Below are 57,671 nucleotides of genomic sequence, written 5' to 3' on the forward strand. Positions count from 1 at the left end.
CCAACATCGGTATGTTGCGTGAGCGTTTTGCTTATTACTGTGAGCATATCGTTAAGGCGTTCTATAAAGAGCATTTTCTGCGTTTTGATCGGCAAATTGTGCTGGTGGATTGCTTGCAACCACTGAATAGTGGCCCGCAAGCGTTCAATGATATGCAGCTGGCATTGACACAACTTATGCAGAGTTTTCATTATGGTAAACGAACCCTGTTTCGTCGTTTATTCTCGCCTTACATCGATAAACTGCTGTTTGCTGCCAGTAAAGCGGATCATATTACGCCAGATCAACATGCCAATCTCGTTTCACTTTTACAGCATTTGGTACAGGAAGCGTGGCAAAATGCGGCATTTGAAGGGATCAGCATGGATTGTGTGGGACTTGCATCTGTTCAGGCAACGCAGAGCGGCATTGTCATGCATAAAGATGAAAAAATCCCTGCCATCAAAGGCAATCGCTTGTCAGATGATAAATTATTGACATTTTTTCCGGGCGAAGTGCCACAGCGCTTGCCGAATAGTGAATTCTGGCAGAAACAGGGGTTTAATTTCGAATCATTTCGGCCAAAACAAGCCAATGTCAACACACCGTTACCCCATATTCGCCTGGATAGCGTGATGGAATTTTTATTGGGAGATAAATTAACATGATCGAACCGTTGAAACCGCGCATGGATTTTGACGATCTTGTACAAACAGCGTCCGAACCACCCCTAAAAGCAAAAAGAGAATTCACTGGGCAGGAAAAAGCATTTTATCCGGTTATGTCAGAGCGGGAAGCGGAGGAGCAGGAAAGTGAATTTGAAGGTGCAGTGAATGCTGCGCTGAAACCGCAACGCAGTTTTTGGCGAAAAGTTTTTATCAGTGCTGTCCTGTTATTGGGGGCTAGTGTTGTTGCCCAATGTGTTCAGTGGATATACCAGGCATGGCGGCAACATGACTGGATTGCGCTGGGGATCGCTGCGGCAGGTAGCATGATGGTATTCGCGGGAATAGGCAGCGTGATAAAAGAATGGCGGCGCCTTTACCTTTTGCGGCAGCGTACAGAAGAGCGAGATACTGCGAAAGTGCTATTGCAAAGTCACGGCATTGGCAAGGGAAGGCAATTTTGTGAAAAATTAGCAGAACAAGCGGGTATTGAGCGACAACATCCGGCATTACAGCGTTGGCAGGCTACCGTGCATGAAACCCAAAATGATCGTGAAATTGTCATGCTGTACAGTCAATTAGTTCAGCCTGTCCTGGATACACAAGCCCGGCAAGAGATCAGCCGTTCAGCTGCGGAATCGGCTTTGATGATCGCGGTCAGTCCATTGGCTATTGTGGATATGGCTTTTATTGCGTGGAGAAACATTCGTCTCATTAATCGTATTGCAGCGCTTTATGGCATTGAATTAGGTTATTTCAGCCGCATTCGCTTATTTCGGTTAGTATTGCTGAATATTGCTTTTGCAGGCGCATCAGAATTAGTCAGAGAAGTGGGTATGGACTGGTTGTCACAGGACATTGCCGCTCGTCTTTCTGTACGCGCAGCACAAGGGATTGGCGCAGGGTTACTGACAGCGCGTTTGGGCATCAAGGCCATGGAATTGTGTCGGCCTTTGCCGTGGATTGATGGCGATAAACCGAAGTTAAAGGATTTTCGTCATCAGTTGCTTACTCAGCTTAAAAGTACGTTACCAATGAAAAACAAAAGCACAGCCAAAGATGCAACAAAAAAGTAACCAATTAATAATAACTGTCATACCAGATTGACATTTTATTTTCTTGTAAACTTTTGCTGACAAGGGCTTCATCTATTGGGGAGTAACGGGTAACATTCAGGCAGTTAAGAACATCGTGTAAATAAGGTCAGAAAAATGCGATTGGAAGTGACTTGTCAGGATCGAATCGGGTTAACCCGCGAATTACTTGATTTACTGGTTTTACGAAATATTGACCTGAAAGGAATTGAAATTTCTCCTGCGAGTCGTATTTACCTTAATTTTACTCAAATTGATTTCAATATTTTCCGTGAGTTGATGGCAGAAATTCGCCGTATCAATGGCGTCATTGATGTCAGGACAGTTGCCTTTATGCCATCAGAGAAAGAGCATAGGGCGATGTGGACACTACTGGAATCGGTTCCTGAACCCATCTTTTCTATTGACATGAAAGGCAATGTTGAACTGGTTAACTCTGCGGCTTTGGCCTTGTTTGGTGTCAGTAAAGAAAAAATCAGCCAAAAAAACATAGGCCATCTGATTAGCAATTACAATTTCCTGCGCTGGCTTGAAAGTGAGCATCATCAACCCCACTCAGTACAACTCTCCATCAAAGGGCAAGATTATGGGATGGATATTATTTCTATGCAATTAACAGATGAAAATCAGTCTGTTAAGTGTGTAGGGGCGGTCATTATGTTGCGTTCTGATGAACACCAGCCAACGGTGCATATTGAGTCGTCACGCAAAAAATTAACTGTAAATGGTGATAACGCTTTTGAACAGATTATTGCTGTTAGCCCTAAAATGGTTCATATCGTTGAGCAGGCCCGTAAAATGGCCATGCTCGACGTTCCTTTATTGCTTGTTGGTGAGACAGGAACGGGAAAAGATGAATTTGCTAAAGCCTGTCATTTGCGCAGTGCAAGGGGAAAACAGCCTTTTCTTGGGCTGAATTGTGCTTCGATGCCGGATGATGTTGTAGAAAATGAGTTGTTTGGTTATGCAGCGGGAGCCTATCCCAATGCATTGGAAGGCAAAAAAGGATTCTTTGAACAGGCTAATGGCGGTACGGTTTTGTTAGATGAAATCGGTGAAATGTCGCCACAAATGCAGACTAAATTACTTCGTTTCTTGAATGATGGAACATTTCGTCGTGTCGGTGAAGAGAATGAAGTTAAGGTGAATGTCAGAATCATTTGTGCCACTCAGAAAAACTTAATTGAGCTGGTACAAAAAGGCGAGTTTCGGGAAGATCTTTATTATCGGCTGAATGTCCTAACCATTACATTACCGCCTTTGCGGGAACGTCAGGCGGATATTATGCCATTGACGGACTCTTTTGTAACACGTTTTGCGCAAGAACAGGGCTTACAAAAACCTAAGTTCTCTGCTGATTTAGAGCAGTTTTTGTGTGGTTATCATTGGCCCGGTAATGTCAGACAGCTTCGCAATGCGATATATCAGGCATTGACTCAACTTGAGAGCAACAAACTCAGCCCGCAGGATATCCGGTTACCTGAACCAGAAGCAGAGGTAACATTTAATGAAGATATTCTGGTGGGTTCTTTGGATGAAATCAGCAAGCGTTTTGAACGCTCTGTACTGACACGTCTTTATCGTCATTATCCCAGTACGCGTAAGCTGGCAAAACGGCTTGGCGTTTCTCACACGGCAATAGCCAATAAATTACGCGAATATGGACTGAGTGGTAAGAAACATTCAGTTGATCATGAAGACGATGAGTAATAACTGAAATATGACTGCTTTTAACAATATCTTATATACCAATCCAACTTCAAGATGCGTGTTATATTTCCCCGCGCAGCGGGAAAATATAAGGCGTCGCGTCGTCTTGCGGATTGCAACTTGAAGTTTATCGAGTATAGATAAAATAAGCTGGCGACAATAAAATAATTAATTGTGATTTTATCGTCGCCGGGAAATAAGTCTTTAAAGACTATGTTTTAAAAAATGCGTTGCTGTGTGAAAAAACAAAAGCAATAATAAAACAATTATTTCAATGCGGCTAATGCGCTGTCATAATCAGGTTCATTGGTGATTTCATCGACCAATTGGCTATAAATAACGTGGTTATTTTCATCCAAAATAACAACAGCGCGTGCAGTCAGTCCACCTAATGGACCTTCGCTTATTGCAACGCCGTAATCTTCCTGAAATTTTCCGCCACGCAGTGTGGAAAGAGTGACAACATTAGACAGACCTTCAGAGCCACAGAAACGAGACTGAGCAAAAGGCAAATCTGCGGAAATGCACAGTACGACAGTATTGTCCAATTCGCTGGCAAGTTGGTTGAATTTACGGACAGATGTGGCACAAACACCGGTATCAATGCTTGGGAAGATATTAAGCACTTTACGTTTACCTGCGTAATGGCTCAATGTGACATCAGCGAGATCTTTAGCGACTAACGTGAATTCTTTTGCTGCCTGACCTGCTTGTGGAAAATCTCCGTTAACGGTGATATCACCACCTTGAAACTTGACTGTTTGTGTCATGGTTTAATCCCTCTATAAAGTAAACTACGCCGTCAGTGTAAAGGAATAGTGGGATCTTGCCCACAAAAAATAGATGCAATATTCATGAAATACTCTTCCTTTCTTTAATTAACAATGTCTTATAATTTATTTTTAAGGTGATTATTAGGCGCACCTGATAAAAAAACGCACAATATGTGCACGGAGCAAATATCAATATACTAATGGTCGATTGATCAAACTGTGGTTAAAAGAATATCCGATCACCAATCCCGAAGATGTCGCCTATAGTCATACCATGTATATCATCAAAAAACACAATTGAGCATGAAGAGTAAGTGCGAAATTTAAGTACAAACAAGGAGCAGATGTGGAAGCGATCTATGGCTCGGTATTTAAAGGTTCAAATGCAATTTATGCCTGTCAATTAAATGGCAAGGGAGGCATTACGGCATTCGGGGAAGATTCACTCGTAACCGCAGAGCAGCCAGTTTGGCAACATCTTGATTATAAAAACCTGGATAGTTATCAATGGATTATGAATACAATCTTACTGCCGCCGCCAGTGAAAGAGGGGCTGGTGAGTGATAATATTCGTCCAAAAGTACTGCGCACCGGTGAAGGAACTTTGATTACCTTAAGATCGGTGAACCGTAATGATAATGCGCGTCCCGATCATCTGGTTTCGTTTCGCATCTATATTAATGACCAAATTATTATCTCCAGCCGACATCGAAAAATTCATTCTATCGATCAAATTCTGGATGATTTGCGCAATGGTGTTGGTGCGAAAAGTACAGGGAATTGGCTGGTAGAAATAGCGGGTGCCATTACTGATGAGGCCAATGATTTTATTGAAGAGCTGCATGACAACCTGATTGAGTTTGAAGATGATATTTTGGAGCAGAAGGTTCCTGGTCGCGGAGAGTTAGTATTGCTGCGTAAACAGTTAATCGTTCTGCGCCGATATATGGCACCACAGCGGGATATTTTTATCCGTCTGGCCAGTGAGAAATTGCCCTGGATGAACAATGAAGAACGCCGTTTAATGCAGGAAATTGCAGACCGGTTGAGCAGGGGAATTGATGATCTTGATGGTTGTATTGCCCGAACCGCAGTTCTTGCCGATGAAATTACTTCCATGATGGCGGATGCCATGAACCGCCGTACTTACATGATGTCTCTATTGGCGATGGTATTCTTGCCGACCACCTTTTTGACGGGATTGTTCGGTGTCAATCTGGGGGGAATACCAGGCAATGAGTCTCGGTTTGGATTCGGTTTGTTCACTCTTTTGTTGTCATTATTAATGGTGGCTTTTGCGTGGTGGTTAAGGCGAAGCAAATGGCTATAGGTTTGAGATAAATCAATAATTGATCGCCATAATTAAGGCACTATAGCTCCCGCAGGTGAATACAACGTTGAACAATGAACGTTGTACTCCACAATTGTAGTTTTTCTCATATTGAGTTTCACACAGAACCATTGCTCATTAATTATGCCGATACTTGTTTTAGTATCGGCTGTTTTTTTGACAGAGTTTAAACAGCCGGTACAAAAACGGCTTATTTTTAAATGTTTGTCACATCAATAAACATTGATTCATCAATATTCGTTGACGATACCACGGCTTCGTTAAAAGCATACTCTTCTCTTTCCCCCTCACGATGCAAGGGCAAGTTGACAAAGTCGAAAATCGTTTTGTCTGCCAATTGGCTTGGGCTAATACTTTGAATAGACTTGAAAATATTTTCCACTCTGCCCGGTGTTTTCTTATCCCAATCTACCAGCATGGCTTTGATTGCCTGCCGCTGTAGGTTTTCCTGCGAACCACATAAATTACAAGGAATGATTGGGAATTTTTTGTTTTCCGCATACTGAATAAGGTCTGTCTCCCGGCAATATGCCAGAGGTCTTATAACGACATTACGGCCATCGTCAGAGCGTAATTTGGGTGGCATCGCTTTCATACGTGCGCCATGGAACATATTCAGGAACAGCGTTTCAACGATGTCATCAAGATGATGTCCAAGTGCAATTTTGGTCGCCCCGATTTTTTCTGCAAAAGAATAGAGAGTGCCGCGACGTAATCTTGAACACAACCCGCAGGTAGTTTTGCTTTCGGGAATTTTCTCTTTGACAACAGAATAGGTATCTTTATCAACAATGTAGTATGGAATATCCAGGCTTTCAAAATATTGGGGTAAAATGTGTTCAGGGAAGCCAGGCTGTTTCTGATCAAGGTTCACTGCAACGACTTTGAATGTTATTGGTGCCGCTTTTTGCAGATTCAACAGAATATCTAACATCGCGAATGAATCTTTGCCACCACTGATACATGCCATTACAACATCATTATCTTCAATCATATTGTAATCAATGATGGCATTACCAACGTTTCTCCGCAGGCGTTTCTGGAGTTTGTTGAATTCAAGTATCTCTTTTCTCGTCTCTTTTTGATTCATTGCGACTTCTCACATTGCCGATTATATCGACTGTAGATTTTCTATACGGATCCTTTGCAGGAGGGGGATTATACGGATTTTTCTTTTTGTTTGAAACATGTCTGTGTCTAACAAGTTTCGGCACTATACCGAGCGTTGTTGTAAAAGAACACGATGACCGCAGTCATTGGCGATAAGGAAGTGACTAATAGCAACCGAAAAATATACACTGTCTGTTTTATACCAATCCAACTTCAGGATGCGTGTTATATTTCCCCGCGCAGCGGGGAAATATAAGATCTCGCGTCGTCTTGCGGATTGCAACTTGAAGTTTATCGAGTATATACCCTAATCAGAGAGTTAAAATCAGAGAGTTAAACTGGAGAAAATATGCTGTTAAAGCGGGAAGTTATCCTTGCCAAGTTGTTGCTGGTAGGCGTTATATTAGCGGGTTGCAGCGGGCAGCAAGCAGATATTTCATCAAGCCGATACAAACATTATCAATATTCTGATCTGGGTATTTATCTGAGTAAAGATGCCAGTGAAAGTTGTTCTGATGCTGGGGGAATTCCGGCATTAACCAAGCAATTGAGTGGACATCAGGTTCCTGTTTGCCAATTGGCGAATGGTCGTCGTTGTAATGAACAGGCTTTGTTGGATGGTGGGTGTACATCCTTTTAACTTAGGGAAAACCAGATATCACTCTGGTTTTCCCCGGCAGTATTATTACGGCCTATTCCAATAAACGTTTAGTCTTCTTTGGCGGAATAAGGACGAACATATTTCATAATGCACTCCAGTTTTTCACAGGTTTCCTGCCATTCTCTTTCTGGCCTTGAATTTCTGACCAAACCAGCCCCAGCCTGAAGCCAGCAGCGTTCTTTATGCTGATAGAGAGAACGTAATACCAGTGCAGCATCCAGTTTACCTGTGCTGTCTAAGAGCATGACACAACCACTATAAAGCCGACGTGGTTCACCTTCATAACGAGAAATGGTGTGTAAAGCCGGTTTTTTCGGTATCCCTGACGCAGTGACTGCCGGGAATAAGGCAATAAATGCATCCCAGCGGTTTTTGTCTGTGTGTAGCAACCCTTTTACTCGTGATGCCAAATGTTGTACCGAACCACGTTCACGAATAGCCATAAATTCTGATACACAAAGCGTTTCTGGCTGACAAATCGGTGCTAATTCTTCTAATGCAAGTTTAACCGAAACCGCGTGTTCGGAAATTTCTTTCGGATCAGAAAGTAAATCGGCCCGCAGTTGCTGATCTTGCTCCTTGTCATGTGTCAATGCTCGGGTGCCTGCCAACGGTTGGGTATTAATCCAGCCCGAACCCTCTGCCTCAACGACGGTTTCCGGACTGAAACCATAAGCAGAGAAATCGCCATCACGTAAGAAGAAAGAGCGGGCAGGTGTGTTAGCCTGACGCCCCAGCCAGTAACTGTGTGTAATATCAATATTTGAACCCAGCTCAACCCGGCGTGACAGGATCACTTTTTGGTAGTGACCTGAGGCAATATCCTTAACCGCATTGGCAACGTTGTCTTGATAATGTTTTGCCGTGTCTGCTGTGTTGCTAACTTCCACCTCTTTTGTCTGTGGAAAAGCCGGTGTACCTAATTGATCTGCCCGCTTGACTTTCTCGTTCAATATGGAGATTTGTGCTTCTTCAAGAGTTCGTATCAGAACCTGTCCTTGAGTTATGCGTAATTCATGTTGTGGAATAGTGATTTTTATTAGTGCTTCATTTTGTTGTACTAATGATGGTTCTAATGGTAACCCATACGTCATATGGGAAAACTCAAATAATGTTCTGCCATAAGCACGCCAGTCTTTAATCGGAACAGCGTTGAGCGTTTGCTCAAGTTTCTGGCTTAATGTGCTGATATCGTATGGATGACGATGACCCTGTGAATCAATCAATTGTCCCGATGCATCGGCACTGATGGTTGCGGCGCAACCTATTCCCAATGACCATTCACCTTTCATCTCATAGAGCGTACAAGGTGGGGCATCATTATCGGCAAGCAAGTGGGTAACCAGATCTAACGGCGTGCTGGTAATAGCAATAGTGTGTTCATGATACTGCTTCATCAGGCTGTTATTTTCTGCTGTTTCTGTATTTTCTGCTTGCGCCATTTGTACTAACTGGCGTTTGTTGATTTTTCCTACTGCGGTTAATGGCCAGTACGCCACAAATAACCATTGGTCAGGGATTTTATGACGCTGAACGCCTTTCTGATGCAAGAATGCTTGCATTTGTGCAGGATCGGGTTGATTGATGCTCTTTGGCAGGCAAGCACAAATGCGTTCACCCAGTAGTTCGTCCGGGACAGCGATCACAACGGCGTCATCAATATCTGGATGTTGCAGTAATAATGTTTCAACTTCTAGCGTTGAAATTTTTTCACCGCTGCGGTTAATCTGCTCTTTAATCCGTCCTGCAACGAGCAGGTTGCCATCAGGTCTGATGCGAACCAAATCGCCTGTACGGTAGAATCCATCCGTGGTGAAAGCGACGGTATTGTGCTGTTCAGCACGGTAATATTCTGTAATGGTGTAGGGACCGCGTGTAATCAACTCACCGACTTCACCAGGTGCAACAGGTTGCAGATTGGTATCAGCAAGGTTGATCTCATCTTCTTCTGACAATGGGCGTCCTTGGGTATTAATGATAACCTCATAAGGGTCGTCCAGTCGGGTATAGCAGAGTAATCCTTCCGCTGTACCAAATACCTGTTGCAAAGGACCAAGGCGTGCCATGACCTGTTCGGCCAGTTCCGGTGTGAGCCTGCCACCTCCGACTTGTAAGCAGCGCAGGGATGAAAGGTCGCTTTGTTCCCAGTCACGCGCTTGTTCCCAGAGCCGTGCAAGAGCCGGGACTAATGCTAAATGTGTTACCTTATGCTCTTCGATCAATGGCATGGCTTCATCACAACTCGCCGTATCACTGAGGAGTACACATCCTCCCTGAGAAAGCGTGCCCAGGATCCCGGGGCTGCCTAAAATGAAGTTATGTGCAACAGGTAATACCGCTAAATAAACACTTTCAGTATTTACTGCGCACAGACGGGCGGAAAGCACAAAATTATAGGTATAAGCATCGTGAGTACGCGGGATTAATTTGGGTGTCCCTGTCGTTCCGCCGGAAAGCAGAAGTACGGCAATATCGCCATAACCTGGGCCAATAATATTGAGGGGTTCATCCTCAATGGAAGCGAAGGGGATAAATTCTTCTGCTTCTCCATCAACGATAATGTGTTTCAGTTCGGGGCAAGATGCTGCAACTTCCCGTGCCATTTCCCGATAATCAAAGCCGTGGATACAATCAGGAATAATATAAGCCACCGGACGTGCAATCTGGCAAAGCGCATGGACATCATGTGCCCGTTGGGTAGGCATTAATAATATTGGATGAGCGCCCAGCCTAAACAAAGCAAAACAGGTGACAACAAAGGAGATACGGTTAGGTAGTTGTACCATAACGTGATCACCACGGCGTATTCCACGATGATACAAGCCGCTTGCCAGCCTTTCCGCCGATTGATGGAGTTCATGGTAAGTGAGCCGCTGCTCGTGATAGATCAGTGCTGTTTTATTCCCCCAGATACTGGACCATCCGGCAAGCTGCTGATTCAGCGTTTTGCCATTCCAAAAATAGTTTGGCGTCATCGTCAGTGTGTTCTCTGGGATAGAAAAAGGTGCCATTATGCGAACTCCTTTGAATAAACATATTGCATAAATTGGGTAACGGGAAGAATAAAATTCTGTGGTTTTTGCGTAATGTAAAAATGATCGCCGGCAATCTCCTGGCAGCAATCTGCAAGATTTTGTTTGTCACTGGCAAGCCAATGGTGCCACTGCTGAACTTCCAGAGCGGAGGCCTCTTTGTCTTCATCGCCATAAAGCAACAATGTGGGGGTTTGTAGCTTTACTGAATCAGGCTGAATAGCGTGGTAATAGTGCTCTGTAGCAAAAAAATCAGCCCGTAACATGGGTAAGAACAGGGCAAGTAATTCAGGATCTTCCCGTAAAATCGGGCTGCAACCGCCAATATCAATCAGTTGTTCAATGAATTCATGATCCGGTAATCCACTCAGTTGGCGGCGGGATTGAAGATGAGGAGCATGACATCCCGAAAGTACCAATGCCTTAGGAGCACAGTGATGTTGTTCAAGGCGTCGGCAGGTTTCAAAAGCGACTTGCGCTCCCATGCTGTGGCCGGCCAGTATCAGGTTCTCTCTCTGTGCGGGAGTCAATGATCTGATCACATCAGAAAGTGACTGAGCCAATGGCGTAATGCGGGTAACAGCATGTTCATTCATACGGCTGTCACGTCCGGGGTAAATCACCAGTGAAACCGCAATATCTGGATTTTCCAATATGGACCAGTTCCGAAATGCACTGGTACTGCCCCCGGCAAAGGGGCAGATGAGCAGCGTATATTTAGGTTTGTTGTGCGTCGTCAGGCATGGACGGATCATCGGATGGGCCGGGAGTTTCCACGTCATCAGAATATTTCCTTCGTCAGTATCAATTGTGCGGGATCAATCCAGACGGGGGGCTGTAGATCCTGAGTAACCGGCTCTCCCATCATGCGTAAAATTTGTTGCCACAAGCCTGCCAGCCGCAATTGGTAGTCGTAGTTAAAAGCAGGGGGACAGTGTGCCCCATTCAATACCGAATTTAAGGTATTAAGGAGTCGTGCCACACCTGCGGCACCATCACATTCAAATGCAGTCATCCAATTTTGCGTTGCCGGACAAAGAATTTGGGATGTTGCCTGGTGCAGATAAGCCCCTTCCGGTTGGCCGGCATTCAGGTAAAGACTCTGTTCATTATTCAGATGGTTTGGCGCATGAAGAACCGGTGTCCAGATAACCGGGCCATAGCTGGCTTCCTGCGTCAGATAACCGGCCGGCCAGATCAGCGTCATTTTATGCATAACTAGGTTGTGCATATCGGGATCTCTGGGGTCCAGATAGGATTGAACGTCTAACGTTATTGTGGTTCCCGCAAAGCTGAGTTCAAAGCAATGAAATCCGTTACTCCGTTGGCCCACATAGGCTATCTCAATCTGTTCTGGACAATGACAGGCCTGTAACAGCAGATCAAGAGCGGAAAAGAGTAACTGGCGGCTGGTTGTCAGATAGCCGCTTACCGGACGTTGCTGTGATAACAGACTGATTTGATGAGCCGCATGTAACCAGCTTCTGCCAGCCTGGCATTGGCTGTAAAAGCTGTTTACCCAAAACATAGCATTATGCTGGCTAGCTGTTGACTGGTGTCTTTTGATCGCTTCTGCATCAAGAGGGTGTTCCTGAATGACCGAAATACCCCGTGCCAATAACGCCTGGGTTAATTGGTCGCCTTTGCCACCAATCACCTCTGCACGGATGACCACACAGGCAATATCGATATCATCCGGCAATTCATCCAATGAGCGGAAGAGGGGCACATTGAAATCTCGGGCAAGTTGCTGCGAACGCGGGCTTCCTTGCGCCAAGATCCCGGCCAGTTCCAGATCTGACCGAGGCTGTAGAAACGCATTAAGATACAGTTCACCAAATTTTGAACCGACAATCAAAACCCGCCGTGGCGTTATCATATGTTCTCCTTAACCGGTTCAACTGTTGGCACTGAACTCAGGATGTTTTTCAGGCACGCAACCAGAGAGCCGACATGTTTGTGGAATAGGCTGTAATGATCACCATCAAGTTGTGTCACATTGACTGGCCCGAAAGCTCGCCAACCAAGATCAGTTGCGGTGAGGGTTGTTGGATCGAGGTAATCCATAAAATCAGGCAATGCCTGCTTTGCCCGGATAAGGCAGAAAGGTTGTGAAGTCCGGGGTGGACAATAGTCAAGCAATGCACGCAGGTTATGCTGCCAGATGGCATAAAGCTCAGCCAGTGATTCATCAATCTGGGCAGATTGCGGTAAGGCTTTGAGCAGTGCTTGCAGGAAGGTATCCGTGTTTGCTGCAATCGCGCTGTTATTCAGTTCGAGACCCGGGAATTGTCCCTGCAAATCGAGCAGGAAATGACGATGACAGAATGCATCATCCAGCGTCAGACCCGTGCGTATGTTCGGCGCGAAACTATCAATCAGGATGCAGTCAGAAACGCTTTCACCGGCAGCCCGTAATTGATGAGCCATTTCATAGGCCACTAATCCACCGAAAGACCAACCCGCCAGTGCATAAGGTCCTGTAGGCTGGAATTTACGGATTTGGCGGATGTAATCAGTGGCCAGCGCAACAACAGAAGGTTTATCGGTATTCATGCTCTCTGGCGCAAATGCCAGACCAATCAGGCGCAGGGCGTCAAAATTGGCAGCCAAATGACGGTATCCCAACAGATGTCCCCCAATTGGATGGACGATAAACAAGGTAGCTTGTTCTATGGTAGATTCTTCTACGGTAGCCTGTTCAATGTTTCCCTTGTTCAGTACCACGCCCTGACAAATATTTTCTGGTTGGTGTTCAATAAATTCCGCCAGTGAATGTACGGTATCGTAAGTTTGCAACAGGCTGAGGGGGTATTGGCGATTAACTGTCTGATTGATTTGCACCATTAATCGTACTGCGGCCAGAGAATCCCCGCCAAGAGTAAAGAAACTCTCGTGTATGTTAATATTTTGTTGCTCTAAGACTGATTCCCAAAGGTTTAATACCGTTTGTCCTGTCGCGCTGAGCGTCACCGATGGTGCTGAATCACCTTCTTGCGCTTTTTCAACCAGAGTCATCAAGGTACGTCTGTCGATTTTACCGTTGTCGGATACGGGTATCGTATCGAGAATGATAAAGCGCTGTGGGCACATCCAAACCGGCAAGGTTTGCTGCAACCAGTGAGGCAGTATCGGTAACAGTTCGGCAGAAACTGGCGCAGTACCGGTTAAACGTAAGCCAGCGACGAGCTGCAATGCACCGTTTGACGTCGTATGTGCAAAAACTATCGCTTGTTGTATCGCAGGGTGTTCACATAAGCGATGCTCGATTTCGCCCGGTTCAATCCGGTAGCCACGAATTTTAATCTGGTGATCATTACGCCCTAAAAATTCGATATTACCGTCTGGCCGCCAGCGACCTAAATCACCGGTACGGTAGAGCCGTTCGCCCGTTTGGGGATGGATGATAAAGGCTTGTTGCGTTTTTTCTGTATCATTCCAATAACCCAGGGCAAGCCCACTTCCACCAATATAAAGCTCGCCGGTTACCCAGACCGGACAAGGTGACAGTGCTGAATTAAGCACGTAGAAAGTCTGATTGGCTAAAGGCTTGCCATAGGGGATGCTGCACCAATGAGGATCAACCTGTGCGATAGGATAAGCAATAGACCATATTGATGCTTCGGTTGCGCCGCCCAAACTGAGCAGGTTAAGCGCAGGGTGAAGGGCAGACAATTTTGCCGGTAAAGGGGTGGGTATCCAGTCACCACTCATCAATATCCAGCGCAGGCTATTCAGGGGATATGGAGAAGGAGAATAGCTTCGGGCATATTCTTCAAGCAGTTGCACAAATGCCGGTACGGAATTCCAGACATTCACCGATTCTTGTTGTAACCATGCCAGCAGTTTGTCAGGTTGTTTAGTGTCCCCAGGCGCGGGAATAACCAGTTTTGCCCCACAACTCAACGTGCCGAAGAGGTCATAAACGGAAAGATCGAAGGTTAACTCTGATATTGCCAGCACACTGTCGTGCTCATTGAGTGCAATACGTTGATTAATATCAAGGATCGTGTTGACAGCACCCCGATGGTCTATCATTACGCCTTTGGGTTTTCCGGTCGAGCCGGAGGTGAAGATAACATAAGCTAAATCTTCTGGCTGTACAGATAAACGTTGTTCTTCGGTTACGGGTAAATTATTGAGCCATGTTTCATCCAGAGAGATGACGCAGACATGCTCAGGCCAATTCATCTGTTGAGCAAACTTAGGTTGTGTCAGTACGGTATCAACTTGCCCTGATGCCAATAACTGATGGCTCCGCTGTTGCGGATAACTGGCATCAATAGGCAGATAAGCCCGCCCTGCCAATACAATGGCAAGAACGGCGACAACCTGTTCCCAGCCTTTTTCCATGACCACACCAATCAGGGAAGAAGCCTGATTTTCCTGTGCTTGCAGATGGGCCGCCAGTGTCAGGCTGTGTGACCACAAAGTGCGATAGTCGATCTGACGCGAGGTATCGACCACCGCAGTACGTTGAGGATAACGATTTACTGCCTGTTCAATGAGCGAGCAGAGCGTATGCGATGGAAAAACGGTTTTTGTCGCATTACTGTTCTGGCACAAAGCGCGATCGTTTGTTGGCAGCCAGTCAGGCAGCGGGGTGCTCCACGGGTAATCCGGTTCGAGCAAGGCAACAACACAAGCCTGATAATGGGCAAACATGTTTTCTGCAACCTGAGGCTGGAACAGTTGTGGCAAGATCGCCCATTGTAGGGTGACGCCGCCTTCTGCGCCGGAAATTAACATACAGTCGAGATAAACATGGGGAGTTTGCGCACCAAAGAGATTGAGTGTTCCCAATCCTGATGGCCCTTTGCCCGCTGTACCGGTTGTATCGTTGAATACAATCGGCATACCGGCGTTTAGGTTGTGGCGGTGTTGATTTTTCTCCCTGAGTACCCGTTGCCCGTCAAACAGCGCATGTTGAAGATCGGCCAGCCATTGCCGTTGTATCCGGCTTACAGCATCACTGAACCCTGTAATATTGCGTAGATCCACTTCCAGCAATGATGTGGTCGACAGATTGCCGACTAACGTATCGCAATACTGAGGCATTAACAGGCGGTTACCATGCAGGACATTGATGGTGAAATGCTCGTTGTTGCTCCACGTGGACAAAACATGAGCAAATAGGGTTAGCATCACTTGTGAAGGTGATACGCGGTATTCTGCGGCACGTTGTTGCAAACGCTGCCATTGTTGTGGACTGATATGTCCGGTCAGACACTGTTGATCGAGTTGCTGTGACGGGTGATCTTGCAGTGGTAACACCGGCGCATCCGGCAACGAAGGTAAGCGATCAAGCCAGTATTGCCGGCTTTGTTGCCAGGTTTCTTCGGTTTTCTCATTCTCCAGTGCCTGAATATAGTCGCCAATCGTTGCTGCCGGCGGCTCTGGCTGCCAGTCAGGTTCCTGATACCCGTGGTGTAAATCCCGCAAGATTAATGTCAGGCTTTTACCATCTGCAACCAGCAGGTCGATAGTCAAATGCAATAAATATGCCTGATCATCGGTATGGTACAGGGTTAAATCAAACAGCGGCCAGTTGTCGCTGGGAACGCCTTGAGTACGTAGCGTGTTGCGGGCATGATCCAGTTGCGCCTCGCGCTCATCTGACAACATGTCACGGCAATCAATGACGGTTGGTGTATAGCGGGGAACTTCCGGCAAAATACGATATTGCCCCTCCTTCACATAACCGCGTAATTGCGCATGATGGCTTATCACACGGTTCCAGGCGGCGGTGAAACGAGGCAGGTCAAGCCCGTTGATAGCCAGTTCAGCATAGAAATGCGCGATACCGTTACCAAATTGGAACAGTTGGCTCTCTCCCAGCCAATAAGCGTATTGCAGTGCGGTAAGTGGCAAAATCTGCTCAGATGCCGGTTCAGTTTGAGGCGGTATCGCAAGTGGCGCTGAACGGGGTTCGGCTACCCGCAGAGTACGGCAAAATTCACTCAACTCAGGGTGTTCGAATAGCTGTTGCAGACTGGCTTGTTCGTAACCCTGGCGGCGTAATTGCACCACCATTCGGGTGGCAATCAGACTGTCTCCGCCACTTTGGAAAAAGTCACTGTGACGCTGTATTGACTGAGGCAGCAGTGAACGCCAGAGCGCAATGACTTGTTGTTCAATATCATGAAGCGGGGCATCTTCTGTTTCTGGTTGTCCGGTTTTCGTGATTAACGGTTGTACCATGCTCTCTTTCGCTGTCACCATCAACGGCAATTGCTCTTGCTGTTGAATATGCAATGAGTAAGGCAAGGTGGAAAATCGGGCTGCTATTTCGCTGATATTAAGCCGGGCTTGTTGTTCAGCCCGTGCCAGGATCAGTTGTTGATGCAGTTCTGGCCCGTTTTGCCCCGGCCATTCCAATGCAACCCGATAACCGGATTGCGTCAGGCACTGACGCCAGCCTGCAAGTTCCATCAATGCACTATTACCGTGATCACCACCGCGATCGTCAACCCAGGCGTTAATACCTTCAATAAATCCGACACTGGTGAGTTGCATGGCACTTTCGCGTTTGGTGGATTCAATAATCAGCAATCCGCCACCGGCTTTCAATAAACGGGAGAGGCGTCGCAGGGTATTTCTCAGATGGATCGCATCATGTAATACGTTAACCGCCATAATCAGGTCATAACCGGATGCCGGGTGCTGACTAAAATCAATACGCTGGTTAATATCGAACAGGGCAAATTTTACCGTTTCTCCGTAATGATTGAGTAACTGGCGGGCATCATCCAGGAATAGCGGTGAAACATCCGTAAAGTGGTAGCTTTGAATGGCGTGTGCATTGTGTGCCAGTACCTTCTCTGAGGTTGCTCCGGTTCCTGCACCAACTTCCAGTACAGAGAAATGTTCGGATGTCTGGCTCAATTGCCGGACAATTTCAGCGGCAGCCTGGTTCAGGCAACGTAATGCGGGGTTCTCACTGTAGAGGCTGGTTGTGATTTGTTTCTCGGCGAACAGCAGCTCCAATGCATTACCACGTCCGGCAAGCAGGGAGTCATGTTGTTCGATGCAGGTTGAGACATAACGACTAATGGTTTGACACCATACTGCATCATCCAGTTTTGCTGTAGGGACCGGAACATGGCTAAGTGGTTGCAGGCAACGATATCCGTCAGCGTTTTTTTCAATAAACCCCTGATTATTGAATAACGTCAGCCATTGAGTCAGCAGGCGTTGGTACTGTGGCGCCAGTTGTAAGCGTTGTTCAATCTCTTCACGAGAGTGATAGTGTTGTGCAGCAGTGAATAAGTTATGGCGCAGTAAGGTCTGGCTCAGGCCAAATAACGCTTGTTGCTCAATATGTTGCCAGGAGCGCTCAAACGCTTGTTGTTCTGCTAACGTGGGTAGCGGTAAGGTGTCGGTGTTGATAACCCGTGGTTCTGGCAGTGATAATGGCAAATGATCTTCTGCAACCAACCACAGGTTGTAACCTTGTGTATCGTCCTGACGAGGCTGAATTTCTGCCAGCCGTATTTCAGGTTTAGTACGCAGATAGTGTTCGGCCTGACGCAATTCAGGGTGTTGCGGCCAGAAGTCATAACGCGTATGACCAGACGGTGGCGTATGCAGATCATAATACGCCATGCGTTCAGGCTGGTGGCAAATTTGCACTAACAGCGCGTCATAAGCGGCAAACAGCGACTCAATAACCCCTGCCTCTAGCACATCATCCATGCAATACCAGTTAAACAGCAGATCACCATCGACCTCCATAACCTGATGATCTAACCAGACTTGTGGCGTCTGGCTCAGAACAAAGACCGGATCGCCCAGTAATTGAGTGATGGATTGTTTGATAGCGACACCGTCTTGTGCCATCCCTAACATACTGGTGAAAACGACCGGTGTCAGCGGCTGTCTGCTTTGGGTTTCGCCATTTTTTTGGCGGCCAAGTTCCCGCAACACTTCAACACCGTTGACATGACTGTGGCTTAACCGTTGCCAGAGCAAAGCCTGGGTTTTTTCCATGCTGGCACGCAGGGACGTTGTCTTGCGTAAATCAAAATCCATCAACATGACTGAGGTAAAATCACCAATCAGTTCTTGCACCTCTGGATGGAAAGGTTGTCGGTTAAAGAATGTCAGGTTGAGCGTAAACAGCGGGTGACGGCTGTACCATTCAAGAGTATGGGCAAACAGCGTCAACAGGCCAGCGGAAGGTGTGACTCCCCATTTTTTCCAGCACTGTTTAAGGTGTTGCCAGTCAGATTGCGCCACCCGACCTTCATAAGTCGTGAATTGAGGCTGGTTACGTTGAGATAATTGTGGTTGAGATAATCGTGATTCCAACGGTAATCGTGGCGCGGGCGGCAATGAAAGTAGTTGTTCCTGCCAGTATGCCCATGATGCCCGCCACTCTTTACTTTCACGTTGCGCATGTTCTGCCATCACATAATCGCGGAAAGTAAATGCTTGTGGGACCAGAGGTTGTTGATGATAAGCGAGTTGGAGATCGTCCATCATGATCCGGAAACTTTGTACATCAAACTGCAACAGATCTAGGTTCATATGTAAGCGACAACGTTCATTCGGTAGCAGTGATACAGAGACGTCAAACAACGGCCACTGTTCTGCCGGTGGTACTTGGTAGGAGAGGGTATGACGACGTTGAGCCAAAGCCTGTTCGCAGGCGGTATCATCCCGTGTGCGCAAATCAGCCTGAGACAGAACATACCACGGTGTTTCCGGCAAGATCCGTTGTTGCCCGTCTTCATCGACTATCATGCGCAACATGCCATGACGCTGGATCAATGCATTCCATGCCTGTTCAAAACGCGGGATATCAAAGCTATCCAGTGCCAGATCCCATTCAAATAAGACGTGACAAGCGACTCCCCCAAAATCAATGGCCTGTGTACGACCAATCCAGTAAGCGTGCTGAATGGGAGTCAGAGGAAAGGGGGCGTGGCGCTGGGAGCTGTCAACAATTATCTCAGGTTGGGATGAGATGACAGGCTGTTCAGGCAGGGCCTCCCCAATGAGCGTATTAAGCCCCTCAGGTGTCATATTTTGGTAAGCCAAACCCGCGGTCAATCTAAAGCCAAATTGCTGGTGGATCGCCGCGTTTAACTCCAGAAATAGCAGGGAATCCAAACCGAATTGTAATAAATCCTGTCGTGGATCTAAACGTTCCGGCTGTTCCAGGCGCAATAAAGTTGCGATACGCTGACGCAGCCAGTTAAGCCGTTGTTCACTGTCCAGATACCGCGTGTTATCGGCAGGGAGTGAAGATGCGGATTTTGCAATTATGGGGGGAACATCAGTCTGCAAGCGGCGCGAAATATCAGGGTGATGTTCATCTAACCGCATGGCCAGATAGCAAGGTGATACGGTGTACAGAGATTGATGGAGATGCCAGATACCTTCATTTGTGCTGAACGGTAACATGCCATCCTGCGCCAGTTTTTCTACCAACCGCCGGTCGCTGGCCATACCAATGCCACCCCAAACGCCCCAAACCAACGTTTTAACCATCAATTGATTTGGTGCTGTCAGCGCTAAAGATTCCAGACAAGCGTTGGCGATGGCATAAGCCCCCTGTCCTTGGGCACCTAACATTGAGGCGGCAGAAGCGTGCAGCAGCAGATATTGGGCATGATGTTGTTGGAGCGCAGTTTGCAACGCCGTGGCGCTGTGAGCCTTGACGGATAACACGTGTGACAGGTGCTGACGCTCAAGTTCTGCCAGTGGAGTATGGTCGGCAATGCCTGCGGCATGGATCGCGCCCGCGATACGATCTTCTTGTGCCAGAGCCTGCACTGCATTTAGTAAGGCGGGTGTATCTGTGACATCAAGGTTAATCCAGCGTATTTCACATTCGCTACTCAGTGACAATTCTTGCACAAAATCATCCCAATCCGCATGTTTGCGGCGGGCAAACACGGCAATCTTGCGTGCGCCCTGAGTCAGCAACCAACGGATGGAAATGCGACCGATACCCCCCATTCCGCCTGTAATAATGTGCCAACCCTGATGAGGAATCGATATCGGCTGTTGTGACAGTGGTTGTGATAATGACTGGCGTTGTAAAACCGGCACAGCGATTTGATTTCCGCGTACTCTCAGCCAGCGATGGTGTCCATAATTCCGTGCATCCAGATAGCCAAGCGCTAATGACAACGCGTCCGTATCGTAAATATCAGCGATATCAATCGCCTGAATGCGGCGGTGGGGATACTCTTCAACCGCGACCCGCAGCAAGGCCCAAATAGCGTATTGGGCGGGGTTGATATCTTCTTTTAATAAGGTGGATCCTGGTTGGGCACAGCAGGTTACAACGGTTAAAGGTGCTGTTTCATCGCGTTTTAGTTCACTAATAACCTGATCACATAATTCTGTAACCTCATTGCCTTCAAGCAGCAGTAACCGATTGCCGTTTTCAGGCTGTAAATGAATGCCATGACGCCAATGATTAATCACCCCGCCATTTGCGGTTGAAGAGCGAAGGGTATAGCGCGTTGAAGATCCCGGTATATTTGCGGTATTTATTGTGCGCCAATGCAGGGCATAGTGAGTATCAGGGCATGGCTGCGGTGCAGGAAGCCAGGTTTTTGTCACCGATCGGGATGCCACTGACTGACGGGGCAGATCAGCACGATCACTCAGCAGCGCGAATAGGCGCTCACCCGCATAAATCAGTGCCGGGAAAGCCGTGAACAAACCCGCCTCCAGTAACCGGCGTCTGGCATAAGGCAAGGCACGGTAAGGACGATATATTTTACTTACCGTTGGCGCGGAAATTTCCTGATAATAACCTTGCTGCACACAGTGGCTTAATAACTGCTCCAGCAACGCCCGCCAGCAAGGTTGTAGCCGACCAGCCCGAATCGTGTCGATGGCACTGAAACCTTGTTCAGCCTCACGCCCATGACACTGATATATCAATGCATCGGTATACAATGCCCGCAATATTGCTGCATCGGCGTTTTGTTCAATGGCAGGATCAAGCAGGGAATTGACATCAAGCTTAGTGTTGGCTAAGAGCGGCTCGGTTTTGCTTACAGGTAATTCGGTTGCGGAGAAGCGGTAATGCTGCTCATCAAATGGATAGAGTGGGGCATGGCATTTTACCCCGGTGAATGGGAAGAGATGCGGCCAGTCAAGTTGTGCACCGGCACAGTAAAGTTGCATAAGTGCCGTTTGTTGATCTGCTTCTGGGGAGCTTTGACGATAGGCACTCGCAATCCAGGTTTCCTGCGGCAGACTGGCACGTCGTCCGATCCCTGTTAGCGGTGCATCAGCCCCAAATTCCATGAACAGTGCAACACCTTGCTGGCGGGCAAACTCAATGGCCTGATGATAACGTACCGTGTGGCGCATATGGTTACGCCAGTAATCAGGTGCGCCTAATTGCTCATCCTCTGCCAGATTGGCTGTCAAGGTAGAAATGAGCGGAATTTCTCCCGATGCTGGTTGTAACCGGCTGCAATACAGGGAAAATTCGGCCAGAACAGGCTCAAGCATGGCTGAATGTGCGGCACAGGCAACATCAAGGTGCTGGTAACGAATCTGCTGCTGTTCCAGCCGTTGTGTCAGGATAGCAATTTCTGTCTCTTTACCGGCCCAGACCCAGTGTTGCGGGCCATTGCAAACCGCCAGATCCAAAGACAATGAATCCGTAAAAGGAGAAATATCTTCTTCGTTGGCAAAGATTGCCAACATTGCTCCTCCTTGAGAACAGCTTTGCATCAGTTTGCCCCGTACCGCGACCAGTGGCATGACTTGCTCAGGTGTGAGAATGCCGGCAACCACGGCCGCTGCGAATTCACCGACGGAATGCCCCAGGACATAATCCGGTTTTAGCCCAAGTGCACGCCAATGGGCTGCCAACGCAATTTGATGAGCCACAATGGCCGGTTGTGCATATTCGGTGGTCGCCAAGTCGGCATCATGCTCGCCGAACATCACGGCTTTTAGTGGCAGTGCTAATTCGGTGGCACAGGCGGCACAGCAACGATCTAACATCGCGGAGAAAACAGGAGAACTGGCATACATGGCTTTTCCCATGCCAGCCCATTGACAACCCTGACCGCTGAATTGCCACAGTTGCTTGTTTTCATTTTTGGTTTGCCCGCTAAAGATATTTGGTGTTGCGATATTGTTCGCAAAAGCGGATAGGCTCTCCACATTTTTTTCACTATCTTGTGGCGATAATGTCAGCGCTAAACGCCAGGGCAGTGAAAGATCACGTCCCTGCAATGCAGTCCAGGCCAGATCGGTATCATGTTCCGGGGTATTATTGAGTGCAGTCGCGTAGCGTTGCGCCAATTGACGCAATGAGGCTTCCGAAGCCGCAGAGAGCAGCAACGGTGCTGTTGGTGAATGGTTAATACGGCGACGATGTAATTCTGTTGGCAATGATTGCACCACAATATGACAGTTAGTGCCGCCAATGCCGAATGAAGAAACGCCGGCGGTACGCAATTCTTGCGTCCAACGTTGCCCTTGTGTTGCCAGCCTGAACGGGCTTTCTTGCAGTCGTAATGCCGGATTGGGTTGCTGTACATTGAGCGTTGGGGGAATGTAACCCTGCCAGACGGCCAGAACCGCTTTGATCAAACTGGCAATCCCTGCGGCAGTATCGAGATGACCGATGTTGCTTTTTACTGAACCAAGATAACAAGGCGGTACTGACCCACTGCGGTCAGAGAATACCGTGCGTAATGCATCAACTTCAATGGGATCACCAAGTGGTGTCCCTGTGCCGTGTGCTTCAATCATGCCGACGTCATCAATGCTGACATCAGCCAGTTGTAATGCTTCGCTAATCACACGGTGCTGACCCTTCACCGAAGGTGCCGTAAAGCCCACTTTTTCGTTGCCATCGTTATTAATGGCACTGCCCCGTAACACGGCCATGATGGGATCGCCATCGCGTAAGGCATCACTCAGACGTTTCAGTACGACAATACCAACACCATTGCCACCGTAGGTGCCATTTGCCTGACTATCAAAGGGTCGACAGTGCCCGTCAGGTGAGAAGATCATCCCTGGTTGATACAAGTAACCGCTTTCTTGTGGGAAAGAAACCGCCACACCCCCGGCCAGAGCCATGTCACACTCACCGGAACGCAGATTCTCACAAGCCATATGTACGGCAACCAGTGAACTTGAACAGGCGGTTTGTACGGTGAGAGCAGGGCCTTTCAGGTTTAATTTATAGGCAGTCCGGGTCGCAAGGTAATCTTTATCATTACTCATTAACGCCTGTAACCCTTTCACCTTGCCAGCATCGGTCATCGCAAACTGTGACCATGAAGGCCAGGTACTGATCCGGCTACTACCAAAGACACCGGTTTTCAGCGGGACATGACGTGGCGCATAACCGGCATGTTCAAGCGCATGCCAGGCTGTCTGCAGAAATAGACGCTGTTGAGGATCGAGCATTTCTGCTTCCTGACGCGAATAGCCAAACAGCGAGGCGTCAAATTGTTCCGCGTTCTCCAGTATTGCCGCCTGATTGACAAAGTTTTCACTCTCAATGAGTTCAGGAGAAATACCGGCATCCAATAATGTTTGACGGGAAAGTGTCTTTGTACACTCAACCCCATGTTGCAGGTTATGCCAAAAAGTATCGCTATCGGGTGCCTGTGGAAAACGGCAGGCAAGGCCAATCACTGCGATGGGATCGCAATTATCGTAGTGAGGCGTTAAGTGAGTCATTGTGCAGCTCCTTTATGACGTTTTTCCCGTTGTTGCAGACGCTTTTGTTGTTGACGTTGACGAAGGGGGATTGACCGGTCATTTTCGTTTTGGGCCTCTTTGCGGCAACGCAAACTGAGCGTCTCTGGCGTCGGATAAGCAAATAAATCAGTAACAGCAAGATGCCGGAAGCCTGCATCTTGTAATTTGTTATGCAGTTGGATGAGCTGTAGCGAGCTGGCTCCTGCCTCAAAAAAGTTTTGTTGTGCATTTATCGGACAATGGGTTACAGATAAAAACAGGCGTTGAATTTCATTGCAGGTTTCACGGCATATTTGTGGCCCGGCTCTTTCTGCGCGTGGAATAGCCACAGCAGGATTATCTGCAACGATCATGGTTTGCTGGCGTGGCAGCAATTGCTCCAAAGCTGAACGCCAACTTTCGGGTTGTGCAGCAAGGGTGCGCAATAGCGCCATATAGCGGTTAAACATGTTTTGTAACGGGTGTGGCTCAAATAATTCTTCGACTGCGTCCCAGTTCAGGCAAAGTTCATCATCAGATTCGTAAACCTGATGATCCAGCCAGATTTGCGGGGTTTGCGAGATCCCCCAAACCGGTTTCATCCATGATGAACGTGACAGGAACTGTCCTTCGTGTGTGCCCAACGCACTGGTGAAAACGACGGGCATGACGGCAGCATCAGGGCCACGGCGCTGTGCCAGTTCGCGCATCACTCTGATCGCTGAGATATGGCGGTGATCCAGATCTTGCCATAGCTGTTGTTGCAACCGGCGTGCACTGGATAACCAGTTTTTCTCCGGATGCCAGGCCAGTAGTGACAATGAGGTGAAATCACCCAGAATATGTTTGATATCTTCATGCCAGTGTGGGCGATCGAACAGGGTAAGGTTAAGGGTTAACTCCGGTCTGGTACTGAATGCGGACAGAACGGCGGCATAAGCGGCAAGCAGGAGCGCAGAAGGCGTTATTTGATGGGAGGCCGCCTGCTGTTTTAACTGCTCCCATTCCTGTGCAGATAACCGATCGCTATAGCGCACAAAATGCGGGGTTTGAACACGTGCTGGTGCCATACGCAATGGTAATTGCGGGGCCAATGGCAATGTTTTCACTCGCTCTTGCCAGTATTGCAGGGAACTCTGATGTACCGGCATGTGTTGCTGGCGTAATACACAATCACGGAATGTCACTTTCAGTGGCGGTAAAGTGTGCTGTTCGTTGAGATATAGCTGCTCTAATTCAGCCAGCAATATCTGCATACTTAACCCATCTAATAGCAGGTTATCCAGACTAACAAACAGTCGGGAGACAGGGTTGTTGTCTTGTGCAAGTTGGAAATCGAACACCGGCCAGCGACTGACATCTAATACTTGATGTGACAGGCGGTCGCGTAAGGTGTCTGCCTCAGTAATATCGGCAAATCGGTGTTGTTTAACTGAGAAGGCCGGGACATTTTGTAATATCTGTTGTTGCCCGTTAATCACAACCGTCCTGAGCATAGGATGACGTTGGATCAGGCGATTTAACACCCGATTCAGGCGCTGAACATCTAACTGTTCTATCCGGTATTCGATAAAGAAATGTGCCCCAATGCCGCTCAGAGCGAAACCAGGGTAGCGTCCGACCAGATAAGCTTGCTGAACTTCGGTTAATGGGAACGGCTGATATTCATCTTGCTCTTCTGAAATTGCATAGGCTTCTGATGAAGTTTCAGATAAATAAGTCAGTGTTGAGGCAAACGCCGCTAATTGCGGGTGACGGAACAGGTGACCCAGTTCGCCTTTAAGGCCTTGTTGTGCCAGTTCACCAATTAAACGGGTAGCTAAAAGACTGTCACCGCCAAGTTGGAAAAAGTCGCTGTGACGGCCCAATTGTTCAGTATTCAGCAGGCGTTGCCAACTATCGCCAACGGTTTGCTCCACCGCATTTAGTAAAGTTATTTCAGGCTGAGACGTCGCTGTGTCTGTTTTTGTGGTGGATGTTGTGGCAAATTGCAGAGATTGTGCCAGCGCTTTACGGTCGATTTTGCCGTTAGGTGTCAGGGGCAGGTGCGGAATAACATGCAAGCGCTGTGGGATCATATAGCCTGGCAAATGTTGTGCCAGTGCGGATTTGATTTTTTCCCGATCAGGTATGGTGACGTTGTCACTTGTTTGCATCAACAGCACATTCAGATTGCCGAGGGTAATCGGTGTTTCCGCGTGCAATGGAAGAAAAGATAACCACTCTGATGCAGAACGTAACTGAATACCTTGCGGTGAAAGTAACTCAGCTGTAATCAGGGAAATAGGAGATGCTTGTTGCAACTCCATTGCCAATACCAACGCACCCGGTTGTGCCAGTGGACGTAATGTCCTGATGAAACTTGCTGGGTCTTCTTCGCGGTGTAATACATTGTTTAGCAGGATGATATCTGCCTGATGTTGTAGCGATTCGGGACTATTTTTCTCAGACCAATAGTGTACTGATGTGTGAGTATAGCCACTTAACCTTGTTTGCATCTGGTTAATCAGCGCCTGAGAACGTTCAAAACCGATATAAGACAGATGTTGGTCAGTAATATGTTCTGCCAGCCACTGAGCACAGAGACCACTGCGGGCATCAAATTCCATCAAAGTAACGGGGCGTTGTAACTGCTGGGAAAGGGCAATGATGACCTGTTGCAATCCTGTCAGCCATTGCGGGGTTTCTGGTTGGATAAAGAGTTGTTGCTCCGGTGCGAATTGCGGATCATCAAGTAATGTGACGGCGGCCTGCTGTCCGGTAAGAATATGACGCAGCGTAGAATGCCAGCGTGCAGGAATACATTTTGCTTCATGACTGAATGAGGTGAATGGCAATCCGGCCTGATAGAGATGATGTGCAGGTTCAGCCAAGAGTTTGCACTGGCAAAGATGCGCCAGCATACGGGCAAACCAGTGATGGTATTCCGGCAGTGGTTGATAGTGTTTCAGACAATCGGCGAGCGATTGCGGTGAAGTAAATGTAATGCCGTGATGCGACAGGTGTTCAAGCAGGAATAGCGCAACTTCGTCATGATGTTTATGATTATCATCGGTTATTACCTGCATTGCCGGGAACAGATCACGATAGTGCGTGGGTAATTGTGGCACACGATTTATGCGTTGGCATAAAGTATCACCTTCCAACTCCAGGAATGCCACCAGAGACTTTTCTTTTTCACCACGGGCTAAGGCAACACCTTTACTGATACCAGTGACTTGACTGAGGGCGGCATCAATTTCTCCCAGCTCAATCCGGTAACCCCCGATTTTCACCTGGCTATCACGGCGCCCCATAAATTCAAGCCAGCCTTCGGGGTGATAGCAACCCAGATCTCCAGTCCGATACCAGCGTTCTCCCTGATCAATAACAAATTGGGCCGCCGTGCGTTCTTCATCATTAAAATAGCCTGGCGCTACACCGGCACCACCAATCCACAGTTCACCAACAACCCAGTCAGGGCAATCACGGCCATCTTCACCCACGACACGGTAACATTGGTTGGCGAGAGGATAACCATAAGGGATAGAACGCCACTGTGGGTCAACGTCCTTAACAATATATTCATTTGACCAGATAGCCGCTTCCGTTGCGCCTCCCATTGCGCTTAATACACCCTCAGGATTGAATGCACGGTAACGTTCAGGCAGCGACAAACCGATCCAATCCCCGGACAACATCACAGTACGCAGCGTTTTCGGTGTATCAACTTCCATCCCTTCACAATAGGTCAGCAACATATCAAACAGTGCCGGTACACTGTTCCACAACGTAACGTGATGGCGCTCGATCAGCATTTCCCAGCTTGATGGATCGCGGCGTTGTGCTTCATTAACTAATACCAGCGCACCTCCGGCACTGAGAATGCCAAAAATGTCATAAACAGAGAGGTCGAAATGCAGGGCGGAGAGTGCCAGCAAACGGTCATGGCGTTGCACTTGATGACGCCGATTGATATCCAGACAGGTATTCAGTGCGCTTTGATGGCTAATCACCACACCTTTTGGCATACCGGTTGAACCAGAGGTATAAATGATATAAGCCGGATCAGTCACCGTGCGCTCAACCCTGTGAGTTAAGGGCAATAACAGCTCATCCTGATGCCAGGAAATGCAATGTATATCCTGTGACCAAGCATTGTTTTGCTGCTTAGGATCAATAATAACGACATTGATTCCGGCACTTTCACAGATAGCCCGACGTCGGTTTAGTGGCTGATCCACGGGAAGCGGAACATAAACACCACCGGCATAAAGTACAGCCAGTACAGCGACAATTTGTCCGATGCCTTTTTCCATGCTAACAGCAACACGATCGCCCGGCATAACCGATATTTTTTGCAATCCGGCGGCTAATCGGCGGGCGGCCAGGCTGAGTTCGCTATAACTCATTTGTTCGTGCTGAGTCATTAAAGCGACAGCATTGGGGGTCTGTTCTGCTTGTGTAAACACCGCTTCATGCAACAAGGCATTGGGTAACGGTTCAGCCGTGTTATTCATTTGGCGTCGCAGACGGTATTGCGACTCAGGCATCAGATCCGGTAACTTTTCGTGCCATTGTGTCGCGTTTTCCGTCAGGTTCTCAATCAACCCCTGATAGGTTGTGAATAGCGTATCCATCAAGCCGGCAGGGAAAAGTTCGTCGTTGCTGTCCCACTGGATATTCAGGGCGTTTTCATGTTCAAAGGCAACAAAATCCAGCCATACCTGCGGTGTTTGTGATATTCCCCAGCTCGGTTTTCCCAGGACATCACCCGTATTCTCACCATATAAAGGCCGACCTAAATTGCTGGTAAACACAACCGGTGCACCATGTGGGTGGTTGCCCCGCTTCTTGAGTTCACGCAGAACTTCGATACCAGACCAATGACGATGTTCGTAAGCTTCGGTAAATGTTGCTTGTGCATCCTGAGCCAGTTGGCAGAACGGTAAATTATCGCCGGGAATGTCTAACAGCAGAATATTAGTAAAATCGGCCAGAATGCTATCAACCGCGTTATGCAGCGGAACTCTGTCAAATAGCGTCAGGTTGAACAACAAGCGTGTTGCATTGCTCCAGCGACACAATAAAGCGGCAAATGCCGTCGCCAATGCCATCGTTGGCGTCACGCCATTTTGTTGCGCGAGTTGCTTAAAACGTTCCCAATGTTCAGGCGATAAACGAAAACATCTGCGCTGGATCCGGACATTTTTTATCAGGGAAGGATCTTTGGCCAGCGGAAGTTGGGGGGCAGGTGGCAAGGTATCTAATCGGTGACACCAGAATGCCTCTGCTTCCTGTCGGGCCTGCTTAAATTGAGTCTGATATTGTGTCAGGTAACTGCAAAAATCATAGTCAGAAGAAATAGCAGGCAGGCTGCGTTTGGCAATTAATGCCGCCAGTTCGGTAAAGAACAGACTAAAACTGGCGGCATCCATGATCAGCAGGTCGATATTGGCATGCAGCCGATGTTGATTATTACCAAACAGGCTAAGTTGAAGATCAAACGTTTCCCCTTCTTCAACCCGTAATACGCGATGGCTGAGTTGTTCGCGTATATTGTCCAGCGCTTGTTGCTGTTCATCAACTGACTGATGGCGGAGATCATGAACCGTTAATTGTTTCCAGTAAGCACGGGTCATACCTTGCTGACGACCATCCGGCAAAAAACGCACACGTAACATCGGATGCCGCTGGATCAGCATGTGAATAGCCGCTTCCAGTCGTTCAGGCTCCAGCCCGATCCCCTCAAACTCATGATACAAATGACAACCCACACCCCCCAACGTTTGCGCCGGTGAACGCCCAACAAAATAAGCATGTTGTACCGCCGTCAATGGGAATGGGCGAGCATCCGCAATCCGTGGCAGTGGCGCGGTCTCTTGGGGGATTGTGTGGGTGACAGGGGCATAGCGTTGCAGAAGCTGGCTCCAGGCATGCAGTGTTGGCTTTTGGTAAAGCTCGCGCAGGGTGACACGATGTCCTTGACGTCTAAACTGGTTCAGCAATGCCATGATTTGCATTGAATCCAGCCCATTGCGGATTAAATCGTCATGATCGCCCACCAAAATATGTTTTTGATTAAACAGGCCAGCGATAAGCTGGCGCAATGAATCAGGAGAGAGAAGGTCCGTGTGCATGAGTAAATCCTATAAAATGACAGTACCTGATAAATCAATTGGAAGTGTTACACCTTATTTAAGTGAATACTGGGATGTAAGTGCCAATGCTCTTCTGAGCCAAGGTGATTTTTCCAAAGGGATTGGTAAAGTGGACAACGTTTCAGTAATTCATCATGTGTACCGCTATCACAGAGGGTTCCATGATCCATGACCAATATTTGATCAGCACGGGTTATCGTGCTCAGACGATGAGCGATAACAAAAACGGTTTTATTCTGAGTGAGAGAATCAAAGGCTTCTTGTATCAATTGCTCATTTTCGGGATCCAGTGATGCAGTTGCCTCGTCCAGGAATAGCACCGGGGACTGTTTTAGGATCGCGCGCGCAATGGCGAGCCGTTGGCGCTCCCCGCCAGACAACGTACCGCCATCCACACCTAAAGGTGTATCGTACCCTTGCGGTAATGCCATAATCGTATCGTGAATTCTGGCGAGGCGGGCAGCCTGTTCCAGCGCTGACGGTGTCGCATTTGGATCACCCAGACGGAGATTGTTGGCGACAGTATCCTGAAAGAGTGCGGTTTCCTGGAATACCATTGTGACGGTGTCGTACAGCGCTTGAGTCTGGTAATGATGAATAGGGTTTCCACCCAAACGGATTTCACCTTTATCCAGTTGATAGAAAGCGAGTAATAAGTAGGCCAGCGTGGATTTACCACTGCCACTTGGCCCCACAATCGCGGTCATACTGCCTTGTGGTGCATAAAATGACACGTTCTGGATAGCGGGCTGGTGAGTACCCGGGTAGCTAAATGAGATGTTGTTAACTTCAACATCATATTTATTTGGTGCGGCTAATGGCCCGGAAGTTTGCGTTGCAATCGCTTCTATTTCTGCAATATGTGTTTCACCGACTTGTGTCAATGCGGTCACGTTGAGCAGGGGAATGATCCCGCGTAAAGGGGTAATCGTGGCGAACAACAATAGAATAGTGATCAGCATCTCAGGAAGAGTGAGTGCTTCATTAAAGCGTAAAGCTCCCGCCAGAATGCCAACCACCACGCTGGTATCAATAATGATGTAGAACAGACTCAGCAACGGTATGCTTTTGAATATGCCACGGCGGAATGCGGCACGTAGTTGTTCAATTTCCCGGTCAAAACGTTGTTCTACCGTTGTGGTCGCAGCCGCTGCGCGAATAAAAGCCATGCCCTGAGCATATTCTACGATTGATTCGGAGACATCAGCCATCATCGCTGCCCGACGCCGCAGTATTTCATTGAGTTTTTGCCGGATACCCCCCAGGATCAGTAATCCAACCATCAAGACTAACAGGGCACAGCCCGCAACTACCCAGTCGAACCAGAATAAAGTCAGATAGATAAGCGCCAGCATCATAATCTGGCAGGTGATTTGTGGGGTGGTATAGGCTGATTGATTTTCCTGCCATTGCACATCTTCGGATAACGTCAGGGCTATTTTTCCGGCACTTAATCCGCGAATTGTCGCTACGGACATACTGACAAGCCGTTGTAGCAAAGCGCGACGGATTTCTATTCCCAGTCCATAAGCGGCAATGGTGAGTTTACGTAATGCGCGAGACATGAAAGCGAACCGCAGCAACAGTAAAACAACTAATAGTGTCAGCGTGATAAGTGGCAGCATAGCGTTGCCGCTTTCTTGCAGATGATTTTCCTCCAGATGAGTGATAGCCCAGGCGGCGATAGCCAGTTGAGCCATAATCGCAATGGTATCAAGTTGTTTATATAACAACCCGCCAAACCAGACCCGTTGTAGCTTTGCAGACAGATGTTGTTGGAGACGATGAAATAATCCCATGATTAATTTACTCCTGTTCCGGTCTTTTCTCCCCGCCAGGCTGCCCACTGTTTGGCATACGCGCCTTGCTGTGCAACCAGTTCATCATGGGTGCCTTGCTCAACGATGCGTCCTTTATCCAGAACCAGTATTTGATCAAGGTGACGGATGGTTGGCAGACGATGGGCGATAACAATTACTGTCTTATTGCGGCATAACGCATTGAGTGCTTGTTGCATCTCTTTTTCACACTCGGGATCGGCATAGGCGGTGGCTTCATCCAATACAAGAATGGGGGCGTTTTTCAGGATAGCGGCGGCAACGGCGATACGCTGTTTTTCTCCTACAGACAAGCTGATACCGTGGTTAATCACGGTGTTGTAGCCTTGTGGTAACTGTTGGATGAATTGATGGGCTTGTGCTGCGATGGCCGCCGCTTCAACTTCTGTTTGTGAAGCATCAGGACGGGCCAGGCGGATATTATTGGCTATCGTATCGTTGAACAGAAACACCCGCTGGAACACAAAAGAGATGTTATTACGCAGCGTGGGTTCATCCATGTTGCGGATATCAACCCCCCCAACAGTAATTTTGCCTTGTTGAGGGTCCCAAAGACGGGCAATCAAGCTGGCTATCGTGGATTTACCAGAACCACTGGCGCCGACCAGAGCGAGTGAACTGCCGGCAGGGACGGAAAATGAGAGGTTATTTAAGGCATTGTCCTGCTTATCCTGATAGGAAAAGCTGACATTATGCAAAGTCACAGTATGATCGGCAGGAGCCTGGTTTTGGGTACATGGCGCTAATTCAGGTTGATTCATTAGCCAGCGATAACGTGTGATTAACGCCTCTTGCTGCTGCAAACGTGTCATCACAGAGAACATGGATGACGCAATATTGCCGAATGCCATAGCAGCCAGAATAAAGAAAGTGAACTCAAATAAAGTGATCTCTTGTCGGTTAAATAACCCGATCGCTAAAGGGAGGACAAACAGCAAATTAGCACTGGACAGCACAAAAAACCGGCTGGATTTAACCTGCACTTTCTCAATCCAAACATCAATAATTCGTGTCAGCGCGGTAAATGCGTCTTCCGCTCGCTGTAGTGCAATATTGCCGCCTGAATAGGTTTTCACTACAGGAATTGCGTTGATAACTTCACCCATTGTCGAAGCAATACGATTTTGGGCGGCGTAAAAACGCTGAGTCGTAGTTTGAACTTTCATCTGAATATAGATGAATAATAAACAGGCACCCAATGTTGGGGCGAAAGCGGCCAATGCTAATCGCCAGTCAATGGCTGACATCACACCCAATGCAATCAATGGGCCGAACAAGGTTGCTGACATTTCTGGAATAATGTGGGCAATACCATCTTCAAGCTGTTCGACGTCATCTAGCATCATCTTCTTTATTTCAGTGCTGTCAGTCTGCATAAAGAAGCCCAAGGGAACAGACTTCAATTTATTGCTGATATGACGACGAATATCAGCCTGAACATCGGCAGCGATCAAATGGGAGACAAACGTTGAACCACTGAAAGTCAGCATAGCGGCAAAGGTAAAGCTTAATAACATGATGCCGTAATTCAGTAAGGCGTCATATTGCCCGTCATAGAGAGATTGGGTAATCAGACCGGCAATTGCCGCCGGCAGTATTTGCAAGCCTGCGGAAACAACCGCCAGTGCAATGGCAACATAACTCAGCGTGCGGTATGGGCGCATCATCGCCCACAATGTCTTAATGACACCGGCGTCAGCCGCACGCTGCTCGGGAGAGTTTTGAACAGAAGGGTCATTACTGAGCATAGGTGTTTTCCTTTTGGAAATCGTGGCGCTTACGTAATGTCCAGAACAAGCCTGCGAGGGTGAAGAGTGATGCAAGCGCGAAAAGAGAGGCATAGCTTGCTTTGGTCACAATCAATCCACCCAGTATTGAACAGATGATCGCAATGCTCATATCTGCGGATTGCATCAACGCAAAATCCACACCAGACTGTATGCCGGCCGCCAGAGACATCATTTGGGTATACAGGGCAACAAATTTGGTGGCGGTGATTAACGTAATAAAAACGTATGCGGCTGAAAGCAGGGATAGGGGAGTTTCTGGTTGTTGGGCAAGCCAAAAAATACTGACTAATACCAGACATTCAAGCAGCATTACCGCCAATAATGTCTGGACGGCACCTAACTTACGTACCACGATGCCACCAAGCAGGACACCGGATAAACCGGCTAATGCCCCCCCACTGGCAGCAATGATGCCTAATTGGGTCAAGTCTACGCCGCGATCGACTAAAAATGGGGAGAGCATACCGAGTGACAGGCGTGTCCCAATCATACACAACAGTATTAACATCAGCGCTTGTTTAACCGGAGTACGGCGTAATGCATCCTTTAGCGATGGTTTTTGAGATAGATTTGAAGATGCTGTACTTGGCGTTTTTGACCCATTTGATTCTACCTGCCCCTGCGTTTTCCGAATGAACAAGACAGGCAGCGACATTAATAGGATCGCTATAGCTAACATGCCTGCACCAATGTGCCAGCCATACAGTGAAGTAAGATATAAAAACAGGCCGCTGCCGATCATAGCCCCCAGATAACTGCCCCCAACCTGCATGACGTTGCTCCAGGGGCGATGCTGTGGTGATAATCGGTCAATAGCATGACCATCCGTGGTGGTATCTACCACAGTCAGGCACAGCGTAATCAGAAACAGAGCCGCGATAATGAGCGGCATATGTTCAGCAGGTTTTGCCAATGATATTGAACCAAAAAGCAGGACAATTAACAGATTGCCGCAGAGCATGAGACGGCGGGGGTGAGTATCCCCCGAACCTGATTTGCGATAGCGTTCTACAACGGAAGCCCAGAGGAATTTAAATGCCCAAGGTAGCATCAATAGATAGAGTAACCCTATCTTATCTGGGGTAACACCGTGGTTGCGTAGAAATGCCGGCATGCTTTGTAACGTTAACATACCAATGGTACTTTGGATGGTGTAAACACCCGCCAAAGTCAAAAGTAGTAACGAGATGTGACGGCGATGTGAGGTATTGTGCATCATAGTGCAACGCTCACATCCAGCCCCACATTCAAGCCCTTACTTATCATGCTGTGCGTACCGTTCATAAGCTGGAAACTAGAGACACGGTACTGTTTGTTACCTAAGTTTTCGCCATAAAGTTTGACATTGATGCCATGATCCATTTCTAAACTGAGTGACGCGTCATAGAGAGTATATCCCCCTTGTTCAAGGGTATTCGCTTCATCAAAGTAGCTTTTTGAATAATAGCGAGTGGCGGCATTGAAATAGAGGTTACCCGGTAACAATGTTTGATCAATCAGATAGTCGAAACTTGCATTAAGCATGACATCGGGTGCATAAGGCAGGCGTTTGCCTTTATAACTTACGCCACGTGTTGTATCAGTGAAATTTGACTTACCTATGCTACCACCCAGAGAAAGTCTAAGCCCTTGCATTGGCTTAATCTGGCTGCTCAGTTCAATACCTTTACTTTCTGCTTTTCCGGCGTTGCGGATAAATTGCCCCCCCATAGGCCCAACATAGATCTGCTTATCTTTGGAACGGATGTAGTAAACCGCACTGTTTAATGTCATTGCGTTATTAAAGAACGAGGTATGCCAACCGAACTCATAATTGCCTGAGGTTTCGGTATCATAAGGCTTTCTATTATTGATGGAAGAAACGATGTTGTTGAACCCGCCCGGCTTGTATCCTTTGGTGGCAGAGAGATAGAAACGGCTATCAGGTGTCAATTGCCAGCCCAGAGCTGCTTTAGGTATAAATTCGTTGCTGGAAACCTGGTTATCAAAAGCGTCAATCTTCATGATGTCAGATCCTGAATAATTGATCTGGGATTTTTCATGTGATAAACGACCACCAAGGGTAAGATCCCATTGAGACGCAATGGGTAATTTAACCTCACCGAACAGGGCTAGCGATTTTCCTTTGATTTTGTTATGTGCGTCATTATAGCGAGTATAATGTTTGTTAGTTTCATCTGAGAACCAGCCACCGAGAACATGGGTAATCCCATTTGAGTAGCTGGAATTTAAACGCAACTCTTGGGTTGTGGCGTGGTGTTTTTCTTTCCATTTACCCCCGATAAAATCACGGAAAATATCGCGATCCTGATAGGCGGTGACACTGGTTAATACGTTGTTGCCAAAATCATATTCCGCTTTGAGGGCATAACTGTTGACGCGCCGTGTTAAATCCGGGATAGAGCCATCATATTTTTTCTGCCGGAACTGTTCGTCAGTTAAATAAAGCTCTTCATGTGAATTGAGATCTTCATGAGCAAAGCTAAGTTCAGCGCTGAAAGGAGAATCTTCTGGTGCAAATGTCAGCTTTCCTTTACCGAGCCAGGTTTTGCTGGCATCAATATTTTTATCACCGCGATTTGGTGCATCAATTTGTCCTGACTCTTTTACCCAGCGTAGACTCATGCTGCCATAAAGCATGTCTTCAATAAGCGGCATTGAACCGCTGAAGGAACCGCCTTGTTTTAACTTGGAATAATGACCAGAAAGGTTAAGCCAGGGACCTTCTTTCGGAGAACGGGTGATAATATTGATAACACCGGCCTGAGCGTTGCCACCATATAAAGTGCCTTGTGGACCACGTAATAATTCTACACGTTCTACATTGATTAACTCTTGTGTCAGAAACTGGTGATCCTGAGGAACACCATCAACATAAATGCGAATGGAAGGTGAATAGTAATCGGGTGAACTGATACCCCGAATTGTGGTCGCTGAATAGGTTCGGTTACCGCGAGAGCGGATTTGTAAGCCAGGGAAAGCGCGTTCAAGATCCTGTACCTGAGTGATACCCGCTTGCTCAAGTTCCTCGCCAGTTTTTACCAAAATGCTGCCATTAACTTTATTTAATGCTTCTGCTCGTTTGTTAGCCGTCACAATCAAAACATCTTCTGTGGCTTCGGGTGAAGGCTCCGCCCAAGTCACAACAGGTGTGATCAGACAACATAAGACAGACGCTTTCGCATATTTTTTTTTCATAAATACTCTTTATGCCTTTCCAAATCATGTTTTAAAAAGATCAAATGTGGTAAACCAAACAAGTGTGGTAAACCCGGAAACATATCTGATGAAATTAACTGGAATAGAAAAGAAGAGCTAACGGGATAGGGACAAAAATAGCGCGATACGTACTATTGATAATGATTCTCATTAATGATAAATTGCGTGATATTCACATCTGTATATAACTATATAAAATAAAAGAATAATGTCTTTAACACGCATAACATGCTGTTTTTATTTTGGAAAGCGTTTTTTTTTGAAATGATGGGTGTCTGATGCTAATTTTACAGAGGATTTCATGAAGACGATCTATAGCGAGACATTGGGAATTTTCACGGCGGGCCATAGCAATAATAGGCATTCGCCAGCAGAGGAAAATAACACAACGCCTTTATTGCTGACCGAGGAGCTTTCTGATGGAATTCACATCAACCGTATCCATCTTGAATTAAGTCAAGATTTTACAGAATATTGTGAAGGACCGCCAACAGTGTCAATAGCTTTTATTCTCAGTGGAAAGGGGAAAATGGCAATTGAGAATGGCGAGGTTTTAGATATTAATCCGGGAACGATGGTATTTTTTTATTCGCCTACGATGACGCGGGGTATGAATTTCTTTGGCTGCGGAACCTGGCGTATTCTCGATATCCGTTTTTCTCTGAACGAAATTGAAGCTCAGGAGTTACCATCGTTTACCAGGTTAACGGCTGGTTTTGAGAAAAACGCGAGTTATAGTGATGCCTTGATGATGGCTTGCCCTATCTATCCCCCCTTTATGCAGATAGTGAATCAAATAGAAGAATGTCAATTAAACGGGAGTGTCAGAAAGGTCTATTTAAAGGCAAAGGCGCTAGAAATACTCGCTTGTATGACAGCTCAAATTTATGATTGCCAATATAATGTAATTAGCGGATTGCAGCGCCGTGCTGTTTATAATGCGATAAAAATAATTAATAACGATTATAATTACCCCTGGACCATAAAATTGTTATCAAGAGCCGTGGGGTTGAATGAGCGGAAATTAAAAGAGGGATTCCGGGCGGTTGTTTTCCGTACCTTCCATCAATATCTGGAAAACGTTCGTATGACTACAGCGGAAGATTTATTGAAGAAAGGGATGAATGTCATTGAGGTTGCTGCCGCAGTGGGTTATTCCAGCCCAAGTCATTTTTCTAAACGTTTCCGGCAACATTATTTAATCAACCCTAAAGCATGGCAAGCAAAATATGCCGTGAATCACACATTACTGAAAGAAAGTATTACCGCGGAAAGTCAGTAGAAATTTCGGGTGTGGCATAAGGTTGTTAATTGGTAGGAACACCAACGAAACACTAAATCGTTGTGGCTACCGTGCGGTTTATCCCCGTGCTTACGGGGAACACTCTAATTTTATCTAACTGTTTTATAAAATATTTTTTCGACTTAAAAAGTCTACCATTTTTTCAGCCTATAAATCAGTAAAATTTATCTTTCCGTTTTTTCTGATTTATAATCTGCAATCCAGATCGCGTTTTTTATTATGGTGATAGAGAACTGAATATAGGAAAGGTATTAAAGGAGCCTTTAGCGACTCCTTTGGGGGCAAATTTTTACTCTTAAGATCTATCCTGAATCCGAAAAAATTGGCTCACTAACACCAATATACTCACCAGCAGATAAGCGGCAAAAATGCCAATTAGCCATTGCGGCATATCCAGCGTTAAAAATTCCCACTGTTTCATCGAACAATCCCCAAACGCCTGAAACACCGAGGGTAGCCAATCATTCAACGGTAACCAAGATGGGAATTGGACAAGAAATTCACAAGTATTAAACGGAGAAGGGTATAACTGCATCATGGTGTGATCCCATGCCAGTTGTAATCCTTGCCATGCGCTATAAATCCACAACAGGATCGCCAACCAGCGCAAAGGCGTTTTAGGTGCGATTGCACCGAGCAGCGCCGCACCTAGAATACCAAACAACGCAACACGCTCATAAATGCACATTACGCAAGGCTGTAACTGCATCACATGTTGAAAATAGAGTGCTGTCGCTTCCAGGATAAGAGCTGTCAACGCCATCAATATCCATGCGCCTCGCCCTTGGGAACTCTGATTTAAAAATTGAAACATTTTTTTCTTCCCATCTTTTCAATATAAATAACGGGGTTATTGTGCAAAACCACACCATCCGGCAGGATATAACGATAAATTCAGTCTCCAATTATAGTGGGGTGATCAAACCAAGTTTGATGAGATATTCAGTGGCTGGCACTAACCAGAATTCAACACACAACAGACCCACTAGTGTCATCACAACGGTATAAGGCAAGGCCATTATTACCATGCGACCATAAGAGAGACGGATCAATGGAGATAAGGCAGACGTTAGCAGGAACAGAAAAGCGGCCTGTCCATTAGGGGTTGCTACGGATGGTAAGTTAGTTCCTGTATTGATAGCAACGGCCAAATACTCGTATTGCTGTTGTGAAATCAGGCCACTTTTCAGGGCGTTCAGCGCTTCATTAATGTAAACCGTACCGACGAAAACGTTATCAGAAACCGTGGAGAGCAATCCGTTGAATAAGTAGAATAAGGAAAGCTGTGAAGCGGGTGAAGACTGCAAGACAAATTGAATAAATGGCGTAAACAGTTGTTGGTCAACAATGACGGCAACCACAGAGAAAAACACGGTCAACAGGGCAGTAAACGGTAAGGCTTCCTCAAATGCTTTACCTAACGCATGTTCTTCGGTAATACCACAGAATGCAGTCGCTAAAATAATGACTGATAGGCCAATCAAACCCACTTCAGCCAAATGAAAAGCCAGGGCGGCAATCAGCCAGATGCCGATTAATACTTGAATAGCAAGCTGGGCTTTTTCTTGGCGGGTACGTTTTTCACTGGCTTTTTGGTCGTAATTTTCCAGAACAGAGCGAACACGCTCAGGCAATTCAGCACCGTAACCGAATAATTTAAAATGTTCAACCAGCAAACAGACCAGCAAGCCACAAATAAACACAGGAATGGTGACTGGCGACATACGAATAAAGAATGTGACAAAATCCCAATCAACATGTTTGGCAATAATCAGGTTTTGGGGTTCACCAACCATAGTCATCACGCCGCCCAGTGCAGTACCAACCCCCGCATGCATCATCAGACTGCGCAGGAATGCCCGGAACTGTTCCAGCGTCTGTCTTTTATCCTCACTGTCAATGTACTTATCATCATTCAGTTCAGAACTGCCGTTGTGGGAAAGGAATCGGTGATAGATGGCGTAAAACCCGATTGAAACACTGATGACAACAGCAATTACAGTCAGGGCATCAAGGAAAGCGGATAAGAAAGCACTCGCCAGACAGAATGCCAGTGCCAGCATTTTCTTGGAGCGGATACTCAGTAGCAGCTTTGTAAAAACAAACAGCAATAATTGTTTCATGAAGTAAATGCCCGCAACCATGAAAATCAGCAATAAAATGACTTCCAGATTGTTGGCAATTTCATGACCTATTTGTTTTGGCGAAGTCATTCCAATGATGACTGCTTCAATAGCGAGTAATCCTCCAGGTTGCAGAGGATAACATTTTAATGCCATTGCTAGTGTGAAGATAAACTCAACGACGAGCATCCAGCCAGCAACAAAAGGGTTGATAAAGAAGTAGACCAGTGGATTGATAATCAGAAAAACAATGATAGCCAGTTTGTACCAATCCGGCGAATTGCCGAGAAAGTTCTTCACCACTGCGCGTTGGAGACTGATTTCCATTATTATTAATATTCCTCTTTGTGGATATGTAGAAAAAATCTAAGTAGCGATAAATCAAAACGACCACTATAGAAACATATCGGAGCGGTATTGTACGCTCAATGCGATAGCAATTTAAGGGCATTAGCGAATAATTAATCTACCAATGATCGCATTTTTTATGAACCCTTTCACTCTTTCACGGTTTATTTACCAGGTAACTATGTCGGGCAAGTACATTCTGGTATCATCAACCGCTATTATTAGCCAAGAAAACTGCTTTGGAATAATTAAAATTATGGTAATTAAGGCTCAAAGTCCTGCGAGTTTCGCGGAAGAGTATCTCATTGAAAGTATTTGGAATAATCGCTTTCCACCCGGCTCCATACTGCCAGCAGAACGTGAATTATCTGAATTGATCGGTGTCACCCGCACGACCTTGCGTGAAGTATTGCAGCGCCTTGCCCGTGATGGTTGGTTGACTATTCAGCATGGTAAACCAACCAAGGTTAATAATTTCTGGGAAACATCCGGTCTTAATATTCTGGAAACTTTGGCGCGTCTTGATCATGATCGCGTTCCCCAGTTGATTGACAACTTATTAGCTGTGCGAACCAATATTGCCGCTATCTTTATCCGTACGGCATTTAAGAACAATCCTGAAAAATCATTGGAAATTCTGGCGGAAAAAGAAAACGTGGAAGATACCGCTGAAGCTTTCAGTTCTGTGGACTATGATATTTTTCGTGGTCTGGCTTTTGCGTCAGGAAACCCAATTTACGGTTTGATTATTAACGGGCTGAAAGGGTTGTATACCCGTGTTGGTCGTTATTATTTCTCCAGTCCTGAAGCACGTAATTTAGCGTTGAATTTCTACCAGCAGTTAAGTTTATTATGCCGGGAAAAAGCCTATGACAAGATCATGGGTTGTGTGCGTAATTATGGTAAAGAGAGTGGCATTATCTGGCATAGTATGCAAAGTATTATGATCAATGAATTGACAGAAAGATCAACGAATTAACAGAAACACGTCTTAAGTTGGTTAAACTCTTCGTTTTTTGTTTGCCTCGCGATTGGTTACATTTATTTACCCCAGTGATGTAGTTATCTCATGATTAGGTCATATAATATGCAATTATATGATGCATCATTATCTATGTTTCTGGGGCATTTCTCTGATCATCACTTAACACGTGTGTGCTATTTAGAAACACGTCCAACTGTGTAATGCAGTTTTTTAAATTATTATTCTACTTAATTAATAACGATGTTAGATAAAATTCCAAAAATTTTCATTTGTCTGGAGTTTTATAAATTCTAGCATTGTGAATGCAATGTTTATTTTTTGCCATAAAAAACACTTTAATAAGTAAGAAATGAAGGGATAAATAGTATTTTTATCTTTTTTAACGATTTGATTTATATGAATTTATATTGAAACTCTAAATTTGTTGAAGAAATGTCTTTTTGTATTTCGTAATGTAAATGTGACTTAAATCCTAAAAGTTAATTAATTGCGTCATGGTCTATTATTCTGTATTGGCTTTTTATGTTTAGCATATTATGCTTGCGGGCATCACTTGCCAGTAGGGGGTAAAATGAAGGTCCTTATTTTAGGCAGCGGTGTTATTGGCGTAACCAGCGCATGGTATCTTGCACAAGCAGGCCATGAAGTTACCGTAATTGATCGCCAGAACAGTGCCGCAGAAGAAACTAGTGCCGCCAATGCCGGTCAAATCTCACCAGGGTATGCGACCCCTTGGGGGGCTCCAGGTATCCCACTAAAAGCAATAAAGTGGGTGTTTCAACGTCACGCGCCTTTAGCTATTCGCCCTGATGGTTCCCTGTTTCAGTTACGTTGGATGTGGCAAATGCTGCGTAATTGTGATGCAGACCATTACGCGATGAATAAAAGCAGAATGGTACGCTTGGCAGAATATAGTCGGGATTGTATTAAACAATTAAGGGCCGATACGGGGATCCAATATGAAGGGCGCCAGGGAGGAACTCTGCAATTGTTCAGGACCACCAAGCAATTTGATAATGCAGCCAACGATATCAAAGTGTTAGAGCAAGAGGGGGTTTCTTATCGGTTATTGACTGCCGGGCAATTGGCGACAGTGGAGCCAGCGCTTGCCAATGCTTCCCATAAACTGACAGGCGGGTTGCAATTACCGAATGATGAAACGGGTGATTGTCAACTTTTTACCAAAACTCTGGCCAAAATGGCAGAAGATATTGGTGTGCAGTTTGTATTCAACAAGCGGGTTAAACAGATTTTGGTGGATGGAAATAAAGTCACGGGTATTCAATGTGATGATGGCATCATGACGGCGGATCACTATGTGGTAGCGATGGGATCTTATTCCACTGAAATATTAAAAGAACGGGTTAAAATTCCGGTTTATCCGCTGAAAGGTTATTCATTAACAATGCCGATCATGGACGAATCAAAAGCACCTGTCTCAACTGTGCTGGATGAAACTTACAAGATTGCCATTACGCGTTTTGATAATCGTATTCGCGTTGGTGGTATGGCGGAAGTGGTTGGATTTAATTTGAATGTCCTCCAGAATCGTTGTGAAACATTAAAAATGGTTGTACAGGATCTATACCATAATGGTGGCAATATTACGGAGGCCTCATTCTGGACAGGTTTGCGTCCTATGACCCCGGACGGTACTCCTATTGTTGGGCCAACCAAATATGCGAATCTTTATTTAAATACAGGACATGGAACACTAGGTTGGACGATGGCCTGTGGTTCAGGGAAGTTACTGTCTGATTTAATTTCAGGCAAAAAGCCCGATATTGCGGCAGATGATCTCTCTGTATCCAGATACATTGATGGCTTCAATATAAAAGTGTTTCCAATGAAGCCTCATTTACACACGGCATAAACTATAAGAAGGGGTCGTCATGCCACGTCCTATTTTGGCAACGATCCATCTCGATGCATTTCGCCATAATCTGTCTGTTATTCGTCAAATGGTGGGTAACAGTAAAATTTGGTCGGTAGTAAAAGCGGATGCGTATGGGCATGGATTGGACAGAATATGGCAATCACTCATGCAGACAGATGGATTTGCACTGCTTGACATGAATGAAGCTATTTATTTAAGGGAGCAGGGATGGCAAGGGCCAATCTTGCTATTGGAGGGTTTTTTCAAGCCCGCCGATTTACAGATTATCAATAAATACCGCCTGACAACCGTAGTACATAGTCATTGGCAGCTTGATGAGATAGGAAAAGCCAAATTGGATACGCCTATTGATATCTATTTGAAACTCAATAGTGGCATGAATCGGTTGGGATTCATCCAAAAAGAGTATCCACAGATAGTTTCAATGGCGAGAAAGGTTAAAAATATTAAGTCAGTGACTTTAATGACCCATTTTGCCAATTCGGATAATGAAATGGGTATTGATGAACAATTCGCGGTTGTTGAATGTTTGCAAATGAATTCACTGCCTCATTGTCTGGCGAATTCTGGTGCTGTGTTGTGGCATCCGAAAACACATAAAGATTGGGTACGACCAGGTATTATTCTTTATGGCGTGTCTCCGAGTGGAAAGTGGTGTGATGTTGCCGATATTGGGTTGAAACCAGCCATGACGCTACAAAGTGAAATCATTGCAGTACATGAGCTTCCCGAGGGAAAAGAAATTGGCTATGGCAGCCGCTATACAACCCAAAAACCCATGCGAGTCGGTACAGTTGCCTGTGGTTATGCGGATGGATATCCGCGGCATGCCCCAACGGGAACACCTATTATGGTTGATGGTGTTCGTACCCGGTTATTGGGGGCTATATCAATGGACATGATGACGGTTGATTTGACTCCGTGTCCTCAGGCAAACATAGGCAGCATTGCCGAGTTGTGGGGAGAAAATCTACCCGTAGATGAAGTCGCAAACCCGGCAGGAACCATTGGTTATGAGCTTTTGTGTGCTTTAGCGAAGCGCGTTCCTGTCACTGTGGTTTAATCCTTTCTATTTTTAATAATTCAGGCATTTTTATCTTGGTTTTGGAATAAATGCCTGTTCTATATCCCACTTGATTGATTATTATCTGCAAACTTACGGCAGCGGATCATGACAGAAAGTCTGTCAGGGTTGCCATTCTTAGGCTGCAATGGGTTATTGATACGTGCAGTTTCGATACACGCCATATTCTTATAACCTTCTTTGCTCATATCTTTCATACTACTGGAAAGTGCAGCGCCAGGATTCCAGCAGACGACTTCGCTATGGTGATAGTGGTGTATTTCAATTGTTCGTTTCCATAGCGGATCTCTGAGCAGGTTAAAATCGTCTGGTTTGGTATAAATTCGGTCTGTTCTCCCGCGGAAGACTAAATCTTCATCAATATATTGCTCACTCTCGGTGAGAGTATCAATAAAATGTGAACCAAGCCCGCTAATCTGAATTTGATTGATGTCACTCACATTGAAGTATGAGTGAAGAGCACACGTGGCTTGATATTCACCGTGGGGTTCTAATTCTATTTCGCAAGTTTCCCCCAATTTAAAGCGGGCAATCAGCGTGAATTCATGTGGCCATAACTTACGGGTATATGCGTTATCCTGCAATGTGAATGTCAAAATAACGCCATTTTCATTCTCATCATGAGCTTTGAGTTCCCAGGGGAGTATCCGTGCAAATCCATGACTGGGCGCTGCAAACGCACCAAACCAAGGCCAACAGATGGGAATACCACCACGAATAGCAGTACCTGCGCTGAAAAGCGTGTTATCACTGACCCATAATACGGGTTTTTCGTTATTGGGTTGCCAGGTAATCAGGTGTGCACCTTGAAGGCTGATCACGCCGCGAGCTTTAGGATGGGAGACAACAATTAACGGAAAACCATCAATGTTTCGCTGGCTAATATAAGGGGAGAGCTGTTCTACAATCGGTAATGAGAAAATTTTATCAAGCATCAGTCATGACCTTATGTACACTTAAATTGGCAGTTGAACTAAGGAATAAGAATATCTCAATATTTTAGTTATATAAACATAAAAGCCACCTGAAAACAGATGGCTTTTGAAAGTGGATAAAAGCTCGATTATTTGGAGATGTGAGCGATCAGATCCAGCACTTTATTGGAATAACCGGTTTCGTTGTCATACCAGGAAACCAGTTTTACAAAGTTATCGTTCAGCGCGATACCTGCTTTTGCATCAAATACAGAAGTCAGTTTTTCGCCGTTGAAATCAGTGGAAACCACGTCATCTTCAGTATAGCCCAGAATGCCTTTCAGTTCGCCTTCTGCCGCTTCTTTAATCGCGTTACAGATTTCTGCATAAGTTGCTGGTTTAGCCAGACGTACAGTCAGGTCAACAACAGATACGTTAGGAGTAGGAACACGGAAAGACATGCCGGTCAGCTTGCCGTTCAGTTCAGGGATAACTTTGCCTACTGCTTTTGCTGCGCCAGTGGAAGAGGGGATGATGTTCTGTGCTGCACCACGGCCACCACGCCAGTCTTTTGCTGAAGGACCATCAACCGTTTTCTGGGTAGCGGTTGTTGCGTGAACTGTCGTCATCAGACCTTCAATGATACCGAATTTGTCATTAATAACTTTAGCCAGTGGAGCCAGACAGTTAGTGGTACAGGACGCGTTGGAAACGATATCCTGGCCTGCGTAGGCACGGTGGTTGACACCCATAACGAACATTGGCGTATTGTCTTTGGATGGACCGGTCAGAACAACTTTTTTTCGCGCCAGCCGCGATATGCTTACGTGCAGTTTCGTCGGTCAGGAAAATACCCGTTGCTTCTGCAACAACATCAGCACCGACTTCGTTCCATTTCAGGTTAGCTGGGTCTCTTTCAGATGTCACACGGATGGTTTTGCCGTTAACAACCAATTGACCGTCTTTAACTTCAACAGTGCCGTTAAAGCGGCCGTGGGTTGAATCGTATTTCAGCATGTATGCCATGTATTCTGCATCCAACAGATCATTGATCGCAACGATTTCAATGTCTGAGCGCTCTTGAGCAGCACGGAAAACAATACGGCCGATACGACCAAAACCGTTAATACCTACTTTGATAGTCATAGTATTCCACCAGCTATTTTTTAGTGAATTAAAAGTTGTTTCTAAAGTTACCAAAATCTTGCCAGCCGTCAAGCGGAATCGTGTCAACAATTGAAAAAGATCAATTTAATAATCACTATTCAGACGATTGTTATACAGCTGGAGCAAGCTCTACGTACACCATTATCGGGGTATAAGGAGATATTTAAAGTTACCATTGGTTAGTTATGTGAGACTTATCACAATTAGTAAAGTAAATTGCTATGTTGGATGGGTTAGAATGCATTTTGACATTTTGATGTTAATTTTGGGTTGTTTCCGATGATATTTTATTGAAAATATTGACCTTAAAAGGTGATCATTATGACTAAAAGTCAAAATATTTCCCTTTCTATAAAACAGCTTAGTAAAATACAGCGCTATGTTACGCAAGAAGCAGGTACTGAGCCGCCGTTTTCAGGAAAATTACTCCATAACAAAAAAAATGGTATTTATTATTGCCTGTGTTGCCGCCAGCCATTATTTGTTTCTGATACGAAATTTGATTCGGGATGTGGATGGCCGAGCTTCTACCAACCGATTCGTGATGGTTCTGTTACATATATTGATGATTATTCTCATAATATGCATCGGATAGAGGTGCGTTGTAGCCAATGCCAGGCACATTTGGGGCATATCTTTCCCGATGGTCCCAAACCGACAGGAGAACGTTTTTGTATTAATTCAGCAGCGCTGTGTTTTGTTGATAAAGAAACAGGCGAAGAAACGACAGGTTAATGTTACGTTTGAATATTCTGAATTTAAATGAGATTTTGGCTTTATGAGTTAAAAAGAAACGGTTCAGCTTTTTTTGATAAAATATTTTTAACTGTTCTTAAGGTCAATATATGATTCATACTCATGTTGGCTTACAGCCCTACAAGTAAGATATGTAGTATATGTAGTGAAATAGAGCACATAGCCATTAAGTAAGGAAATTTCGATGAAGTTGGATGATTTACTCTCCGCCATGACGCCTGAAATTTATCAGCGATTAATTCAGGCTGTTGAACTGGGAAAATGGCAGGATGGTGTACCGCTCACACCAGAACAGAAAGAATACAGTTTACAGGCGGTGATGCTCTGGCAAGCAAAACATAATCATGATCCTGAACATATGACGATTGGCACAGACGGCCAAATTACCATAAAAAGTAAACAGGAGTTAAAGGCGATATTTCAGTCTGACATGGTCGCAAAATTAAAACCCCAGTCGGAAGATTGAAATGGCATGAATTGAGAACCTCGTCCTGTTTTTTGTTAAGGACGAGGTTCTTTTTAGTTTATAAATTAATTTTATTAATGGTTAGGGCTGCTGTAGTAATGGATTAGGTCATAAAATAGATATAATTTCATTTTGTGGAACTAACTTGGCCCCTTTTCTGGCCATTTCTTCAAATGCCCGCTGGCTATCCTCTTTCTGGATATTAACACCCCGGCAGCCATCAACAATAACATAGGTTTCATAACCTAGTGTCAGGGCATCAAGTACAGTAAATTTTACGCAGTAATCAGTGGCGATACCCATGATAAGCAGGCGTTGTATATTTTGTTCTGTTAACCATGCATCCAGGCGGGTTTTACTATTATGGTCATTATCGAAGAATGCACTATAGCTATCTATCTGGGGGTTTTCACCTTTACGGAAAATTTCTTGAATAGCAGATTGATTTAACAAAGCATGAAACTCTGCACCAAACTCTCCTTGTATACAATGATTCGGCCACCATACTTGAGGAATACCATTGAGTTTTCCTAATGTACCTACTTTTTTTCCTGAGTTTTCTGCAAAACTCATATGGTTAGCAGGGTGCCAATCCTGAGTTGCGATGACCGGGATATTGTTTTCCTGGCATAGCGCAATCACATCATTTGCTGTCTCAATCACTGCGTCGCTATCTTTGACTGCCAGTGCTCCTCCGGTACAAAAGTCATTTTGCAGATCGATAAGTAATAATACTGTTTTCATCATATTTCTCGACTTATCTATTTGTTATTCATCAGCGTAACTCAATTCTCCCCGCAGATTTTGTTGCATCAAGTCGCGGATCTCTTCAGGGGGATAAGATTGACTCAGTAAATAGTGCAATTTTGTTAAAGCTGCCTCGAAAGTCATGTCATAGCCGCTGATAACACCTGATGCAGCCAGAGAATGACCCGTCGCATAACCTCCCATGTTGACTCGGCCAGAAATGCATTGTGTCAAATTAACCACAATAATGCCTCGTTCCGTTGCTGTCTTTAGCGTTTGCAATAAATCAACGCGTTGCGGAGCATTGCCAACACCGTATGAGCGTAAAATCAATGCCTTGACGGGTTGCATCAGAATATTTTCTACCACCTGACTGGATAATCCCGGATAGATGGTCACGACACCAATTGGTTGCGATTTGATTGGATTTACAAAGAATTCGCCTTGACTAACAGGTATAGGATTTGTTTTGAAAGTGCGAATATTTATTCCGGCTTCCATCAGTGGGGGGCAGTTCGGGGATGAAAAAGCATTGAAGCCATCTGCATGGGCTTTAATTGTTCTATTGCCACGAAATAACTTATTGTTAAAAAACAAACTGACTTCGTTAATAGGGTAATTTGCTGCGAGATACAGTGCATTAAGGAGATTGGTTTGCCCATCGGAACGCAAGGCTTCCAGCGGAATTTGTGACCCTGTCACAATAATGGGCTTATTCAGGTTTTTACACAGGAAGGAGAGTGCTGATGCCGTGAAAGCCATGGTATCCGTACCGTGCAGAATAACAAAGCCATCATAGTCATGATAATTCTGATAAATATCATTTGCGATAGTGTTCCAGTCGTCAGGACTCATATCAGAAGAATCAATCAAGGGTTGGTGTTCACGGATCGTGAATGTCGGCATTTCTGGACGGTGAAATTCTGGCATTTTAGCAAGTTGTTGCTGTAAATGACCGGAAACGGGAATGTATCCATTGGGGGAATGTTGCATCCCAATAGTACCGCCAGTGTAAACAACATAGATCGATTTCTTCTGCATGGTAACACCTCAATAAAAACATTTAGCCGGATTATAGGGAGTATCAAGAATAAAAAAAGCCTGATGGTGACATCAGGCTTTAAATTTGTTGAAAACTTAGTCAATTATTTTAACGGATATCGACACAATTCAGACAGAATGTGTAGATATTTTGCGGATCTTTCATATTGTTATAAAATGTAGCTTGTTTTTTCACATCTTGAGCGACTTCGGCAAATGGAGCCGGCAACATTGACTGCAAAGTATTTGGTAATAGTGCTTGTGCTGATGAAGTCATTCCCCGCATGAATTTTTCCGAGAATGAAAGTTCAGGCTGCATCCAGTCCAGTGATACATCTTTGATCTTTGCCAGTTCAGCGGCTTTTTTAACGGCGTCATCAAAATCACCCAGCTGATCGACCAAACCATGCTTTTTGGCATCAATGCCACTCCAGACACGCCCCTGAGCGACGTCATTGATCTCGTCTAAAGATTTATTACGAGAGTTTGCAACTAGCCCGATAAACTTACTGTAACCATTTTCAATAGCGAGTTGCATGACATCTGAGAATGTCTGGTTGATACCTTTAGTTGCAGAAATATCGGCTAATGGTGTTGTTGAAACCCCATCGGTATTCACACCAACGTAATTGAGGCTCTTCTCAACGGTTAGAATGACACCAAAAACACCAATCGAGCCTGTTAAGGTACTCGGATCAGCAATAATATAGTTAGCTGGAGTTGATATCCAGTAACCGCCTGAAGCAGTCAATCCCCCCATTGAAACGACGATGGGTTTCGCATTTCCGGTTTTGTCATCCCGGATTGCGGCTAACTCATTGCGAATAATTTCAGACGCCCCGATACTGCCACCTGGGCTGTTTACTCGTAATACGATCGCTTTGATATTGGGGTTATGGTGCGCTTCGCGCAGTTGTTCAACAAGGGTGTCGCTGCCAACGATACCCGGTGATTGTTTGCCGTCTAAAATTGCCCCTTCCGCAACAATAACAGCAATGTTGCCTTTATTATTTGTGTTTTGTATTGGTTTTTGGTCAATGTAGTTATAGATACTGATGTAATTGAAATGTTTTTGTTCCTTATTCCAACCAAATTTTTCCTGCATTTTCTTTTCAACGACACTGCGTGGCTCAATATAGTCCACCAGTTTGTTTTGGTACGCATACAGTGAAGCGTCTCCGCCTGCTTTACGGAATTTCTCGATAAAGTTTGTGGTGCCGGGGAAGACCTGATCAGCAGGGATATGCCGGTTAACTGCGATGGTATTTAAATAATCGTTCCACAGTTCGTTGAGCCAGAGGCTGTCAGATGCACGAGCTTCTTTTGACATATCGTCACGTAACATAGGTTCGACGGCTGATTTATAAGTACCTACACGGAAAATATGGGTAGACACTTTCAGTGTATCTAACAATGATTTGTAATATAACTGGTTGGTGGAGAAACCATGGATATCAACAGAGCCTAATGGAGAGAGAGAGATTTCATTGGCATAGCTGGCTAAATAATATTGTGATTGGCTATAAGAATCGCCAATCGCAAAAACAGGTTTGCCTGCCGCTTTAAATTCGTTGATGGCTTTGCCAAGATATCTCATAGAGGTCTGGTTTGTACCGATAAAATCATCCAGCTTTAATACCATGCCAGTAATTTTGGGATCGTTTTTTGCGCGGCGAATGCTGTCAACAATGTCAAACACAGAGGTTTCTTTGTCATTGCTATTGGATGGACCCAAAAGATTTTTGGCGAATTGTTCAAATGGACTGCGATCAGTTACGCGATCAAGAACAATCCCGGATAAGTTAACATACAATGCCCCGTGATAGTTATCGTCAAGTTTGGATTGTTGTTGGTAAACGATGACGCCAACAACGACAACAACAATCAACAGAATAAAAATAAGATTGAAAATAAATTGGCGAACAAAATTTAGGAGTTTCCAGCTCCATTTAAATAATGCTGCCGTGAAGTGCCATAATTTGCGCATATTGTTCTCCGGTCAGGGTATCAAATAGGGTTATCCTAATCATCCTGCTTGAAAATGTCAGCTGGAAATCATGTTATTGATTGAAAAAACAGTTTATGTGCTTTCATTCATTAACGAATAAACAGAGAATGTCGGTCTGAGACAGATTATCTTACTTTAGGAGAAAATAATGAATGCTTTGGAACTTTTGTTAAATCGTCGTTCAGTTTCACGCTTAACAACCCCCGTACCAAAAGATATTGAATTGCAACATATTTTAGCCGCTGGAATGAGAGCGCCTGACCATGGGGCTTTGCGTCCTTGGCATTTTATTGTGATGGAAGGGGAAGGTATAGATAAATTCAGTAATCTCCTTGAAAAAGCCGCAATTGAAGGCGGAATGGGCAAGGAAGTTGAGGAGAAAGCAAAAAATGCCCCTTACCGGGCACCAATGATTATTACCGTTATCGCTAAGGTCGTTGAACATGCAAAAGTTCCGGCATGGGAACAAGTCGTTGCTGCGGGGTGTGCTGTTCACGCAATGCAAATGGCCGCAGTCACCCAAGGTTTTGGCGGTATATGGCGTTCAGGCTCATGGACAGAAGATCCCATTGTCAGAGCGGGCTTGGGATGTGAGGAAAATGACAAAATTGTTGGATTCCTTTACTTAGGAACCCCAGAACTCAGGGCACCTGCAAAAGTCGCAACACCCGATTTGACGAATTTTGTCAGTTATTTCTAATTTGTCAGCAACTTCTTAACTGGAGCGACTCATGTCAACTAAAATCCGTCTGACTCAAGCGAAAGAAACGATGTGCCAGTTGAATAAAGCGGGGACAGATTTTGCAGGAATTGAGGGTGTTACAGCTATGACGGATGTAACAGGCTCCGGTCTGTTAGGGCATTTGAGTGAAATTTGTGGAGATTCTGGCGTTCAGGCGAAAGTCAAATTTTCACAAATTCCGAGATTGTCAGATGTTGATGTTTATATCGAAAAAGGTTGTGTACCTGGAGGCACGGGACGCAACTTTGACAGCGCTGGGCACTTAATTGGAAAGATGATTCCCTGTCAACGTTATCTCCTGTGTGACCCACAAACTTCGGGTGGTTTATTGCTGGCAATTTTGCCGGATGCCGTGGAAGAGGCGAAAGCCGTTGCACGAAGCCACGACATTGATTTTTTTGCTATTGGTGAACTGACTGAGCCAGGCTCAGGTGGAACACTCATTGAAGTTTTTGAATAATTCCATGCGTCTTTTTATTGCAGAAAAACAATCTTAATATCAGATGATGTCGCTGGGTATCAATGGTTTGATTTTTTTATTTAAAATTATTGGCTTTAGTCTCTTGTAGTGTTAAGTGGTGTCTTGACATATCACAAAAAACAGGACAACTTACAGGACAACTAAATCTTGTTTGGAGTCCTGCTATGCCCTTAACAGATATAAAAGTACGAAACGCAAAGCCAAAGGATAGGCCGTACAACCTAACAGACGAAAAGGGGTTATACATAGAGATCAGACCCTCCGGCTCAAAATTCTGGAGATATAGATTTTGGGTGACACCAACTAAGGATGGAAGATATACGATTGGCGAGTATCCATACGTAAGCCTTGCCGAGGCGAGGAAAGAAGCTGAATGGGCTAGACAGCAGGTAAAGAAAGGGTTAAATCCAACAGCAGTTAAAAAATCCAATAAGAAATTACTTGATGAAGATAGATTAAATACGTTTAAATCGATATCTATAGAGTGGCTAGAAAGAAAAGAAAAGACATTAAACGAATCTACAATTCGAATCTACAGAAGTTTTTTGTTCAATAATTGCTACCCAATTTTTGGCGATAAACCAATCAAAGACATAACATCCAGAGATATACTTGTAGTACTAAAGCGTATCGAGTCCAATGGCTCCCCCTCATCAGCAGTAAAGGTCAGAATGATATGCTCCTCTATTTTCCGGTATGCAGTATCAACTTTACGAGCTGAATTTGATCCTGCCAGCGCATTACTTGGGTCAATAATAACCCCAAAAACAAATCACTCCAGATGCCTATCAAGAGAAGAGATAAAACTCTATTTTGAAAGACTTGAGAAATCAAAATCAACTTCAGTGGTAAAATTATTCCTCAAAATTCTCCCTTTTTTGTTCGTTAGGCAATCGGAGTTAAGAGGTGCTCTATGGAGTGAGATTGACATGGAGAATAAGACGTGGATTATAAGTGAGGATAGAATGAAGATGGGAAAGTTACACATAGTCCCGCTTTCTGATTACGTCTTATCGTTAATGACAGATTCAAGAAGATATACTAAAAGCGAAAATATCGATTTAGTGTTTCAGGGAACTAACGGAGGGAAGATAAGCAAATCAACCCCAAACAGAGCAATAGAGAACCTAGGGTTTAAAAGTGGGGATATAACATGCCATGACTTTAGGGCCACTGCATCAACAATGCTTTATGAAATGGGATTTAGAAGCGAACTTATAGAGAAGCAGCTATCACACTCAGAAACAAACAAGTCAATAGCCGCATATAATCACGCTGAATACATGAGAGAGAGGAGAGACATGATGGCAGAGTGGACAAATGTGTTACTTGAAATCATCAATAGTTGATTTCTTTTTAACCGGCTCAGCTAAGAAGCCCCTGGATAGAGAGTTGATATAGTGAGTTATGTCGCTCTCTTTCCATTTTGAGTATCTTCCATCCTTGAGAGGCTCTGGTATCTGTCCAGACTTAATCTTTCTATACAGAGTCGGCTTGCTTATCGACATTGCTTTACATACTTGTTTTGCGTTTAAAAGTTTATCCATCTTTCATCTCCTTTCTACGTAGTGCCGCAGCCACATCACAGGTAGGCATTTGCTCTTCTGATATGGCGACATGACACGTTTAAATTCGGGTAGGGCTAGGGCTAGTATTTCTGTTAACCGTTCAGGTTGAATATCAATGTTAAGTAAACGGCGCAGCTTATTACCGGCGTTTCATAGCCTCTAATAAAATGTCCTGAACTTCCCGTTTAGAATTACGCCGTTCCATCACCAGCTCATCGACTGTATCGGTTGCGATAATGTGGTGAATAAACACAGGGCGGTTGTGCCCTGCCTGTATCTGTCGGGTAGGGCCGATACGTTCATTGATTTGCTGATACTGTTCCAGGTCCCACCAGTGGGAGAAAAACGCCAAAATGTTTCCGCCGTCTTGCAGGTTCAGGCCGTGACCGGCGCTGGCAGGGTGGGCGAACAATACGGGAATTTTTCCGGCGTTCCAGTCGCGCAGGGTCTGCGGATCTGAATCAAGGTGCCTGCCACGGGGAAACGATTTTAATAACCGCGCTAAATCGTGTTTCCAGTGGTAGGCGACCAGTACAGGCATACCGCCAGACTCATTAATGATGCTGTCTAATGCCTGAATTTTGGCGTCGTGCAGTTCCTGCCAAGCGCCGTTCTCGTCAGTATAGATAGCCCCGCTGGCGATTTGCAGACATTTAACGGTTTTGGCCGCTGCGTTCAGCGCCTCAACCCCGATACTACCCAACTCCATGAACAGCTCTTTTTCCATCGCGCGGTACTGTTGCCGGACTGCGGACGGTAAATCGACACGAATAACATTGTGAATTGGTTCCTGAATATCGAACCAGTCCGCCGCGTTGAGGGCGATAGTCACATCATTTAATGCTGTTTGCATTTGCTCCTGAGCAAACGGCCACGGTTCCAGTTTCACCCATGACTGCCCAGGGAACCGAATACTATTGAACCAGCGCGAGGTGAACGCACTGTACGTCCGGCCCAGTCGTTCGCCCTGATCGATAAACCACGATTGCCCCCATAAATCGACCAGACCATTAGGAGAGGGCGTGCCGGTTAAGTTCACCCAGCGGCGTACATGTTTGTGCGCAACTTTAGCCAGAGCGGCGGCTCTTTTGCCTCCTTTACGCAACCGGAATGATTTTAGCCGCGTGCTCTCATCGGCAATGACGGTAGCGAACGGCCATTTGTCCCCCAGCGTTTCCACCAGCCAGACGAGGTTATCGTAGTTGGTGGTGAATACGCTGGCGTTGGTGTTTTTGAGCGCGTCCCTGCGCTCTTTAACATTGCCCACAATGGTCTGAACGTCGATATTATGGAAATGGTTCCATTTGTCCGCCTCATCCGGCCAGGTGGAACGAGCCACACGCAACGGGGCCAAAACTAGTGTTGGTTGGGTTTCCATACCCACCATATAGAGATCTTCCAGTGCAGTTAATGTTGCTACAGTTTTGCCCATACCCATACCCGCCCACACATTGCAGCGGGGCATATCCAGTTCGTGATTAATAATGAGGTTTTGGTAGGGGCGGGGTGTGAATGGTTTCATAGAGTACCTTTTAAACCCCGCAGCAACGCGGGGTGCTATGGGTTAAAATAATTCACTGATATCTACGCTGTGTACTTCAAGCCACGCTTGCCGTGGGTATATAACTTCGTGGCAATTTTGGTAGATGTTGTAGGCCATTGGGTAACCATCGGTGACGGGGTCATAAATGTTATTCTCGTTTAACCAAGCATTTAATACTTTCCACCCGTACATTATTCCCGTTGCGCGCCATACTGCTTGTTGGGACGCCCATTCTTTAGTTGCACCAAAGCGTGCAGCCATTTCTTCACGTTCCCGTATGGCTCGATTGGCGACACGTTGATATGCAGAATTACGTTGAAGTGCCGTTGCTTCTCTTTTCTGGCTGATTTGGGCTTTTGTGCGGATGGCTTCGTCGCGTTCTTCGGTTACTGTTTCGACGGTATGGTTGAGTGTGAGAATTTTGTTAGCTTGCCCTGATAAAAGCGCTATTGTTAATTCTGGATTTTCTACTAAAAACTCTGCTGAAAATTGGGGTTGCATTTGGTAGCTACCTGTTTGCCGGATAGCTGGTAAAACTTCTTCACATACCCAATCTTGGAAACGTTCCGCCGAAGGTAACTTGCTGCGCATGACCAGTCGGTACAAATCAGGCTCAGTTAATAGGATGATTCCTTTCGGTTTAAAGCCTAAATTCAATTCCTGCGATTCACCGGAATTAAGTTTAATCAATGACTTACAGTGTTTCTTAAGGGCATCATGAGGATCTAAGTAGTCAAGAGCCTTAGCTACTTCTACGGCAAAAAATACAGGTTTGTCTTTGTACAACATTCCTTGCAACTCAATACCTAGCTCTTCGTTAGAGAAAATCATCAAATTATTTTTGTTCATGGATTAATCCTATTTTTAGTTAGTGGTTTCTATAGTTGATGCTTCTTGTGCTGCTTGCTGGGCGAATTCAATAAGTTCAAAAGCAAGCGATGATCCTGATTCAATAGTGCTCAATAGCTGAGCTGTATCCAGAATGTTTCCAATGATTGAAAGCAAATCGGCGTGGTTTAGTTGTGAAACTTTTATTGCCATTATCGGTATCCCCAAAATAATGAACCACCGTGGTTCATTTATAATTAAGTAAACCACCGTGGTTCATTGCTGTCAAGTCCACTGTGAGGCATAATTAAAAGTCAACATAAGTACACTTAGAGGCTAAGAGACTAGACGTGAGTAGAGAAGATGCACAAATGAAGATCCGTCTGCCTGCGGAACTTAAAGAACAATTAGAAAAAGCAGCAGTGGAAAACAAGCGCTCTATGAATGCAGAAGTGTTACAGCGCTTGTCTGAGAGTTTTGAAAAAACTCAGTGGAATCGTGAATCTTCGGGATGCGGATTTATTACTCTAGACTCCTTTGCTATAGATCCTGAATTTGTAGAACAAGTGAATTATTTAGCAAAAAAAATTGAGGCTATTGACCAGCGGACGCAATAAGAAGTAAC

The 57,671-nt window shown here is 45.6% G+C and carries 34 protein-coding genes and 4 pseudogenes (1 of these 38 cut by a window edge); 16 read left to right on the forward strand and 22 right to left on the reverse strand.

Going from position 1 to position 57,671, the window contains the following annotated elements; genetic code table 11:
* From PXH59_RS04720 to tyrR, 3 genes are all read left to right on the forward strand, one after another.
* On the forward strand, positions 1–647 hold the 3' portion of the coding sequence (locus tag PXH59_RS04720) for a YcjX family GTP-binding protein (protein WP_285810559.1). 751 nt of this gene lie to the left of the window's left edge; the window shows 647 of its 1,398 coding nt (coding positions 752–1,398); its start codon lies off the left edge, out of view; the stop codon is at positions 645–647.
* Positions 644–1,720 carry a YcjF family protein gene (locus PXH59_RS04725; RefSeq protein ID WP_285810561.1) on the forward strand — a complete coding sequence of 359 codons (1,077 nt, stop codon included), beginning with the start codon at positions 644–646 and terminating at the stop codon, positions 1,718–1,720. The genes PXH59_RS04720 and PXH59_RS04725 overlap by 4 nt, the downstream gene beginning before the upstream one ends.
* A gap of 135 nt (positions 1,721–1,855) precedes the next feature.
* The gene (tyrR, locus tag PXH59_RS04730; protein WP_285810563.1) at positions 1,856–3,448 is read left to right on the forward strand and encodes a transcriptional regulator TyrR; all 1,593 of its coding nucleotides are present in this window, start codon (positions 1,856–1,858) and stop codon (positions 3,446–3,448) included.
* Between the two features lie 266 nt (positions 3,449–3,714).
* Here the strand turns inward: tyrR and tpx are convergent, their stop codons facing one another.
* A complete protein-coding gene (tpx, locus tag PXH59_RS04735; RefSeq protein ID WP_285810564.1) occupies positions 3,715–4,218 on the reverse strand; it encodes a thiol peroxidase in 504 nt (167 codons plus the stop codon).
* A gap of 190 nt (positions 4,219–4,408) precedes the next feature.
* On the opposite strand from tpx, the pseudogene PXH59_RS04740 reads away from it, so the two are divergent.
* Both PXH59_RS04740 and zntB read left to right on the forward strand, forming a co-directional pair.
* Positions 4,409–4,522, forward strand: a pseudogene (locus PXH59_RS04740) (hypothetical protein); the annotation flags it as partial.
* Positions 4,523–4,567: 45 nt separating this feature from the next.
* Positions 4,568–5,551 carry a zinc transporter ZntB gene (gene zntB, locus PXH59_RS04745; RefSeq protein WP_285810565.1) on the forward strand — a complete coding sequence of 328 codons (984 nt, stop codon included), beginning with the start codon at positions 4,568–4,570 and terminating at the stop codon, positions 5,549–5,551.
* 217 nt (positions 5,552–5,768) lie between these two features.
* Here zntB and ttcA read toward each other — a convergent pair whose 3' ends face one another.
* A complete protein-coding gene (gene ttcA / locus PXH59_RS04750; protein WP_285810566.1) occupies positions 5,769–6,662 on the reverse strand; it encodes a tRNA 2-thiocytidine(32) synthetase TtcA in 894 nt (297 codons plus the stop codon).
* A 369-nt stretch (positions 6,663–7,031) separates the two neighbouring features.
* Between ttcA and PXH59_RS04755 the strand changes: the two genes are divergently transcribed.
* A complete protein-coding gene (locus PXH59_RS04755; protein ID WP_047769838.1) occupies positions 7,032–7,322 on the forward strand; it encodes a putative hemolysin in 291 nt (96 codons plus the stop codon).
* Positions 7,323–7,390: 68 nt separating this feature from the next.
* On the opposite strand, the gene PXH59_RS04760 is transcribed toward PXH59_RS04755, so the two are convergent.
* The 9 genes from PXH59_RS04760 to PXH59_RS04800 are packed head-to-tail and all read right to left on the reverse strand — an operon-like array spanning position 7,391 to position 37,024.
* On the reverse strand, positions 7,391–10,354 hold the full coding sequence (locus PXH59_RS04760) for a salicylate synthase (RefSeq protein ID WP_285810567.1): 2,964 nt from the start codon (positions 10,352–10,354) through the stop codon (positions 7,391–7,393).
* The gene (locus tag PXH59_RS04765) at positions 10,354–11,130 is read right to left on the reverse strand and encodes a thioesterase II family protein (protein WP_083446789.1); all 777 of its coding nucleotides are present in this window, start codon (positions 11,128–11,130) and stop codon (positions 10,354–10,356) included. Before PXH59_RS04765 ends, PXH59_RS04760 begins: the two co-directional genes overlap by 1 nt.
* 26 nt (positions 11,131–11,156) lie before the next feature.
* On the reverse strand, positions 11,157–12,254 hold the full coding sequence (locus PXH59_RS04770) for a Gfo/Idh/MocA family oxidoreductase (RefSeq protein WP_285810569.1): 1,098 nt from the start codon (positions 12,252–12,254) through the stop codon (positions 11,157–11,159).
* Positions 12,251–24,058, reverse strand: a complete 11,808-nt coding sequence (locus tag PXH59_RS04775; RefSeq protein WP_285810571.1) for a non-ribosomal peptide synthetase/type I polyketide synthase — start codon at positions 24,056–24,058, stop codon at positions 12,251–12,253. The genes PXH59_RS04770 and PXH59_RS04775 overlap by 4 nt, the downstream gene beginning before the upstream one ends.
* The gene (locus PXH59_RS04780) at positions 24,055–30,177 is read right to left on the reverse strand and encodes a non-ribosomal peptide synthetase (RefSeq protein ID WP_285810572.1); all 6,123 of its coding nucleotides are present in this window, start codon (positions 30,175–30,177) and stop codon (positions 24,055–24,057) included. Before PXH59_RS04780 ends, PXH59_RS04775 begins: the two co-directional genes overlap by 4 nt.
* A gap of 47 nt (positions 30,178–30,224) precedes the next feature.
* On the reverse strand, positions 30,225–31,997 hold the full coding sequence (locus PXH59_RS04785) for an ABC transporter ATP-binding protein (RefSeq protein ID WP_285810573.1): 1,773 nt from the start codon (positions 31,995–31,997) through the stop codon (positions 30,225–30,227).
* 2 nt (positions 31,998–31,999) lie between these two features.
* Positions 32,000–33,784 carry an ABC transporter ATP-binding protein gene (locus PXH59_RS04790; RefSeq protein WP_285810574.1) on the reverse strand — a complete coding sequence of 595 codons (1,785 nt, stop codon included), beginning with the start codon at positions 33,782–33,784 and terminating at the stop codon, positions 32,000–32,002.
* A complete protein-coding gene (locus tag PXH59_RS04795) occupies positions 33,774–35,045 on the reverse strand; it encodes an MFS transporter (RefSeq protein WP_285810575.1) in 1,272 nt (423 codons plus the stop codon). Before PXH59_RS04795 ends, PXH59_RS04790 begins: the two co-directional genes overlap by 11 nt.
* Positions 35,042–37,024 carry a TonB-dependent receptor gene (locus PXH59_RS04800; protein ID WP_285810576.1) on the reverse strand — a complete coding sequence of 661 codons (1,983 nt, stop codon included), beginning with the start codon at positions 37,022–37,024 and terminating at the stop codon, positions 35,042–35,044. The genes PXH59_RS04795 and PXH59_RS04800 overlap by 4 nt, the downstream gene beginning before the upstream one ends.
* Positions 37,025–37,346: 322 nt before the next feature.
* On the opposite strand from PXH59_RS04800, the gene PXH59_RS04805 reads away from it, so the two are divergent.
* Positions 37,347–38,327 (forward strand): helix-turn-helix domain-containing protein, encoded by a 981-nt coding sequence (locus PXH59_RS04805; protein WP_285810577.1) that lies wholly within the window; start codon positions 37,347–37,349, stop codon positions 38,325–38,327.
* A 316-nt stretch (positions 38,328–38,643) separates the two neighbouring features.
* Here PXH59_RS04805 and dsbB read toward each other — a convergent pair whose 3' ends face one another.
* Together dsbB and nhaB are read right to left on the reverse strand one after the other, a co-directional pair.
* Positions 38,644–39,162: a disulfide bond formation protein DsbB gene (dsbB, locus tag PXH59_RS04810; RefSeq protein WP_047769897.1), complete on the reverse strand. Its 519-nt coding sequence runs from the start codon at positions 39,160–39,162 to the stop codon at positions 38,644–38,646.
* 91 nt (positions 39,163–39,253) lie between these two features.
* Complete coding sequence (gene nhaB / locus PXH59_RS04815; RefSeq protein ID WP_285810578.1) at positions 39,254–40,798, reverse strand: sodium/proton antiporter NhaB; 1,545 nt, start codon at positions 40,796–40,798, stop codon at positions 39,254–39,256.
* A 277-nt stretch (positions 40,799–41,075) separates the two neighbouring features.
* On the opposite strand from nhaB, the gene fadR reads away from it, so the two are divergent.
* The 3 genes from fadR (at position 41,076) to alr (ending at position 44,764) form a co-directional block, all read left to right on the forward strand.
* Entirely contained in the window at positions 41,076–41,798 is a 723-nt protein-coding gene (gene fadR, locus PXH59_RS04820) for a fatty acid metabolism transcriptional regulator FadR (protein ID WP_047769895.1), read from the forward strand.
* A 577-nt stretch (positions 41,799–42,375) separates the two neighbouring features.
* Positions 42,376–43,677, forward strand: coding sequence for a D-amino acid dehydrogenase (locus tag PXH59_RS04825; RefSeq protein WP_285810579.1), 1,302 nt, complete (start codon positions 42,376–42,378; stop codon positions 43,675–43,677).
* Positions 43,678–43,696: 19 nt separating this feature from the next.
* Positions 43,697–44,764: an alanine racemase gene (gene alr, locus PXH59_RS04830; RefSeq protein ID WP_285810580.1), complete on the forward strand. Its 1,068-nt coding sequence runs from the start codon at positions 43,697–43,699 to the stop codon at positions 44,762–44,764.
* Between the two features lie 59 nt (positions 44,765–44,823).
* On the opposite strand, the gene PXH59_RS04835 is transcribed toward alr, so the two are convergent.
* Positions 44,824–45,720 (reverse strand): D-hexose-6-phosphate mutarotase, encoded by an 897-nt coding sequence (locus PXH59_RS04835; protein WP_047769806.1) that lies wholly within the window; start codon positions 45,718–45,720, stop codon positions 44,824–44,826.
* A 128-nt stretch (positions 45,721–45,848) separates the two neighbouring features.
* Positions 45,849–46,845: pseudogene (gene gapA, locus PXH59_RS04840) on the reverse strand (glyceraldehyde-3-phosphate dehydrogenase).
* A 342-nt stretch (positions 46,846–47,187) separates the two neighbouring features.
* Here gapA and msrB point away from each other — a divergent pair.
* Together msrB and PXH59_RS04850 are read left to right on the forward strand one after the other, a co-directional pair.
* On the forward strand, positions 47,188–47,601 hold the full coding sequence (gene msrB, locus PXH59_RS04845) for a peptide-methionine (R)-S-oxide reductase MsrB (protein ID WP_285810581.1): 414 nt from the start codon (positions 47,188–47,190) through the stop codon (positions 47,599–47,601).
* A gap of 205 nt (positions 47,602–47,806) precedes the next feature.
* Positions 47,807–48,088 (forward strand): YeaC family protein, encoded by a 282-nt coding sequence (locus tag PXH59_RS04850; protein WP_047769800.1) that lies wholly within the window; start codon positions 47,807–47,809, stop codon positions 48,086–48,088.
* A 108-nt stretch (positions 48,089–48,196) separates the two neighbouring features.
* On the opposite strand, the gene pncA is transcribed toward PXH59_RS04850, so the two are convergent.
* The 3 genes from pncA to sppA all read right to left on the reverse strand — a co-directional run bounded on the left by pncA (position 48,197) and on the right by sppA (position 51,863).
* Positions 48,197–48,832, reverse strand: coding sequence for a bifunctional nicotinamidase/pyrazinamidase (pncA, locus tag PXH59_RS04855; protein WP_285811636.1), 636 nt, complete (start codon positions 48,830–48,832; stop codon positions 48,197–48,199).
* Between the two features lie 24 nt (positions 48,833–48,856).
* Entirely contained in the window at positions 48,857–49,876 is a 1,020-nt protein-coding gene (gene ansA / locus PXH59_RS04860) for an asparaginase (RefSeq protein WP_285810582.1), read from the reverse strand.
* Between the two features lie 109 nt (positions 49,877–49,985).
* Positions 49,986–51,863 (reverse strand): signal peptide peptidase SppA, encoded by a 1,878-nt coding sequence (sppA, locus tag PXH59_RS04865; RefSeq protein ID WP_285810583.1) that lies wholly within the window; start codon positions 51,861–51,863, stop codon positions 49,986–49,988.
* A gap of 169 nt (positions 51,864–52,032) precedes the next feature.
* Here sppA and PXH59_RS04870 point away from each other — a divergent pair, with 169 nt between their 5' ends.
* The 3 genes and pseudogenes from PXH59_RS04870 (at position 52,033) to PXH59_RS04880 (ending at position 54,456) form a co-directional block, all read left to right on the forward strand.
* Positions 52,033–52,584 (forward strand): NAD(P)H nitroreductase, encoded by a 552-nt coding sequence (locus PXH59_RS04870; RefSeq protein WP_047769793.1) that lies wholly within the window; start codon positions 52,033–52,035, stop codon positions 52,582–52,584.
* Positions 52,585–52,642: 58 nt separating this feature from the next.
* Positions 52,643–53,086, forward strand: a pseudogene (locus PXH59_RS04875) (AIR synthase-related protein); the annotation flags it as partial.
* A gap of 185 nt (positions 53,087–53,271) precedes the next feature.
* The gene (locus tag PXH59_RS04880) at positions 53,272–54,456 is read left to right on the forward strand and encodes a tyrosine-type recombinase/integrase (protein WP_285810584.1); all 1,185 of its coding nucleotides are present in this window, start codon (positions 53,272–53,274) and stop codon (positions 54,454–54,456) included.
* Here PXH59_RS04880 and PXH59_RS04885 read toward each other — a convergent pair.
* The 4 genes from PXH59_RS04885 to PXH59_RS04900 all read right to left on the reverse strand — a co-directional run bounded on the left by PXH59_RS04885 (position 54,433) and on the right by PXH59_RS04900 (position 57,259).
* Positions 54,433–54,654, reverse strand: a complete 222-nt coding sequence (locus tag PXH59_RS04885) for a helix-turn-helix transcriptional regulator (RefSeq protein ID WP_285810585.1) — start codon at positions 54,652–54,654, stop codon at positions 54,433–54,435. The genes PXH59_RS04880 and PXH59_RS04885 overlap by 24 nt on opposite strands.
* A gap of 160 nt (positions 54,655–54,814) precedes the next feature.
* Positions 54,815–56,197: an SNF2-related protein gene (locus tag PXH59_RS04890; RefSeq protein ID WP_285810586.1), complete on the reverse strand. Its 1,383-nt coding sequence runs from the start codon at positions 56,195–56,197 to the stop codon at positions 54,815–54,817.
* Between the two features lie 42 nt (positions 56,198–56,239).
* On the reverse strand, positions 56,240–57,067 hold the full coding sequence (locus PXH59_RS04895) for a BRO-N domain-containing protein (protein ID WP_285810587.1): 828 nt from the start codon (positions 57,065–57,067) through the stop codon (positions 56,240–56,242).
* 15 nt (positions 57,068–57,082) lie between these two features.
* A complete protein-coding gene (locus PXH59_RS04900; protein ID WP_285810588.1) occupies positions 57,083–57,259 on the reverse strand; it encodes a hypothetical protein in 177 nt (58 codons plus the stop codon).
* A 137-nt stretch (positions 57,260–57,396) separates the two neighbouring features.
* Between PXH59_RS04900 and PXH59_RS20035 the strand changes: the two are divergent.
* Positions 57,397–57,525, forward strand: a pseudogene (locus tag PXH59_RS20035) (Arc family DNA-binding protein); the annotation flags it as partial.
* Between the last annotated feature and the right edge of the window lie 146 nt (positions 57,526–57,671).

This window comes from Xenorhabdus bakwenae, assembly GCF_030272115.1.
Classification (GTDB): domain Bacteria; phylum Pseudomonadota; class Gammaproteobacteria; order Enterobacterales; family Enterobacteriaceae; genus Xenorhabdus; species Xenorhabdus bakwenae.

Bases quoted from the DNA above. Each gene is read 5' to 3' on its own strand.
- PXH59_RS04725 (WP_285810561.1), top strand. From the start codon at position 644: ATGATCGAACCGTTGAAACCGCGCATGGATTTTGACGATCTTGTACAA.
- tyrR (WP_285810563.1), top strand. From the start codon at position 1,856: ATGCGATTGGAAGTGACTTGTCAGGATCGAATCGGGTTAACCCGCGAA.
- tpx (WP_285810564.1), bottom strand. From the start codon at position 4,218: ATGACACAAACAGTCAAGTTTCAAGGTGGTGATATCACCGTTAACGGA.
- ttcA (WP_285810566.1), bottom strand. From the start codon at position 6,662: ATGAATCAAAAAGAGACGAGAAAAGAGATACTTGAATTCAACAAACTC.
- PXH59_RS04755 (WP_047769838.1), top strand. From the start codon at position 7,032: ATGCTGTTAAAGCGGGAAGTTATCCTTGCCAAGTTGTTGCTGGTAGGC.
- PXH59_RS04760 (WP_285810567.1), bottom strand. From the start codon at position 10,354: ATGGCACCTTTTTCTATCCCAGAGAACACACTGACGATGACGCCAAAC.
- PXH59_RS04765 (WP_083446789.1), bottom strand. From the start codon at position 11,130: ATGATCCGTCCATGCCTGACGACGCACAACAAACCTAAATATACGCTG.
- PXH59_RS04770 (WP_285810569.1), bottom strand. From the start codon at position 12,254: ATGATAACGCCACGGCGGGTTTTGATTGTCGGTTCAAAATTTGGTGAA.
- PXH59_RS04775 (WP_285810571.1), bottom strand. From the start codon at position 24,058: ATGACTCACTTAACGCCTCACTACGATAATTGCGATCCCATCGCAGTG.
- PXH59_RS04780 (WP_285810572.1), bottom strand. From the start codon at position 30,177: ATGCACACGGACCTTCTCTCTCCTGATTCATTGCGCCAGCTTATCGCT.
- PXH59_RS04785 (WP_285810573.1), bottom strand. From the start codon at position 31,997: ATGGGATTATTTCATCGTCTCCAACAACATCTGTCTGCAAAGCTACAA.
- PXH59_RS04790 (WP_285810574.1), bottom strand. From the start codon at position 33,784: ATGCTCAGTAATGACCCTTCTGTTCAAAACTCTCCCGAGCAGCGTGCG.
- PXH59_RS04795 (WP_285810575.1), bottom strand. From the start codon at position 35,045: ATGATGCACAATACCTCACATCGCCGTCACATCTCGTTACTACTTTTG.
- PXH59_RS04800 (WP_285810576.1), bottom strand. From the start codon at position 37,024: ATGAAAAAAAAATATGCGAAAGCGTCTGTCTTATGTTGTCTGATCACA.
- PXH59_RS04805 (WP_285810577.1), top strand. From the start codon at position 37,347: ATGAAGACGATCTATAGCGAGACATTGGGAATTTTCACGGCGGGCCAT.
- dsbB (WP_047769897.1), bottom strand. From the start codon at position 39,162: ATGTTTCAATTTTTAAATCAGAGTTCCCAAGGGCGAGGCGCATGGATA.
- nhaB (WP_285810578.1), bottom strand. From the start codon at position 40,798: ATGGAAATCAGTCTCCAACGCGCAGTGGTGAAGAACTTTCTCGGCAAT.
- fadR (WP_047769895.1), top strand. From the start codon at position 41,076: ATGGTAATTAAGGCTCAAAGTCCTGCGAGTTTCGCGGAAGAGTATCTC.
- PXH59_RS04825 (WP_285810579.1), top strand. From the start codon at position 42,376: ATGAAGGTCCTTATTTTAGGCAGCGGTGTTATTGGCGTAACCAGCGCA.
- alr (WP_285810580.1), top strand. From the start codon at position 43,697: ATGCCACGTCCTATTTTGGCAACGATCCATCTCGATGCATTTCGCCAT.
- PXH59_RS04835 (WP_047769806.1), bottom strand. From the start codon at position 45,720: ATGCTTGATAAAATTTTCTCATTACCGATTGTAGAACAGCTCTCCCCT.
- msrB (WP_285810581.1), top strand. From the start codon at position 47,188: ATGACTAAAAGTCAAAATATTTCCCTTTCTATAAAACAGCTTAGTAAA.
- PXH59_RS04850 (WP_047769800.1), top strand. From the start codon at position 47,807: ATGAAGTTGGATGATTTACTCTCCGCCATGACGCCTGAAATTTATCAG.
- pncA (WP_285811636.1), bottom strand. From the start codon at position 48,832: ATGAAAACAGTATTATTACTTATCGATCTGCAAAATGACTTTTGTACC.
- ansA (WP_285810582.1), bottom strand. From the start codon at position 49,876: ATGCAGAAGAAATCGATCTATGTTGTTTACACTGGCGGTACTATTGGG.
- sppA (WP_285810583.1), bottom strand. From the start codon at position 51,863: ATGCGCAAATTATGGCACTTCACGGCAGCATTATTTAAATGGAGCTGG.
- PXH59_RS04870 (WP_047769793.1), top strand. From the start codon at position 52,033: ATGAATGCTTTGGAACTTTTGTTAAATCGTCGTTCAGTTTCACGCTTA.
- PXH59_RS04880 (WP_285810584.1), top strand. From the start codon at position 53,272: ATGCCCTTAACAGATATAAAAGTACGAAACGCAAAGCCAAAGGATAGG.
- PXH59_RS04885 (WP_285810585.1), bottom strand. From the start codon at position 54,654: ATGGATAAACTTTTAAACGCAAAACAAGTATGTAAAGCAATGTCGATA.
- PXH59_RS04890 (WP_285810586.1), bottom strand. From the start codon at position 56,197: ATGAAACCATTCACACCCCGCCCCTACCAAAACCTCATTATTAATCAC.
- PXH59_RS04895 (WP_285810587.1), bottom strand. From the start codon at position 57,067: ATGAACAAAAATAATTTGATGATTTTCTCTAACGAAGAGCTAGGTATT.
- PXH59_RS04900 (WP_285810588.1), bottom strand. From the start codon at position 57,259: ATGGCAATAAAAGTTTCACAACTAAACCACGCCGATTTGCTTTCAATC.